This window comes from Catenulispora rubra (assembly GCF_015356825.1).
GTDB classification, from domain to species: domain Bacteria; phylum Actinomycetota; class Actinomycetes; order Streptomycetales; family Catenulisporaceae; genus Catenulispora; species Catenulispora rubra.
Genome location: NZ_JAACYW010000006.1, coordinates 1 through 57,671, shown reverse-complemented (window position 1 = coordinate 57,671; position 57,671 = coordinate 1). Strand labels below are relative to the sequence as shown.

At 67.9% G+C, this 57,671-nt stretch carries 44 protein-coding genes and 1 other RNA gene (1 of these 45 running past the window's edge); 21 read left to right on the top strand and 24 right to left on the bottom strand.

The window, feature by feature from the left end:
- Positions 1-101: the start of an SMP-30/gluconolactonase/LRE family protein gene (locus tag GWK61_RS03735; protein ID WP_194904915.1), read on the bottom strand. It extends 520 nt beyond the left edge of the window; only the first 101 of its 621 coding nucleotides appear in the window; it begins with the start codon at positions 99-101; its stop codon lies off the left edge, out of view.
- Between the two features lie 95 nt (positions 102-196).
- Here GWK61_RS03735 and GWK61_RS03730 point away from each other — a divergent pair, with 95 nt between their 5' ends.
- Entirely contained in the window at positions 197-682 is a 486-nt protein-coding gene (locus tag GWK61_RS03730; protein ID WP_228561688.1) for a mannonate dehydratase, read from the top strand.
- A gap of 140 nt (positions 683-822) precedes the next feature.
- Here the strand turns inward: GWK61_RS03730 and GWK61_RS03725 are convergent, their stop codons facing one another.
- The gene (locus GWK61_RS03725) at positions 823-1,884 is read right to left on the bottom strand and encodes an NUDIX hydrolase (protein ID WP_194904913.1); all 1,062 of its coding nucleotides are present in this window, start codon (positions 1,882-1,884) and stop codon (positions 823-825) included.
- Between the two features lie 81 nt (positions 1,885-1,965).
- Between GWK61_RS03725 and GWK61_RS03720 the strand changes: the two genes are divergently transcribed.
- From GWK61_RS03720 to GWK61_RS03710, 3 genes are all read left to right on the top strand, one after another.
- Positions 1,966-2,685, top strand: a complete 720-nt coding sequence (locus GWK61_RS03720) for a rhomboid-like protein (protein WP_194904911.1) — start codon at positions 1,966-1,968, stop codon at positions 2,683-2,685.
- A gap of 42 nt (positions 2,686-2,727) precedes the next feature.
- The gene (locus GWK61_RS03715; protein ID WP_194904909.1) at positions 2,728-4,272 is read left to right on the top strand and encodes an ATP-dependent DNA ligase; all 1,545 of its coding nucleotides are present in this window, start codon (positions 2,728-2,730) and stop codon (positions 4,270-4,272) included.
- 112 nt (positions 4,273-4,384) lie between these two features.
- Positions 4,385-5,803 carry an ATP-binding protein gene (locus GWK61_RS03710; protein ID WP_194904907.1) on the top strand — a complete coding sequence of 473 codons (1,419 nt, stop codon included), beginning with the start codon at positions 4,385-4,387 and terminating at the stop codon, positions 5,801-5,803.
- 69 nt (positions 5,804-5,872) lie between these two features.
- On the opposite strand, the gene GWK61_RS03705 is transcribed toward GWK61_RS03710, so the two are convergent.
- On the bottom strand, positions 5,873-7,129 hold the full coding sequence (locus GWK61_RS03705) for a DUF8814 domain-containing protein (RefSeq protein ID WP_194904905.1): 1,257 nt from the start codon (positions 7,127-7,129) through the stop codon (positions 5,873-5,875).
- 266 nt (positions 7,130-7,395) lie between these two features.
- Positions 7,396-8,088: a hypothetical protein gene (locus GWK61_RS03700; RefSeq protein WP_194904903.1), complete on the bottom strand. Its 693-nt coding sequence runs from the start codon at positions 8,086-8,088 to the stop codon at positions 7,396-7,398.
- Between the two features lie 72 nt (positions 8,089-8,160).
- Here GWK61_RS03700 and GWK61_RS03695 point away from each other — a divergent pair, with 72 nt between their 5' ends.
- From GWK61_RS03695 to GWK61_RS03675, 5 genes are all read left to right on the top strand, one after another.
- On the top strand, positions 8,161-9,615 hold the full coding sequence (locus GWK61_RS03695) for a putative T7SS-secreted protein (protein WP_194904901.1): 1,455 nt from the start codon (positions 8,161-8,163) through the stop codon (positions 9,613-9,615).
- Positions 9,616-10,086, top strand: coding sequence for a hypothetical protein (locus GWK61_RS03690; RefSeq protein ID WP_194904900.1), 471 nt, complete (start codon positions 9,616-9,618; stop codon positions 10,084-10,086).
- 668 nt (positions 10,087-10,754) lie between these two features.
- Positions 10,755-11,963, top strand: a complete 1,209-nt coding sequence (locus tag GWK61_RS03685) for a DNA methyltransferase (protein ID WP_194904898.1) — start codon at positions 10,755-10,757, stop codon at positions 11,961-11,963.
- A gap of 32 nt (positions 11,964-11,995) precedes the next feature.
- Positions 11,996-13,936 (top strand): ATP-binding protein, encoded by a 1,941-nt coding sequence (locus GWK61_RS03680; RefSeq protein ID WP_194905021.1) that lies wholly within the window; start codon positions 11,996-11,998, stop codon positions 13,934-13,936.
- A 2-nt stretch (positions 13,937-13,938) separates the two neighbouring features.
- The gene (locus GWK61_RS03675; RefSeq protein WP_194904896.1) at positions 13,939-15,348 is read left to right on the top strand and encodes a DNA double-strand break repair nuclease NurA; all 1,410 of its coding nucleotides are present in this window, start codon (positions 13,939-13,941) and stop codon (positions 15,346-15,348) included.
- Positions 15,349-15,377: 29 nt separating this feature from the next.
- Here GWK61_RS03675 and GWK61_RS03670 read toward each other — a convergent pair whose 3' ends face one another.
- From GWK61_RS03670 to GWK61_RS03660, 3 genes are all read right to left on the bottom strand, one after another.
- Positions 15,378-16,154 carry a hypothetical protein gene (locus tag GWK61_RS03670; RefSeq protein WP_228561687.1) on the bottom strand — a complete coding sequence of 259 codons (777 nt, stop codon included), beginning with the start codon at positions 16,152-16,154 and terminating at the stop codon, positions 15,378-15,380.
- Between the two features lie 22 nt (positions 16,155-16,176).
- Positions 16,177-17,058, bottom strand: a complete 882-nt coding sequence (locus tag GWK61_RS03665) for a DNA-processing protein DprA (protein WP_194904894.1) — start codon at positions 17,056-17,058, stop codon at positions 16,177-16,179.
- A 132-nt stretch (positions 17,059-17,190) separates the two neighbouring features.
- A complete protein-coding gene (locus tag GWK61_RS03660; RefSeq protein ID WP_194904892.1) occupies positions 17,191-21,996 on the bottom strand; it encodes a DEAD/DEAH box helicase in 4,806 nt (1,601 codons plus the stop codon).
- A gap of 551 nt (positions 21,997-22,547) precedes the next feature.
- On the opposite strand from GWK61_RS03660, the gene GWK61_RS03655 reads away from it, so the two are divergent.
- Positions 22,548-23,276, top strand: a complete 729-nt coding sequence (locus GWK61_RS03655) for a prepilin peptidase (protein ID WP_194904890.1) — start codon at positions 22,548-22,550, stop codon at positions 23,274-23,276.
- Between the two features lie 224 nt (positions 23,277-23,500).
- On the opposite strand, the gene GWK61_RS58310 is transcribed toward GWK61_RS03655, so the two are convergent.
- Positions 23,501-23,626 (bottom strand): hypothetical protein, encoded by a 126-nt coding sequence (locus tag GWK61_RS58310; protein WP_267254203.1) that lies wholly within the window; start codon positions 23,624-23,626, stop codon positions 23,501-23,503.
- A 231-nt stretch (positions 23,627-23,857) separates the two neighbouring features.
- On the opposite strand from GWK61_RS58310, the gene GWK61_RS03650 reads away from it, so the two are divergent.
- The 3 genes from GWK61_RS03650 to GWK61_RS03640 all read left to right on the top strand — a co-directional run bounded on the left by GWK61_RS03650 (position 23,858) and on the right by GWK61_RS03640 (position 30,065).
- Positions 23,858-28,495, top strand: coding sequence for an RHS repeat-associated core domain-containing protein (locus GWK61_RS03650; protein ID WP_194904888.1), 4,638 nt, complete (start codon positions 23,858-23,860; stop codon positions 28,493-28,495).
- Between the two features lie 49 nt (positions 28,496-28,544).
- Positions 28,545-29,039: a hypothetical protein gene (locus GWK61_RS03645; protein WP_194904886.1), complete on the top strand. Its 495-nt coding sequence runs from the start codon at positions 28,545-28,547 to the stop codon at positions 29,037-29,039.
- Positions 29,040-29,204: 165 nt separating this feature from the next.
- Positions 29,205-30,065: a hypothetical protein gene (locus GWK61_RS03640; protein WP_194904884.1), complete on the top strand. Its 861-nt coding sequence runs from the start codon at positions 29,205-29,207 to the stop codon at positions 30,063-30,065.
- Between the two features lie 177 nt (positions 30,066-30,242).
- Here GWK61_RS03640 and ssrA read toward each other — a convergent pair.
- The 7 genes from ssrA to GWK61_RS03605 all read right to left on the bottom strand — a co-directional run bounded on the left by ssrA (position 30,243) and on the right by GWK61_RS03605 (position 39,079).
- Positions 30,243-30,627, bottom strand: a transfer-messenger RNA (tmRNA) gene (ssrA, locus tag GWK61_RS03635).
- A 219-nt stretch (positions 30,628-30,846) separates the two neighbouring features.
- Entirely contained in the window at positions 30,847-31,332 is a 486-nt protein-coding gene (smpB, locus tag GWK61_RS03630; protein WP_012785626.1) for an SsrA-binding protein SmpB, read from the bottom strand.
- Positions 31,333-31,359: 27 nt separating this feature from the next.
- On the bottom strand, positions 31,360-32,292 hold the full coding sequence (gene ftsX / locus GWK61_RS03625) for a permease-like cell division protein FtsX (RefSeq protein ID WP_194904882.1): 933 nt from the start codon (positions 32,290-32,292) through the stop codon (positions 31,360-31,362).
- Positions 32,293-32,349: 57 nt separating this feature from the next.
- On the bottom strand, positions 32,350-33,039 hold the full coding sequence (ftsE, locus tag GWK61_RS03620; RefSeq protein WP_194904879.1) for a cell division ATP-binding protein FtsE: 690 nt from the start codon (positions 33,037-33,039) through the stop codon (positions 32,350-32,352).
- Between the two features lie 460 nt (positions 33,040-33,499).
- The gene (gene prfB, locus GWK61_RS03615; RefSeq protein WP_194904877.1) at positions 33,500-34,606 is read right to left on the bottom strand and encodes a peptide chain release factor 2; all 1,107 of its coding nucleotides are present in this window, start codon (positions 34,604-34,606) and stop codon (positions 33,500-33,502) included.
- A 9-nt stretch (positions 34,607-34,615) separates the two neighbouring features.
- Positions 34,616-36,769 (bottom strand): protein kinase domain-containing protein, encoded by a 2,154-nt coding sequence (locus GWK61_RS03610; RefSeq protein ID WP_194904875.1) that lies wholly within the window; start codon positions 36,767-36,769, stop codon positions 34,616-34,618.
- A 348-nt stretch (positions 36,770-37,117) separates the two neighbouring features.
- Positions 37,118-39,079, bottom strand: a complete 1,962-nt coding sequence (locus GWK61_RS03605) for a serine/threonine-protein kinase (protein ID WP_194904873.1) — start codon at positions 39,077-39,079, stop codon at positions 37,118-37,120.
- Positions 39,080-39,393: 314 nt separating this feature from the next.
- Here GWK61_RS03605 and GWK61_RS03600 point away from each other — a divergent pair, with 314 nt between their 5' ends.
- From GWK61_RS03600 to GWK61_RS03590, 3 genes are all read left to right on the top strand, one after another.
- Complete coding sequence (locus GWK61_RS03600; RefSeq protein ID WP_194904871.1) at positions 39,394-42,144, top strand: FHA domain-containing protein; 2,751 nt, start codon at positions 39,394-39,396, stop codon at positions 42,142-42,144.
- Positions 42,145-42,201: 57 nt separating this feature from the next.
- Positions 42,202-43,560, top strand: coding sequence for a DUF4241 domain-containing protein (locus tag GWK61_RS03595; protein ID WP_194904867.1), 1,359 nt, complete (start codon positions 42,202-42,204; stop codon positions 43,558-43,560).
- Positions 43,561-43,638: 78 nt separating this feature from the next.
- On the top strand, positions 43,639-44,100 hold the full coding sequence (locus GWK61_RS03590) for a DUF2231 domain-containing protein (protein ID WP_194904865.1): 462 nt from the start codon (positions 43,639-43,641) through the stop codon (positions 44,098-44,100).
- 101 nt (positions 44,101-44,201) lie between these two features.
- Here the strand turns inward: GWK61_RS03590 and GWK61_RS03585 are convergent, their stop codons facing one another.
- Genes GWK61_RS03585 through GWK61_RS03575 form a run of 3 tightly spaced genes read right to left on the bottom strand, consistent with a single transcriptional unit; the run spans position 44,202 to position 46,283 of the window.
- Positions 44,202-45,317, bottom strand: a complete 1,116-nt coding sequence (locus GWK61_RS03585) for a ferritin-like domain-containing protein (RefSeq protein WP_194904864.1) — start codon at positions 45,315-45,317, stop codon at positions 44,202-44,204.
- Between the two features lie 24 nt (positions 45,318-45,341).
- The gene (locus tag GWK61_RS03580) at positions 45,342-45,923 is read right to left on the bottom strand and encodes a TetR/AcrR family transcriptional regulator (RefSeq protein WP_194904862.1); all 582 of its coding nucleotides are present in this window, start codon (positions 45,921-45,923) and stop codon (positions 45,342-45,344) included.
- Between the two features lie 30 nt (positions 45,924-45,953).
- Positions 45,954-46,283 (bottom strand): hypothetical protein, encoded by a 330-nt coding sequence (locus tag GWK61_RS03575; RefSeq protein ID WP_194904861.1) that lies wholly within the window; start codon positions 46,281-46,283, stop codon positions 45,954-45,956.
- Positions 46,284-46,673: 390 nt separating this feature from the next.
- Between GWK61_RS03575 and hisN the strand changes: the two genes are divergently transcribed.
- The 3 genes from hisN (at position 46,674) to GWK61_RS03560 (ending at position 48,829) form a co-directional block, all read left to right on the top strand.
- Complete coding sequence (gene hisN, locus GWK61_RS03570) at positions 46,674-47,477, top strand: histidinol-phosphatase (protein ID WP_194904859.1); 804 nt, start codon at positions 46,674-46,676, stop codon at positions 47,475-47,477.
- Positions 47,478-47,612: 135 nt separating this feature from the next.
- Positions 47,613-48,023 (top strand): CBS domain-containing protein, encoded by a 411-nt coding sequence (locus GWK61_RS03565; RefSeq protein WP_194904857.1) that lies wholly within the window; start codon positions 47,613-47,615, stop codon positions 48,021-48,023.
- 80 nt (positions 48,024-48,103) lie between these two features.
- A complete protein-coding gene (locus tag GWK61_RS03560; RefSeq protein WP_228561684.1) occupies positions 48,104-48,829 on the top strand; it encodes a DedA family protein in 726 nt (241 codons plus the stop codon).
- Here the strand turns inward: GWK61_RS03560 and GWK61_RS03555 are convergent.
- Positions 48,787-49,683: a DMT family transporter gene (locus GWK61_RS03555; RefSeq protein ID WP_194904855.1), complete on the bottom strand. Its 897-nt coding sequence runs from the start codon at positions 49,681-49,683 to the stop codon at positions 48,787-48,789. The two genes, GWK61_RS03560 and GWK61_RS03555, sit on opposite strands and share 43 nt — an antisense overlap.
- A gap of 373 nt (positions 49,684-50,056) precedes the next feature.
- On the opposite strand from GWK61_RS03555, the gene GWK61_RS03550 reads away from it, so the two are divergent.
- Both GWK61_RS03550 and GWK61_RS03545 read left to right on the top strand, forming a co-directional pair.
- Positions 50,057-50,860: a maleylpyruvate isomerase family mycothiol-dependent enzyme gene (locus GWK61_RS03550; protein ID WP_194904853.1), complete on the top strand. Its 804-nt coding sequence runs from the start codon at positions 50,057-50,059 to the stop codon at positions 50,858-50,860.
- 149 nt (positions 50,861-51,009) lie between these two features.
- Positions 51,010-52,713, top strand: a complete 1,704-nt coding sequence (locus GWK61_RS03545; RefSeq protein ID WP_228561683.1) for a DUF885 domain-containing protein — start codon at positions 51,010-51,012, stop codon at positions 52,711-52,713.
- Between the two features lie 132 nt (positions 52,714-52,845).
- Here GWK61_RS03545 and GWK61_RS03540 read toward each other — a convergent pair whose 3' ends face one another.
- From GWK61_RS03540 to GWK61_RS03520, 5 genes are all read right to left on the bottom strand, one after another.
- Positions 52,846-54,207, bottom strand: coding sequence for a penicillin-binding transpeptidase domain-containing protein (locus GWK61_RS03540; RefSeq protein WP_194904848.1), 1,362 nt, complete (start codon positions 54,205-54,207; stop codon positions 52,846-52,848).
- Positions 54,204-54,809 (bottom strand): SigE family RNA polymerase sigma factor, encoded by a 606-nt coding sequence (locus tag GWK61_RS03535; RefSeq protein WP_194904847.1) that lies wholly within the window; start codon positions 54,807-54,809, stop codon positions 54,204-54,206. The genes GWK61_RS03540 and GWK61_RS03535 overlap by 4 nt, the downstream gene beginning before the upstream one ends.
- Before the next feature lie 131 nt (positions 54,810-54,940).
- On the bottom strand, positions 54,941-55,612 hold the full coding sequence (locus GWK61_RS03530; RefSeq protein ID WP_194904845.1) for a peptidylprolyl isomerase: 672 nt from the start codon (positions 55,610-55,612) through the stop codon (positions 54,941-54,943).
- A 176-nt stretch (positions 55,613-55,788) separates the two neighbouring features.
- Positions 55,789-56,694 (bottom strand): SDR family oxidoreductase, encoded by a 906-nt coding sequence (locus tag GWK61_RS03525; protein ID WP_194905019.1) that lies wholly within the window; start codon positions 56,692-56,694, stop codon positions 55,789-55,791.
- 69 nt (positions 56,695-56,763) lie between these two features.
- Positions 56,764-57,534: an SDR family oxidoreductase gene (locus GWK61_RS03520; protein ID WP_194904842.1), complete on the bottom strand. Its 771-nt coding sequence runs from the start codon at positions 57,532-57,534 to the stop codon at positions 56,764-56,766.
- Positions 57,535-57,671: the final 137 nt, after the last annotated feature.

The window sequence follows — 57,671 nt, the reverse complement described above, 5'->3', positions numbered from 1 at the left end:
GTGATCTCGGTCGCTGGTCCGGGTTTCCGCAGATCAGCCTGCATCAGACGGCCCTGCGGGATGTCCACGAAGATCAGGCGCCCGGCCCCTTGCTCGACCACCGGCCCCTCTCCCACCTGAGCATCGCAGGGTGCGAATACCTGGGGACTGAACGTGGGAATGCGCTTTCCTTTCTTCGCTGAAGCTCTGGACAACGTTGTCTCAGCGTGACTACGCGCTGGCGGCGTACAAGCTGACGCCGGACGAGCCGATCGACCCGCCGCTGAGTGCGGACGACATGTGGACCAACTACCAGTACTTCCTCGACGCGGCGCTGCCGGTGGCGGAGGAAGTCGGGGTCAGGTTGAGTCTGCACCCTGATGATCCGCCGGTCGCCGAGCCGCTGGGCGGCGCGGCGCGGATCTTCACATCCCCGGCGGCGCTGGCCGAGGCTCGGGACCGGGCGCGCGGCAGCAGCGCGTGGGGGCTGACGCTGTGCACCGGGTCGGTGTCGGCGATGGCCGGGGCGGCGAACGTCACGGAGGTCATCGACCTGCTGGCGCCGAGCGGGCACATCGCGTACGTGCACTTCCGGGACGTGCGCGGGACGGTGCCGGCGTTCGCGGAGTGCTTCCTCGGGGAGGGGAACTTCCATCCGCCGAGCATCCTGGGGATCGTGGACGCGTTGGGGATCGGGGGTTAGGGCTCGCATCAAGGCTCGTTGCGGCTCGCTGCCGCGATTGCAGCTGCCGGTAAGTGGTTCCCGGACGTCGCCCTCGGGCTGGACGGCGTCCGGTCGCCGCTGTATCTATATCAGGGCCACCTGTGTTTCGAACATGCTTATCAGTATTCTGTTTCCAATTCCGCCTTGTCCCACGCGGCTTCGAAGACGGCGCGGTCCACCTCGGCCCGGCCCAGGACCGGGTCGTACAGGTCGTACGGCGGGTTGAGGGGCCAGTCGTCGGTCTTCACGCAGGAGCCGTCGGCATATTCGACGACCTGGCGGGTGCGGTAGCCGTCCTCCCCCAGTTCCGTGAGGTAGTACGCCTCGCCGTTCTCGGTGCCCTCGTCCCAAGCTTGGCGGACGTAGACCGTGCCCCGCCCGACGAGCGCGCCGAAGCCCTCCTGCCCGCGCTGCTCGTCCCGGGTGGCCTTCAGGCTGGTCAACGGGTTCTCGTCGGGGGCGTCGATGTCGACCTCCGCCAGCCCCCAGTCCGCGACCCGGTTGACGGTCTCGCTCGCCGTCACCACGACGACGTCCGCGACCCGCTCCATGATCTCCTTGGCGCTGCGGGCCGTGACCCACCACCACAGGCCCCCCATGCCGTAGTCGTGGCAGACGAGGTAGCGGTCCTTCTCGCCGTCGCGGTAGCCCTCCGGCGAGGGGTCGTCGACCGGGAGGCCGAGCTGTGCTCCGGCTTTCAAGGCTGCTTTGGCCTGGGCCGCGCCGGTCTCGTGCCAGTGTAGGAGCTCCGGGGCGCGGGCCAGGCCGGTCATGAAGCGGCGGTTGGTGCGTCCGTTGTCGGGGTCGGGGCCGATCGGTTCGTAGGCGATGATCGGCGCGGCGTAGCGGAGCTGGGCATACGGCTCGGGGCGCTTGGCGAACCACGTGACGACCTGGTGGCCCAGATAGACGGCGCGCTCGGTGTCGATGCGGATCTGGGACTCCTCCATCGCCTCGCGCGCGGCGGTCTTCAGCGGGTCGCCGCCGTCCTCCGGCTCCGGGCGGCCGCCGGGGAGGGTGTAGCGGCGGGGGTGCTGCGGGCCACGGTCCTGGATCAGGACCCGGCCGTCGTCGGGGTCGAGCGCCCAGACGTAGGCCTGCGTGACCGGCATGCCGGGCGGGACCGGCGCCTCGTGCCAGGTGATGTGCGGTTGTTCCTCGGGATGTTCCTCGGCGTCCATCGGTCCTCCATCCTCGGCTCGGAACCCCCATTGTCACCGGTGATCCGCCACCGGCCGGGGCGTTTCTGCCAAGCTCGGTGCATGGCGATCGACACCGGCCCGCGCTCGGCGCCCCGCAGCGTGCCGTCGAGGACCCGCGTGGTGTGGCGGTCGCTGGTCCCGTCGCTGGTCCGGGCCGCGCGCGCCTACCCGCGCCGCAACGCGATGACGGCCGCCTACCTGCTGGTCATCCTGGCCGGACTGCTGCTCTTGACGAAGATCCTCACCGGCCCGGCGGCCGACCACCTGAAGATCGCGATCAGCACCAACCCGCACAACATGGCACACGCCCCACTGACGGTCCTGCTGGCCAGCCCCTTGTTCGCGGCCACCGACAGCGGCCTGCTCTCCCACCTTCTGATCATCGCAGGCGGCGTCGGCATCTGCATGGCCGCGCTCGAACGCCGCCTCGGCCCCGCCCGCACCGCCGCCCTCTTCCTCCTGGCGAACACCGTCGCCACCGCCGTGGCCACCGGCGTCGCCGCCGCCGCGATCCACTCCGGCCGCTACCCCGCGAAGTGGTGGGACGGCTACGACTACGGCATCAGCTACGGCGTACTGGCGATCGCGGCGGCGGTGACCCCGCTGGTGCCGAAGGCCGTGCGGATCCCGTGGGCGGCAGGGGTGTTCGCGTACCCGTTCGTCAGCGCGCAGTGGTTCGGGCTGCTGCCGAACTTCGCGACGATCGGGCACGAGACGGCGGCGGCTTTCGGGCTGGCGGCAGGGTACTTCTTGCTGCGAAATGCCACTCCACCTGGATGACTCGGCTCGCCCCTGTCAGTGCCGTGGCGGAGCATGGACCCCATGCGCTTGCTCGATCTGGCCACCACGTCCACCGCGGTCGCCGAGACCTCGGCCCGCTCGGCCAAGATCGCGCTGCTCGCTGAGCGGCTGCGGACGGCCGGGCCCGAGGAGGTCACGGTCGCCGTCCACTACCTGTCCGGTGAGCTGCCGCAGCGGCAGATCGGCGTCGGCTGGGCCACGCTGCGCGACCTGCCCGCGCCGGTGGCCGGGGATGCGGCCGGGGCCGGGGAGCTGGAGGTGGCCGAGGTCGACCGGATCCTCGACGAGGTCGGCAGCACGTCCGGCGCGGGCTCGCAGGCGCGCCGCCGCGAGCTCCTGACCGCGTTGTTCGCCCGCGCCACCGCTGAGGAACAGTCCTTCCTGCGCCGCCTCCTCACCGGCGAGCTGCGGCAAGGGGCGCTGGACGGCGTCATGGCCGACGCGGTCGCGAAGGCCGCGGAGGTCCCGGCGGCCGAGGTGCGGCGCGCGGCGATGTTCGGCGGGGATCTGGCGGCGGCCGCGCGGACCGCGCTCCGGGACGGCGTGCCGGGGCTGCGCGAGGTCGGGCTGGTCGTCGGGCGGCCGATCCAGCCGATGCTGGCCGGGACGGCGGACGACGTCGCCGCGGCCCTGCAGAAGGCCGCCCCGGCGGCGCTGGAGTGGAAGCTCGACGGAATCAGGGTCCAGATCCACCGCGCCGGCGACCGCGTCCAGGTCTTCACCCGCAGCCTGGACGACATCACCGACCGGCTGCCGGAGGTGGTCGAGCTGGCCCGCGCGCTTCCGGTGACCTCGGCCGTGCTGGACGGCGAAGCGCTGGCCCTGGCCCCCGACGGCCGCCCGCGGCCGTTCCAGGAGACCGCGAGCCGCACCGGCAGCCGCCGCGACGTCGCCAAGCTCCGCGAGCAGATCCCGCTGACCGTCTTCCTCTTCGACCTGCTGCACCTCGACGGCCGCGACCTGATCGACCTGCCCTCCCACGAGCGCTCCGACCTGCTGGCCTCGATCGCCCCGCCGGACGGGCTGGCGCCGCGCCTGGTCACCGACGACCCGCAGGCCGCAGAGGCGTTCGCGAAGGACGCCCTGGACCGCGGGCACGAGGGCGTCGTCGTGAAGTCCCTCGACGCGCTCTACACCGCCGGCCGGCGCGGCTCGGGATGGCTGAAGGTCAAGCCGGTCCACACCCTCGACCTGGTGGTCGTCGCCGCCGAGTGGGGCCACGGCCGGCGCAGCGGGTGGCTGAGCAACCTCCACCTGGCCGCGCGCGACCCGGAGAGCGGCGAGTTCGTGATGCTGGGCAAGACGTTCAAGGGCATGACCGACGAACTGCTCGCCTGGCAGACCGAGCGGCTGCGCGCGTTGCAGACGTCCGCCGACGACTGGACCGTGCGCGTGCGGCCGGAGCTGGTGGTCGAGGTGGCGTTCGACGGGGTGCAGCGCAGTTCGCGGTATCCGGGCGGGGTCACGCTGCGGTTCGCGCGGGTGGTGCGGTACCGGGAGGACAAGCGGGCTCAGGATGCTGACACGATCGACGCGGTGCGGGCGATCGGGCAGGCCGCTCAGTAGACCCTCTTCAGCTCCCCGATAGCTCCTCGATGGCCCCCAATAGTAGCGCCAGCGATAGTATCCTGATCGAAAGTATCCGGATCGACGACTGGACGCACTCAGAGGAGCCGCCGTGACCCGTTTCGTGGGCAGAAGGCGCGAACTGGCCGCCCTCAACCAGGTCCTCTCCCAGGTCAGCGCCGGTGGCGCGGCGGGTCCGGCGGGGCGCTGCCTGGTCCTGCGCGGCCGCCGCCGGATCGGCAAGTCGGCGCTGGTCGAGGAGTTCGTGGGCGGCGCCGGCGTGCCGCACGTCTACTACACCGCGGAAATCGGCATCGGCGAGGAACCGCTGGCCGAGTTCGTGCGCGCGGTCAGCGCCTCCGACCTGCCCGAGGCCGACGTCTTCGGCGACGCCACGCCCGGCAACTGGGCCGCGGCGTTCCGGCAGCTGGCTGGCATCCTGCCCGACGACCGGCCGTCGGTGGTCGTGCTCGACGAGGTGCCGTACCTGATGGACGAGCAGGGCGCGTTCGAGAGCGTGCTCCAGCGCGCGTGGGACCGGGAGCTGTCGCGCAAACCGGTGCTCCTGCTGCTCATCGGCTCGGACCTGTCGATGATGGAAGCCCTCACCTCCTACGGCCGGCCCTTCCACCAGCGCGGCACCGAGCTGCCGATCGGGCCGCTCAACCCCGCCGACGTCGCCGCCATGACCGGCCTGGGCGAGGCCGACGCCTTCGACGCCGCGTTGACAACCGGCGGACTGCCGATGATCTGCGCGCGCTGGCGGCCCGGCGAGGACATGTGGTCATTCCTCACCCGCGAGCTGGCCGACCCCTTCAGCCCCCTGACCGCCTCCGCGCAGCTGTCGCTGGCCGCCGAGTTCCCAGACCAGGCGCAGGCGCGCGCCGTGCTGGCCGCGATCGGCTCGGGCGAGCGCACGTTCACGAACATCGCCCGCACCGCGGGCGGCATCGCGCACTCGACGCTGACCCGCGCCACCGAGGTCCTGACCGACAAGCGCGTGGTCGCCGCCGAACTACCGGTGTCGCTGGCGCCGTCGAAGGAGCGGCGCTACCGCATCACCGACTCATACCTGCGCTTCTGGTTCCGGTTCCTGGCCCCGCACCTGGCCGAGATCAACCGCATGCGCTCGGACCTGACGCTCGACCGCATCCGCGTCGGCTGGCCGAGCTGGCGGGGCCGCGCCGTGGAGCCGCTGGTGCGCGAGAGCCTGGCGCGGCTACTTCCAGCCGCGGGTCTGCCGGCGGCGCCGGTCGTGGGCGGCTACTGGACGCGGAGCAACGACGTCGAGATCGACATCGTCGGCGCCGATCGCGGTCCGGTCGCGCGTCGGCTGCTGTTCCTGGGCTCCATCAAGTGGCTCGACCACACCCCCTTCGACGCGCGCGATTTGCTTGCGCTGCAACGGCATCGCGACCGCGTGACCGACGATCCGGTGCCGCTGCTCGCGGTGTCGCGGACCGGTGCGGCAGCGAAGGGGCTGGACGCGGTGTTCGGGCCGGCGGACTTGTTGACGCCTTGGCAGGGCTGACAGGCCTGACCGCAGCATCGGGGCGTGCGCTGGTCGCGTGACCGGCGCACGCTCCGACGCGTCACCACATCAGCATGCTTGTACGTAGTAGACCGGGTTGAAGTCGTAGTTCGTGTTGGAGTCGCCTGGTGCGGACGCCGTGATGACGTTGTGGTTCTGGTCCTTGGTGTAGGCGTCGGTCCCACCGGAGTTGTCGTTGATGTAGGACCCTGCCGCGACCCAGTTCTGCAGAGCCCAGTCGCCGCCGTTGTACTTGCAGTGGTAGAAGGAGAACACGGTGCCGGTGTAGCCGGTGCCGGTGTAGATGCAGAAGTGGCCGCTGTAGCAGTCCGAGCCGTCGCCGGCCGCGCTGTTCCAGCAATCAGCGTTCGACGATGTGTCGCACTGGCTCATGCCGGTGACCGACGGACCGCTGCCGCCACCGCCGCCGGTCCACAGGTAGGTCACGGTGACCCAGCCGTTGTCGTTCAGGCCGATGTTGTAGAAGGTGCCGTCCGCGAGGTCGATGCCGGCCGGGTTGGAGACCGCGCGCCCGAACTCGTCGTGCCCGCCGTTGTAGCCGCTCTGGTACGCCGCCTGCGCCTCCGGCGTACCCTGCGGCAGGTCGGTGAACTCGGCGCGGCCGGCGTCCCAGTAGTCGTCGTGCGTGTTCCACGGGCCGATGTCCCACACCGGCGCCGTCTCGCAGGTGCTCGGCCCGCAGACCTGCACCGAGTAGTCGCCGGAACCGTTCGGCGACAGCGCCGACCCCGACGGCAGCGCCACGAAGTGGTCGCTGGGCTGGATCACGTGGCCGTTCGCGGTCGTGCCCCCGACCAGGCCCTCGCGCGTGGCATAGACCTGGTAGGAGACGGACATGGGAGCCAGCCGCGGCGCGACGGCGGGGGCGGCGCCGCTGTCAGCACTCAGCGAAAGCCCGGTGACGGCCGGAGCAGCGCCCTGCACGCTGTCCCGGAGCGTGATGCGCACCTGCACCTTGCCCACCGACTCCGCCAGACGCGTCGCACCGGTGGCCGCCGCAGACACCCACTGCGTCCACTTGCCGTTCTGGCCGAGGCCCCGAACGTCCACCTGCACGTCAGTGCCCGCCGGCCGACTCGCGGTCAGTGTCACGGCAACCTCATTCGCCGGCTTCGCGAGGCTGTGCGCAGGCAGGACGTCCTGCGCGTAGCCACGCGTATCGTGCGACGTCGTGGCGTGCACCCGCGCGTCCTTGACGGTGAGCGCCTTACCGGTCCAGACAACGTTGAAGTCGGAGGCCTGCACCCGGGCCAAGTCCTCGGTCCATCGCGTGCTACTCGAAGCCGCCTGCGCCGTACCAGCCATCGCACCCGTGGTAACGGTGGACACCGCGAGCACGGCCACGGCCGCTATCGCAGCTCTCTTATGCAGAGGGAGTCTCATGTCGTCCTTTCGTGGGGTCGTCTTGCGCGTGGGGTAGCGTGCCGTCAAGAGCCTGTGATGTGACTGACACAGTCAGTAGTGTCGCAAGGCTGCTCGATGATCGCAGTGCTCTGATTGCACAGCAGAGGCGGCCTGTCATAGGCAGGCACTGCCATGGAGGTTTACCCGACGCGGCGCGGACGGCCTGACTACTCGGGGCGGGAAGCGAGTTCGGGCTCGGGCGCGGACCAGCTGAGCCCGGCCACCGTCTGATCGAACTTCGCGATCGTCTGCTCGACGTCGAAGCCGTTGACGGCTTGCACGCTCAGATCAATCGACAACCATCGCGAGTCGTTCGGCACCGCGATGACGTACTCGATGCGCTTGGGCGTCGGCGGGCCATCGACATCAGTGCCCTTACCACCGCCGATGTTGGCCCGTGCATCCGCATCCGCCATGCTGTGGTCGATTCGCACCGCCGGACAGCCCGCGATCACGCCGGTACGCGCGCCGATCGCGTTCCTCGCCACACGCGTCACGACCTCGGTCGGGTCGGGGACGACCGACCCGGGGATCACCACCTCGGCGACCAGAACGGCCGCCCCCGGCATCGCCGCACCGCCGGGCTTCGGCGCGGGGACCAGGATGTCGATCCCACGCTTGGAGCGTGCCGCAGCGATCTGCGCCGCGAACTGCACTCCGATCAGGACCCTGGCTTGCTCAGCGGCCTCGACCGGGACCCCGTCGAACATGACGTCCAGGAAGGCTTTGACGTCCGTCTCAGCATGCTCATTCAGCCGAATCCGGTACCAATCCTGCCCGGGCGCGAGACGGTAAGTAATCGGGTCGCGCTCAGGGGTTACGGATTCCATGGACGCTTTTGTACACTCGTCCACCGTCACGCGTCGAGATCAACGACGTCCGCTGTTGCGTCGGCGACAGGCGTGCGGGGGATTCGGGGAGGGCTACTAGTGGTGCGCCCAAGCGGGTGGGATGTGTTGGGCCTGGACGGGGATCCGACGCCCGGCGTGGTGGAGGCGATTCAGGCCCTTGCGAAGGAGTTCGGGGACTTCTCCCACGACGTCGAGCAGGCCTGGTCGTCGCTGAAGTCGTTCGGCGGCGACGCCACCGCGCTGTCGTGGGTCGGGCAAACCGCGGACGCCTTCAAGAACACCTTCGGCCCCCTCCCCGGTCGTCTCCAGAAGCTGTACATCTCCTACGGCGAGGCCTCCGACGCCCTGTCCGCTTACTGGCCGAAGATGCAGGCCGCGCAGAACAAGGCCGACCTCGCCCTGCGCCAGGGCCAGGACGCCGAAGTCGACGTCAGCCGCGCCAACGGCACCGCCAACAACGCCGCCGCGGACCTGAAGACCGCCCAGGCCGGCACGGACCCGAAGGCCGCGGCCGACGCCCAGACAACCCACGACAACGCCCAGAAGGCCCTCACCGACGCCAAGGGCCGCCTCGCCGCCCTCACCGCCGCAGCCCACCAGGCCCACAACGACCTCGACGCCGCCGCCAAAGAGTGCGCCAAAGCCCTCCACCACGCCCAATCCGACGGCATCCACAACAAGCACTGGTGGCAGCACGTCGGCGAGGCCCTGTCCGACGTCGGCGGCAAGATCGCCGAATGGGCCAACGACATCGGCCAGATCGCCCAGATCCTCGCCCCCATCCTGAACGGCATCGCCCTCCTGACCGCCGAAGTCCCAGGCCTCGACGTCGTGACCGCCGGCCTCGCCGTCGCCGACGACTTCATCGCCGAGACAGCACCCGAGGTCGCCACGGCCGGACTCGCCATCAAAGCCGCCGGCGACGGCCTCCAGGGCCACTGGGACGACCTCGCCCACGACGCGGCGTACCTCGGAGCTTCCCGCATGGGCGGCAAGGGCGGAAAGGAAGGCGAGGACGGGGTTCCGCCGGGAGCGATGGCGGCTCACGACGGACGACAACCTGTCGGCGACGTCAATGACCCGGCCTTCGACCATGGCCCCCTCGGCGACGACTTCAAGCCCGGCGTCCACGATCCCGGCGGCCAGTTCAAGCCGCACGAGGTGCCGATCGCAGAAAGGCTGAAGCAGGAGGGCCACCGCGTCGACCAACGCCCCGAAGACCAGACGATTCAGGGCGACAAGAACCCCGACGCGATGGTGCGGAAGGCGCCCGACGATCCGGGGACGATCACGGAGTTCAAGAAGCTCAACAGCGGAAGCCTGAACGCCATCAAGCGTAATATGAACACCGCAAGTGGGCAGGTGCCGGCCGACGGCGAGGTGGTCATCGACGGCCGTGGCGTCGGACTGACGGAGGCGGACGCGCGGGCCGCGTACAACGGCGCCCTACACCAGAGCGGGTCGAAGGTCGCGAAAGTCATTCATGTCATCTTGGGCGATGACAGCATCATCTCATTCCCCAGGAGTGACGGTTAGATGGCTACTTTTGAAGAACTCTTCATTCGACGCAGCGGACCGCTCGAATCGGAGGCGCAAGCACTCGCCGACGCGCTCGGCATGACTCTGATCGAGCGGGAGGGCCGCGTCTTCATCCGTCGTACAGCCCTGGACGGCGTCGGCGAGGTCGGTGGCAGAGTGTACCGCAATGAGTTCGTCAATTCAGCGCCGGAAGACGATGCTCAGGCGTTCGACGGCTATGACACCGTCTTCGCGATCTGGACCACGGAAAGTTCCCTGGCCAAACAGGACTCGGAGGCGCGGCAGATCTTCCGCGAACTCATTCTCAAGCGCCCCGACACCGCGATGGTCCTGACCCACGACCTGGACCTCATCACGGCCGCATACCTCCCCGGCCGCGGCACTCACGAGTTCCCCGACAAGACGACCGTGGACGCCGACGACGAGCCCACCTGGCGGCCCTGGGTCGTGGGTCCGCCAACCGCGTGACGATGCGCCGACCACACCCTGAAAATCCAAGCCGCAACAAAAAATGCGGCACCGTCCCGAAAGACGGTGCCACATTCGAAAACAATCAACTCACGGACCCCGCGTGGACGCGGGTTCAATTCCCGCCTCACGCGACCACACGCGAGGGGGTGCGGGTGGCAGAGCCCCCGCTCGCGCCGCTTGCGCCGCAGTTAACTCAGTGTGGAGCCAGCGGGTCTTTAAAAGTAGTTGGCACGCCATCTCAATGACCTGCGACGGAGCCGCCTCCTGGCGATCCGCCCCCAACCTCACCGCGTATTCGCCGCACGGCGAAATCGCGGCGAAGCCCGCCCCGACGTTCGAGGCCGTGGCAACGAAACGCGCCATCGTGGCTGCAGACCCTGACCCGCAGCGAGGCGTTCGAGGTGAAGTGATTCGCCAGTTATTTTGACGCGCGCCAGCCGTGACCTCGGCGATATCGAGTCATACCTTGAGAGCGCTTGAGACTCTTTAGAGAGTCCACCACTGTGCCCGACGTTCTGAAGCACGACGCCTAGGCCAGTCCCGACGTCGACGAGATCTGGTATGACTCGCACGGTGCTGCTAATGTCACACCGCGTGGCGGGCTCGCGCGATGCCTAGCCAAGGCAGCTTCGACTTAACTCTCATCTTCAGGAACGGGTCGATCAGTGGACGCGGGGATTCAGGATCTGCCGGAGTTCTGGCGTGCCGCGCCGCGTCGGTGGGGGCATTCGCTGCATAGCCTGTGCAGCTACTTCGCCATGTTCCCACCACAGCTCGCGCACTTCTTCATCGACTGGCTCACGCAGCCGGGTGATGCTGTCTATGACCCATTCGCCGGACGCGGAACCGTCTGCCTGGAAGCGGCTCTACAGGGACGGCTGGGTTACGGCAGCGACGCGAATCCCATGGCGGTGGTGCTGACTCAAGCGAAGATCCACGTGCCGAGCCGCCGAGCTTTGTTTGCGCGACTTTCCAAACTTGAATCGGGATATGCGTCGTCGACTGTGTCGGCTAACGATGTTCCTGACACCATCGCCATGCTGTACAGCGAACAGACACTCAAGCAATTGAACTGGTTACGCAACGAGCTGGACCGCGCGCGCGACGTCGACTGCTTCCTCATCGCCACCATCCTCGGGATGCTCCACGCCAACCACAACAAGTCCGGCCCCCAAGGCTTCTCCATCAGCATGCCGAACACGTTTGCCATGGCACCCGGGTATGTCGCCAGGTATATCGACGAACACAGACTCCAGGCGCCAGAGGTCGATGTATTCGCCATGCTAAGGACCCGCCTTGCGCGTCTCGATCTACCGGCCGTGAAGCTGGAAGCAGGACGAAGCTGGGCTCACGACGCAACTGCATCCCCGCCGCCCTGGCTCATCAGGCGCCGCCCCAAATTGATCTTCACTTCACCGCCGTACCTCCAGGTGATCAAGTACGGCAAGTACAACTGGGTTCGGCTGTGGTTCCTGGGTGAGACGTCAGCGGCGGTCGATCAGAAGCTCATGGCGTCGGCATCGCTTCAGCGCTACATCGAGTTCATGACGTCCGTGTCTGCCAATCTGCGGCGCATTGTTGCCGAGGACGGATACGCCTGCCTTGTGATCGGCGATGTCCGGCGCGGTGACGAGGACCTAAACCTTGCACAAGCTGTATGGGACGGCGTGCTTCGAGAGCAGGGATGGTACCTGCACGGGATCATCGCCGACGAGATCCCCCAGGACCGAAAAGTCAGCCGCATTTGGAAGCACAACAGCGGCCGGGCCACCAAAGTCGACCGGATGCTCCTGCTGAGCCCCAACGAGCAGCGGCTTCCGGACGTTGTCCCGCCATCGTGGGGTCGGTCCACGTTCGCTGACATCCGCAAGTAGACACCTGACGCAGGGGGGAAGACCCGGTGGAGATGCAGTCTATTTTCGAGGAACTCAAGCAGCTGGCCAGCGTCGACCTGTTCGTCGAGAGCCGCAAGGACGATGCGTTTGTCGGACGGCCCTTCTACCTCGACTTCGACCGCCTGCGGCTGATGAGCAACGACAAGTGGAAGCACAGTGTCGGCGGCGTTCCCGCTGGCGCGTTCTTGCTGGCCCTGTACAACGGCGAGCCGGGCATCGACGAGGCGATATTGCTGCGCGTGCTGCGTCCCACCAAGCTCCCGACCGATGACGACATGGTCATGGCCATGGTCGATCACTACAAAGAAGCTCCCCGCGAAGATGGGGGCGCTCCCCTAGATTCCTACACCCGCGCAGAGTTCCAGTTCTCCGGCCTAGAGTGCCGGGTGATCGGCACGTTCTACCGGGATACGAACCGTGCGACGCGGTTTGCCGGCGATCTGGACAACTTCTACGCGCCGCACAACTACCGTGTCGTCAAGCCGAGCGGCAAGGTCTTGGAGTACATCGTCAACTTCCGCGAGGACGGCATCCCCGGCGGGAAGGGCGACGAGCGCATCGGCCGGGTCCGTTACAGCTCGAGCCTCCGTCACCACGGTGGTGACGAGGTCCCCGTCTATGTTTCCGCGCTCGACTTCCTCGGCAAGCGAACGGCGCTGTTCGGAATGACCCGTACCGGGAAGTCGAACTCCGTGAAGAAGATCATCCAGGCGACTGTCAAGATCGGCGGATCCGGCGTCAAGATCAAGGACGAGACGCTCCTGACGGTGGGTCAGATCATTTTTGATATCAATGGAGAGTACGCGAACGCCAACCAGCAGGATGAGGGGACGGCGATTTACGAGCAGTACCCGCTGGACGTAACTCGCTACAGCGTCCTGGAGAAGACCGGCTTCAAGGTCATGAAGCTGAACTTCTACGAGTCTGTCGTCGAGGGACACAGCCTACTTGCGAGCCTGCTGGGCGACGACACGAGCACCTATACACGTGCCTTCTGCTCGATCGACTGGACCGAGCCGGACGCCACCGATTTCTCGGCGACAACCCGACACGCAGTGATGAAGGCGGCGTATCTCGCGTGCCTGAAGAGCGCCGGCTACGGTGACGGCGGCATCAAGGTCAAGTTCTCCTCGAACAAGACAATCATGGAGAGTGGCATCCCCGGGCTTGGCGGCGTCGATCCCAGCAAGGGAATCACCCTCGACGACGCGATCACCTGGTTCAGTGCCGCCTGGGCAAACTACGACGACCAGAATGGGCCGTTCCAGGCGCTCAAGCGCGAGAAGAAGGGGCGCGACTGGGCTGATGAGGACACGCAGACGCTGATGCGTTTCCTCACCCGCCGAGCCAAACCCGGCGGGGCTCCGAACGAGGCCGGCTACCGCAAGCTCATCAAACACCGCGACCTTCACACGTCCAGCATCGCCAAGCCGTTCGAAGACGAGATCATCGAGCTCCTGCGCGCCGGAAAGATCGTCATCCTGGACCTTTCGCAAGGCGATCCCCAGATCCAGCGGACGTACTCGGACCGGGTCTCCCGCAAGATCTTCGTCGAGGCGATGGACCGGTTCATCAAGAACCAGCAGACCAACTTCATCCAGATGTACTTCGAGGAGGCCCACAACCTCTTCCCGCGCAAGGACGACAAGGACCTCACCCAGATCTACAACCGCCTGGCCAAGGAAGGCCAGAAGCTGCGGATCGGACTGTGCTACGCGACCCAGGAAGTCAGCTCCATCTCCAGCAGCATCCTGAAGAACACCCAGAACTGGTTCGTATCCCACCTCAACAACCGGGACGAGCTGCGCGAGCTGGACAAGTACTACGACTTCGAAGACTTTACCGACAGCCTGCGCCGGACGATCGACAAGGGCTTCATCCGGCTCAAGACCGACTCGAACACGTTCATAGTGCCGATCCAGGTCGACCCGTTCAAGGTGATGGGAAGCTGACGGTGTCCTACTCCAGCGTGCGTGGCCGCAAACCAATGGAACGCGCCAGCAAGATCTCACACGCGAACATCATCGCGTCGCCGCAGGTCCAGGCACTCATCGCGGAATGCAGCGTTCCGCGCGCGGCCGACACCCAGACCGTGCAAGACCAACTAGTCACGGTCGGGCTCCCGGAATGCATGCCAATCAGGCATGTGGTGGCGGTCGACGGCAGCTTCCGTGAAGCCGTCGTGCGGCAGGAGTTCCCATCGGCCGCCATCACGTTCTTCGCCTTCGGGCCGCTCATATTCCGACTCGACGACCTCCGTGCGCTCGATGAGGAACCGTTTATCGCTCCTGAGGACCTCGCCAAGCTCAAGAAAATCGAGCGCTTCCAACTGGCAGCACCCACACACAATATCTCCCGCCGGGGCCTGAGCCTCCAGGGTTCCTTCCGGCTCACAGTTCACGAGTTCCTGAAAGGGCACCCCGACGGCGAGCGCACACTCTACGACACGCTGCGCTGGCTGCTCTTCCGACGCTGGATCGATGCTCCGGCGAAGGCCCGACGACTTCGCCGGTGCCCGAATGCGCCCATCACTGGCTGCGACTACGACGGCCTCACTCTCAGACATGACTCGCCGATCCACCAGCAGTGCCCGCATTGCGAAGGCCCGGTCTACCTCGCCGACGTCCTTCGACTCCACGAACTGATCGACGAGGAGCAAGGTGCAAGCCGCACCACATCATTCCTCATGTCAGTGCTGGAAACACTCGCCCTCGTCAACGTCATCCACACGCTGTGGGAGATGAAGCCAATCCTGCTGCGCGAGTTCCTGTTCATCAAAGATGGCCCGCTCGCCCTGTTCGGCCAGGTCGCCGACCTCAGCGACCCGCTACGCGAACTCGCGGACTTCCTCGCGGCCTTTCCCGACCCGGCCGACCAAACTAAGCGCCTGCCGCTGCTAAACATCGTGGGTCTCGAAAAGAGCGGCGCGTTCGTGGAACATGCGATGCACATCGAGAAAACGCTCGACGAGGCCATGGACGCGGCCCTCGCCGACGGCCCGATCGCCGGCGTCGCACTCCCGCTTTCGAACGACTACATCTACAAGTACATCGTCCCCGGCGACCCCGGCTCGACCATCACCTACGGTCAGAACACTTACTGGGGCGGAAAGATCATCTTCAAGGCCGCAGACCGCAGCACCTACGTGGCCACGGTGCCGACCCGGGGAGGACACAACCCCGCGCCCAGCTTGTGGGACTATCTGTGCGTCGAGAACGTCTTCGCTGTGCTCGCCGAGCTACGATGCTCCATGTACGACAACGCACTCATCCCGGTTGCTCTGGCTAACCGTCTGGTCTCGCTGTCCGAGGTACCCAGCACCCGCATCCTCGAGAGCTTCGCCCGTGACACGATGCGGCGGTGAGGCTTCCCTGCATCTAGTCCTTTCGCTGTCTACCAGAGCCCGTTCGGTAGGTCGTGGACACAACACCAGTCCCAGGTGAACGGCCGCTGCGCGGCGCGGCCCACGAGGAGTTTGTGATCCTGATACTCCGGATTGATGTGGCGTCCAAGAACGAGGACCGCGACGTGCGTGGCGCCAGCGGCCTTCAACGTCGCCGCGGCGGCCTGCGCGTGAACGCCCTTCGTCCACGTATCGTCGATCAGCAAGACCGAAGCGCCCTTGACCGACTTTTCGCGCATCCGGTACCGATCCACGACGACCTCGTGATCGCGTTCCTTGCTGTTCGCATTCGTCGCTTCCAGCAGGTCGACGTAGCGGCTCCTCGCCGGCTCAACCCACGTCGCAGCCATGCGTCGCAGGGGGTGTTCGCCAATCCTCCCACTGCCGCTCGGGACCGTCGTCACCGCCTGAAACGCTGCGGCCTCCACGCCCGCCGCGCGTGCGACGCAGGCTTCATGCTCGGTCAAGAACCGCCAGAGAACGCATGCGAGTCGAGCACCGATCAACAAGGCCGTCCGAGAATCGCGGCCGTCCTTGTAGTTGTGAAGTTCGTGAGCGTATTGCTGGCCCTTCACGGACATGCCGATCGGAACGACGACGTCCGCCGCGAGTTGCCCGAACTTGCCGCGGTTCTCTTTGCAGGCCCAACAGAGGCTATAGCCGGTGACCCAGGTGTGACACACGCCGCACACACCGTCGGCGAGGCCAGGCGGATGGATCAGGATCTTATTGGTGTACTGGTCGCTGACCTGCTGGACACTGACCACGGCCGCCCCTGTCCTCCCCGTTCTATGTCCAGACCAACTCGTCAGGTGCCGGGAAGAGCCCATCCAGCCCCTGGAACACCTCTTCGGCCGACTCCACGACCGTCGCGTTCGGTCGCTGTGCGTATTCTCTCGCCCATTCGTGCATCAGCAAGGACTTCATCAGGAAGACGTGCCGACCGTGCTCCAGCGCCAGCCGTGCCTGCATCCGAGCGCCGCTCTGGTACGCGGCTTCGATAACCACTGTTGCGAGCGCGTAGCCGCTCATCACGGCGTTGCGCATCGGAAAAGACTGCTTCGTCGGCGGAGCATCGGGCCAGAACTGGGACAGCACCAGGCCCTTGTGAACGATCTCACGCTGAAGCTCGGCGTTCTGTGCGGGGTAGGAGCGGCGGATACCGGTCCCGATGACTGCAACGGTCCGTCCGCCAGCATCCAGACAAGCTCGGTGTGCCGCAGCGTCGATCCCCTTGGCCAGACCGCTCACCACGGTTACGCCGCGCTGTGCCAGGCCTTCGGCGATCGCTGACGCCTGACTCAGGCCGCGTGGCGAGGGCTCGCGAGTCCCGACTACGGCGACGGCAAGGTCGTCCGGTGCCAGAGTCCCGTTGGCGAACAGAAACGGCGGACGCTGGTGGACCATTCGCAGCCGGGCTGGGTAATCGGCGTCCAGGAGTGTGAGGAATCCGAACCCCTTACCCCGCCACTTCGTGATCTCGTCTTCGATATCCGACAGGTCAAACTGTTCCTCAAGCTCGAACAGAGCATCCTGGCCGTCTGGCTCGTCCTTCAAAACCCGCGTCGCTGACCCTGCGCGTTCGACGGCTCCAGCGATCTCCTGCCAGTTCCTTCCGCCACGACGGAGCAGGGCGATCAACGCCGCTTGTTCCCGCAGGTCGGTGGACATCGAGGCGATCCTTCGTAGTCGGGTTCTCCGGTCAACTGTAATGCGATGCGCTGGGCTGTGGGCTGTTATGTCGGAGTTCGTCGGGACGGTTCGTGGCTGGTCAGCGGAGTAATCAGCGCTTTTGCGCCGGGCTCACTCGTCGAGAATGTCGAGGGTCGGGAGCGCGTTGACGATCTTTATCGTCTCCAAACTCATGGTGACGATCCGCGCGAGGAGGTCGATGATGTAGCGGGGGTCGTCGGACCAGTCGTTCGGGTCGTTGACGATGCCGCTGGCCTTGTCTGTCTTGACCTGGTACCGATCGATGATCCACTCGATCGCGCTGCGAGCGCCGAGCTGATAGTCGTATGCTTCGGCGGGGATGCCAGAGACGGTGACGTTGCGATTGTAGTGGATCTTCGACCTGTCGCCCGTGGCACCGAACTTCATCTTCTCGACCCTGTAGAACGCCCTCGGGTTTGACGTCGGGGCCGATGGGGTCTCCGTCAGCGGGTACAACTGGACCGACTCGTAGTTCAGGTGTAGATCAGCTAGAGCACGGCCGGCGGTGGCGAAGTCCTGGAAGTCGCGGACTTTCGGGATGCGCGGCAACGACTTCTTCAGGTCGGCGGCGAACGTCTCGCGGTACTCGGGCGAATGGAGCAGGGCGTAGACGTAGTAGAAGATGTCGTCCTTCGATGCGGAGCTGCCGTAGGTGTTACGGTAGGATTTCAGTGTCGCGTCGGTGATATTGTCGATGCGGGTATAGCCGGGGGTGTCGGAGGCCGCGGAGAACAGATCGTGCTCGGCTTCGTCAAAGCGGTAGCGGGGGAAGAACTGGCCAGCGCTGCCGGCCCCCGTAACATGTAGATCGGGTACCGAGTCGACCATGATCACCGAAAAAGGTACCGCTGAACTATTGCCGACGTTGTAGAAGCCGACGTTGGCGACGCCCGGCTCAGGGAACATTCGAGAGGTCTTTCCCGGCCGATGGTTCAGTCCACCACCAAAGTACAAGTACTGCTTAGAGAACGGGCGATATACGCTCTGCCGGATCAACGATGGGTCAAACTCAAGGCGTCGCCCGCGCCCGACATCAGCAATCAATCCGGACGTCCAGCTAATACGCGCGCCGTCTCGGTCGACGAACGCATCAGCGTCCAACTTGCTTCCAGAGGAGGCGGCCTTATATTCGTCAACCTGGCTATTGAAGAAACTGACTGTCGCTTCTACGTTCTGCTCGACTTGCTGCTTTGAGAAATTATAGACCCAGGCGTCGCGGTTCGACTGCACACCTGGCGAATGAAGGCCAAAGACGCCCATCTGCTTGGCAGTTTTATCTCCGATTTCCTGGAAAGCGTCGAACCGGTCGTCCCGGTGGTTGATCCAGTCACCTTGTGGACTCGGCTCAATCAGCTCCCAGTCCACGGACCCGAGGTCCTGCCCGGCGAGCATCGCCAACTTCTGCTCCCGACTGAGATGATCGCCGATGTCGCGGTAGAACAGGCGGCAGCCACCCTCGGCTATCGTGGCAGCCTCACCGCCCTTGACCAGCAGCAGGATTGCGACGGTACTCCGACTGCCGGAGCCGAAGATCTTACCGCCCTCACGCCGTGACAGTTCGCCAGCGGTCCGCTGGTTCCCGCGTAGATTGTAGCAATAGATGGCGTCGTACTCGCTGACGAGCGTCTTGCGCAGTCCGTCGGCGGTGTTGCCGTCGATGTACCCGCCGTTGGAGACGAAGCAGACGATGCCCTCATCCTTGATCCGGTCGGTGGCCCAGCGGATGGCACGGATGTATGAGTCGTAGAGCGAGTTCTTGTTCGTAGCTGTCGACTGCGCCGCGTAGGTGACGGCGATGTGCGCGTCGAGCGCGCCGTATTTCAGGTTCTGGTTGTTGTCGTTCTGGCTGTCCTGTCCGACCGAGTATGGCGGATTGCCGATGATGACGCGGATGTCGAGCTTCTTCTGTCGCTCTGCCCGTTCGTGGTTCCCCTCCAGGACGATTGGCAGCGCCTCCTGCGCGCTCTCGCTCATCTGGAAGGTATCGGTCAGCACGATCCCGTTGAATGGGATGTACGTCTGGTCGACGTCGACGTTCTCCATCCGGTAGCAGTGGTGGAAAGAGGCTTCGATGTTGATCGCGGCGATGTAGTAGGCCAGCAGCAGGATCTCGTTGGCGTTCAGCTCCCAAGTGTACTTGCGAAGCAGGTCCTCGGGCTTGATCAGCCCAGACTCCATCAGCCGCACCAGGAACGTCCCGGTACCAGTGAACGGGTCCAGTACCTGCACGCCCTCGCTGGTCAGCCCGACGCCCCAATACTTGCCGAGCGCCTGGTCAGTGGCGCGCAGAATGAAGTCAACAACTTCGACCGGTGTGTAGACGATTCCGAGGGCGTCAGCGGTCTTGGGCAGCGCTGTCTTGAAGAACTGCTCGTACAGTTCGGTGATGACCTTCTGTCGGCCTTCGTGGTTGTCGATACCCTCAGCCCGCCGGCGTACCGAGTCGTAGAAGCTCTCCAGCTTCTGGTGTTCAGTGCCGAGGGTTCGATCCTCCAATGCCTCCAGCATCGACTGCATCGCCACCGAAACCGGGTTCTTCTCTGAGAACTGGTATCCGGCAAACAACGCCTCGAAGACCGGCTTAGTGATTAGGTGCTGAGCAAGCATGTCGATGGCCTGGGCCTCGGTGACGCCCGGGTTTATCGTGTTGCGCAGTTCGGTCAGGAACGCCTCGAATCGCTCCTGCTTGTCAGCGTCCTTGAGCGCTTGGGCGATGCGGTCGACGTGCTCCTCGGCGAGTTTGGCGACGTCCTTGGACCACTGCTGCCAGTACGTCCGCTCGCCGACCTTCTTCACGATCTTTGCGTACAACGCGTCGTCCCACTCGCCGAACGGAAGAGCGAGCTGGGTCGGGTCCAAGTTCGGACCGTCGCCGAGGCCGTCTTCGTCGCCGACCGGGATCAGCATGATGTTGTCGGGCTTTTGCTTATTCAGCTCGATCTTGTTGATCATGGCGTTGAACCGGTCGTCGTGGGCGCGCAGTGCCTGCAGCACCTGCCAGACGACCTGGAAACGCCGGTTGTCGTCCAGCGCCTTCTCCGGCGGCATCCCTGCCGGCACCGCGACCGGCAGGATGATGTACCCAAAGTCCTTGCCGTCGGCCTTGCGCATGACGCGCCCGACGGACTGCACGACGTCGACTTGGGAGTTGCGCGGATTCAGGAACAGCACCGCGTCCAACGACGGCACGTCGACGCCCTCGGACAGGCATCGGGCGTTGGTGAGGATCCGGCAGTTGCCCTCGTCTGAATCCTCTTTGAGCCAGTTCAGCTCCTTGTTGCGCACAAGGGCGTTCATGGTGCCGTCGACGTGGTGGACCTCGCAGCGTACCCCATCGTTCGGGCCGGTCCGGAACTGGTCGACGGTGTCGGGGAACAGATCTCGGATCTTCTTGGATGCAGCGATATTCGCGGCGAACGCCACGGCTCGCTTCATCGGCGGCTCGTCGGGGGCAAACCCGCCACCGGACTCCGCATCGCGGCCTGAACGCTTGGATAGGGCGTTCCAGCAGCCGACGATCTTGCAGCGGTCCTCCAAGTTCAGTTCGCCGTCGTTGGCGAACTGCGCCTGGAAATGTGCGGAGACGTACTGCTCGTCGATGGCCAGAACGATTACCTTGTAATCGGTCAACAGTTTCCTCTCCACTGCCTCGCCGAAGCCGAGGCGGTGGAACTCCGGTCCGAACAGCTTCTCGTCGTCCATCGACGCCAGCATGGCGTCGCTGCGACTGACCTGTTCCTTGCTGCTGTCGGTGTAGATTCGCGGGGTCGCGGTCATGTACAGGCGCTTGGCAGCGGCCAAGAAGTCGTTGTCATGGACCTTCACGAAGTGCGACTCGTCCGCACCCGCCAGGGTGACCCCGGTCGTACGGTGCGCCTCGTCGCAAACGATCAAATCGAACTCCGGCATCCCCATCGCCTGGGCCTGGCTGATCACGTCGATCGACTGGTAGGTGGAGAAAATCACACTCAGCTCGCCTGTGCCGGCCTTCGACTTCATTGTCCGGGCAACGAGTACCTTCGGATCAGTCGTCGACGGCAAGGCTAGGTCATGGGCCCGGATGTCCTGACTGTCGTCCTTCGCTGCGCGAGCGGTGGCCTTCGCGTCCGAGCAGACTGCGAACGGATGCAAGTTCAGCTCGGTGTTGTCAGTCCACTCCCGCAACGTCTGCGACAGCAGCGAAATCGAGGGCAGGAGGAAAAGCACCCGGGTCGGTTCGTCGCCGTCGTCGCCCATCACCTTCCGGTTGGCGAGCTCTTCGGCGATCTTCAGCGCGGTGAATGTCTTGCCAGTACCGCACGCCATGATTAGCTTGCCGCGGTCATGGTCGGCGAAGCCCTCAAGGACCGTTGCAATCGCCGTTTCCTGATGCTCGCGCGGCTGCTTGCGATCATGACGATGGAAGTCGGCGAGGTCGATCTGTAGGTCCCCGGTGATCGTGATTGCGTCCCAGTCGATCGAGCTCGCGGCCAGCTCAGCCAACCCGATGAGGTTAACCGGTGGCTGCTGTTCAGTAATCGCGTCCTCTGCGTTTTGGTTCCACTTCTCGGTCGTGGAGATGATCAGTCGGCTAGTGAACTCGACCTTGCTGGAAGCGGCAAGGAACGAGTCGATGTCCGGCTTGGTGATCGTGTGATCCGGCTCGTAGAACTTGCACTGGATGGCACAGAAGCCCCCGCCCTCCCGCTCCAGGCCGACTAGGTCAATCCCGGTGTCTGGACGACCGCCGTTGCCAGGCCAGTCCTTCCAGCGCCACACCTTTTCGAACCGGTCGGCGAACAAGGCGTCGGTGACCAGGTAGCCGACCATGAGTTGCTCGAACAGCGAGCCACGCTCGGAGTTGCTAGTCGCCTTCGCGCGGATATCCCGAATCACGTCCTGAACCGAGGTGCCCACCGTCCGCCTTTCCGCCGCCGACCCCACGCGTACCTCAACGGTCGCCCAGCCTATCGGCCTCGTCTGACACCGCCCACCCGAACAGAGGTCTCCACACTCACGGCCAGTCAAGGGCCGGTGCGCAGATTCAACTCTTCTGGGTGCTCGCGGATAATCTCGGCTTCGGTGGCCGGGCTGGCAGTAACCGGGCGGCGTTGGCTTCGGCGACCTCGCGAGGGAAGCGGCGGTGCGTGTCGAGATCCGAACAGGTTCAGCAGCGCGCGGTGCAGTCGGCCTCAGTCGTCCTAGGCGGCCTTGCCGTGCGCGGACGTCGGATAGCGCGAACACGCCGACTTCGCTGCGCGGCGGTACGCCGAACATCCGCCGGGCCAGGAACGCTCCAGTCTGTCCGCAACGACGCTGATCCACCCGATCGTGTGACATGCGGAAGGACACGGCCGTACATGCGTCTGCGGCCTAGCCACGGCTCCTACGGTGACTCAGACCTCTGGCTGATGCCGGATCGCAACTACCGGCGGACCGCCGGGTGAGACCGCAGGGATCCCTGAAACATGTCGAACCGTCTCCTGTCGCGTGCCGCGAACGCCTCGCCGCAGACCCGCCGCCTGGCCGACGCACTCGTACAGGCACGCATCGCCAGCACCCAGGTGTCGGAGATGGTCCCTGCGACCCGTGCGGTGTTGAACCAGATCGCGGAGACCTACATCGATCGCGGCATGGAGTCCGGCGTCGGGGATGGCGGGCGGCGTCGGGTCCGTATGTCACGCTGGGGGTGGATCGCCGCCCTGGCGTGCATTGACGTCGAGCTGTTCCTGGTGATCGTCCGGCTGAATAGCGATGACCAGTTCATCGTCTACGGCTACTTCGCAATGGTCGGCACCCTGCTGGCGGCGATCGATATCGCCGTAATGCGGCTGCCGGACTGGCTCACCCTGCCGTCCTACCCGGCGATCCTGGCACTTCTGGGCCTCAACGCCCACTGGTTCGGCGACGACGCCACGATGCTCCGGGCGGTGGAGGCCAGCGGGGTGGTGCTCGGGGTGTTCCTTGTGCTTTGCCTGTTCACAGATACCGGTCTCGGAGACCTGAAGTTCGCCGGGCTCATCGGGCTCACGCTCGGCGCGCGGAGTTGGGGATCGGTGGTTGAGGGGTTCGCCGTCGCCTGGGGGATCGCAACGGTCTGGGGCGTGGTGCAGCTGTTCCGCGGTCGGTTGAAGAGCCGGATCCCGCTCGGGCCGTACCTGACCGCAGGCACCATGCTCACCCTGCTGTGGCTGTGAGCTGCCCTCGGCACAAGAGCATGACAGGCTCATGCCAACCGCGAGCAGGACACTACGGCCAGTTGCCAGTAAGAACCAAGCCGGGCCGCGGCGGATGGATTGCGAGGTGGTTCACCTGGCGCTGGGACCCTGTAATTCCTGCGTGGGCGACGAGCACGGCCCCGTTCTGGGGCCCGCTGTGAAGCCGAACGGGTGATGCTGATAGCGGACGGTTAGGTGCGGGCTCAGTTGATCAGGCTTCTGCGACCACGGGCCGCGATATAAATCCCGGGCCGGATCTCGATGCCGGGACTGTGCGAGACGTACTCGACCGCCTCGGTGCGGCCGCGCAAGAAACGGGCAGCTGTCACAGCCCGCTACCAGGGTCGAAGTAATCCGGCTGCAGCAATCGCGCCGAAGCATGCACCCGAAACGGAAACGGTAAGTGACCGATTCATACTCCGGGGTTACCGGAGCCCCGATCAGTTTGTAGACTCAACCCTCGCTGTAGATCGAGAACGGGGAAACGGGGGAACAACGGTGGATCTCGGCGCCGAGATAAGCACGGTCTGTGACGCACAAGCCATTCGGGGAGGACACTGATGGCGCGTCCAACCGGCTGGGACATCCTGGGCCTGGATGGCGATCCGACGCCTGGCGTTGCGGAGTCCGTGCAGGCTCTGGCCAAGGAATTCGGGGACTTCGCGCATGACGTCGAGTCGGCGTATCGGAGCCTGAAATCCTTCGGATCGGACACTGCGGCGTTGCAATGGGTGGGCCAGACCGCCGAGGCGTTCAAGTCGAACTATGGACCGCTTCCAGGTCGACTGCAGAAGCTGTACACCTCCTACAGCGAGGCCTCCGACGCTCTGTCGGCGTATGCGCCGAAGCTGCAGGCCGCCCAGGCCAAGGCCGATTCAGCACTGCGGCAGGCGCAGGACGCCCAAGTAGATCTGCAGCGTGCCACCACCAACGCGAACGCTGCCGCGGATGATCTGAAGACCGCGCAGCAGAACCACGCCGCCAGCCTGAACCCGCAGGCTGTCACTGACGCTCAAACCGCGCATGACACTGCACAGACCAACCTGAACAACGCCAAGAGCCACATGGCGGCGTTGACCACGCAGGCTCACCAGGCCTATGACGACCGGATCGCCGCCGCGAAGGAATGTGCCAAGGCCATTGGCCACGCCCAGTCCGATGGCATCCACAATAAGCACTGGTGGGAGCACATCGGCGCGGACCTGGCCGCGTGGGGAGGCAAGATTGCCGAGATCGCCGGTGAGATCGCCCCTGTGCTGGACGTCATCGCCCTGGCCACGTCATGGATTCCGGGCGTGGACGTCATCACCGCCGGGTTGGCCGAGGCCGACAACATCGTCGCCCTGGTCGGTAGTGGCATGCAGATCGCCGGCGATGCGATGCAGGGCCACTTCAAAGACGCGTTGCTCAGCGCTGGGATGATGGGGGCCACCTATCTCGGCGGTCGGGCTCTCGGCTCGCTGGGCGGCAAGGTCCTGGGCAAGCTCGGCACGGAAGCCGAAGAGGGCGGCACGTCGGCTCTTACCGGCGCCGAAAAGGATGCAGAAAGCGGTATCGGCAACGACGTCCGGACTGCTGAAGGAAACGAGGGCGCGACCTGCCTGACCGACCCGGTGGACGTCGTGTCTGGGTGGATGCTCACCGACGAAACCGATCTGGCGTTGCCCGGCATCTTGCCGGTGGTCCTGCGCCGCGCGTACGCGTCAGGCAATGACGTCGGCCGACTGTTCGGACCAGGCTGGGCGTCGACCCTCGACCAGCGCATATCGATCAACTCCGTGGGGATCCACTTCGCAGGCGACGACGCCCAGCGCCTGGACTACCTCATTCCCAACAGCGATGAGGAAGTCCTGCCCGCGCGGGGCGCACGTTGGCCGCTGACCTGGGACCGTGAGCGTGACGAGATCCGCATCACCGATCCTTGGACTGGCCGGACGAGGCACTTTGTCCACGTCCACTTCAGTAATGAAGTCGGGCAGATCCGGGACCTGACTGCCATCACCGATCGCAGCGGCAACCGGACCAGCATCGAGCGCGACGAACACGGTACTCCGACAAACGTGGTTCATCCCGCCTACCGCATCGCGGTCGACACCGCTGTTACTGGGGCGGGCCCGAGGATCGCCAGTCTGCGTCTTCTGGACGGATCCGAACACGGCGCCGTTGTTAAGCAGTTCCGCTACGACGAGCGCGGACGACTGACCAGTGTCGTCAACTCCTCCGGCATTCCCTACACGTACGAACACGATGACGCCGACCGGATCACCGCCTGGGTCGACCGCGTCGGCTACCGCTACGAATACGAATACGACACCTTGGGCCGGGTCATCCACACCGGCGGCAACGACGGCTCGGTCTCCGGCACCTTCCAGTACGACACTGACGGCCGGATCACCACCTTCACCGACTCGCTGGGCGCCTCCACGGTCTACCGGTACGACGACCTGGGACACATCTGTACGCTCACCGACCCACTTGGCAACACGTCTCTGACCGAACACGACGTCGCCGGCCGCTTGCTGTCGCATATCAACGCAATGGGAGCCACAACGCGCTACGGCCGCGACAGCCAGGGCGACGTCATCCGCGTCGAGAGCCCGGACGGCGCGGTCACGGAGCTCGAGTACAACGCCCATCACCAGATAACCGCAGCGCATCTGCCAGGCGGCGACGGCTGGAGCCGCAAGTATGACCAGCGCGGCAACTTGGTCTCGGCAACCGACTCCACCGGCGCCGTTTTGCATCAGAGGTACGCAGACAACGGCGCGCTCGTCGAAACCGTCGATCCTGTGGGGTCGACGATGTTCTACGAAGCTGATGCCGCAGGGCTGGCGATCGGCGCCACTGGACCCCTCGGCACCGGGGTCAGCGCTCGCCGCGACGCCTTCGGCCGGATCGTCTGGCTTCGCAACGCCGTTGGGGCGGTGACGGAGTGCGCCTGGACCATCGAGGGCTCGCCGGCGTGGCGGAGAGGTCCGGACGGCGCCCAGGCCGAATGGCTCTACGACCCCGAGGGTCAGATCGTCCAAAGCACCGACCCGACGGGTGGGGTCACCACATTCGAACGTGGCGCCTTCGGCCGGATCGTCGCGCGTACTGGCCCGGACGGCGTTCGGCACGAGTTCGGTTACGACCCGGAGCTCAGGCTCACCGACGTCACGAACACCGCTGGGGCCACTTGGCACTACGAGTACGACGCCGCCGGCCAACTCCTTCGCGAGACCGACTTCATCGGCAGGACCCTTACGTACGAACACGATGCTGCCGGCCGCCTCAGCGCTCGCACAACCGGTCTGGGCCAGCGGATCACACTGGACCGCGACGCAGCGGGCCGCGTCACTCAGCGCCAAACCCCTGACGGCACCTGCCTCTACTCCTACGACACCCTCGGCCGCCTTGTCACGGCTTCGGGACCAGACGCCACGGTCGAGTACACCCGCGATGCGGCCGGACGCCTGCTGACCGAAACCATCAACGGCCGCAGTGTGACGTACGCGTACGACGCAGCAGGGCACCGGATTCGGCGGACGACGCCATCTGGTGCCGTATCCAACTGGTCCTACGACGCCGCCGGTCGACCTAGTGAACTGCAGACCGGGTCCGGTCGACTCACCTTCGGGTTCGACACTGTGGGCCGCGAGATCGAACGCGGGCTCGGCGATGCGTGGCTCACTCGCGAGTTCGACGATGCCGGCCGGCTCACTGCCCAGCAGCTGCTCGCGGCGAACCCGGCGCGGTCGGCTCATGACAGTCACGTCGACACCGAGCTGGCCTTGGTGCTGAGTCGAGGCTGGTCCTGGCTTCCTGACGGTTCTCCATCCGAGATTCGGGACAGTCTGCGGGGTACTCGCCGCTTCGCGGTCGACGAGGTGGGGCGGGTCACCTCAGTGTCCGCCGAGTCCTGGACCGAGAACTACGCCTACGACGCCTTCGGCAACGTCAGCACTTCCGCTGAAACCGAGCCGGCTCCGGGAGACGACGCAACCTCCGGCACGCCACTGCTCGCGCCAAGCGACAGGACTCTGATCCGCTCGTCCGGGCGCAGTAGTTACGAGCACGACGCCGCCGGTCGCCTGGTCCGCACCATCCGGCGCACTCTGGACGGACGCCGCAAGGAATGGCTCTACAGCTGGGACAGCCAGGACCGTCTTGCGCAGGTCCGCACTCCCGACGGCGTCACCTGGCGATACGGCTACGACCCACTGGGGCGCCGGATTACCAAGACCCGGCTGGCTGCCGACGAGTCCGCTATAGAACAGGTGACCTTCGCCTGGGACGGGCCACGCCTGGCCGAGCAAAACGCTGTCGCTCAGGACGGGGCCGTGACCACGCTGACGTGGGACTACGAGCCTGGCACGTTCCGTCCCGCAGCCCAGCGCAGCCGTTCATGGGCCACCGATGCGCCGCAGGCGGACATCGACGAAGCGTTCCACGCCATAGTCACCGACTTGGTGGGCACCCCGACCGAGCTGGTGACGCCGGACGGCCGTATCGCCTGGTACACCACCTCCACGCTGTGGGGTCGCACCATCGGCGCGGCCACCGATCCTGACGTCGACTGCCCGCTGCGGTTCCCCGGCCAGTACCACGATGCCGAGACCGGCCTGCACTACAACGTCAACCGGTACTACGATCCCGACACGGCCGCGTACCTCACGCCAGACCCGCTGGGGCTGGCGCCGGCTCCCAACGACCACGCCTACGTCCCGAACCCGCTCATCCTCACCGACGCCTTGGGCCTGGCATGCGGCGGAGCGGCAGGCAACGTCGTCAAGACCGACGACGAACTCCTCGCGGACGCAGCGGCGTTGCACGACGCCGGGATCCGCAACATCGGGGATCCACCCTCCATCGCCAACAAGAGGGCCGACCAAGGCATCACAGTCGCAACCGCCCAACTCAACGGCCGTTTGGTCTACTCGGTCAGCAACAACGCGACGACACCGGAGATGCGCGCTCTCGCCGACTCCCTGGGCTACGAACGCATTCATGGAGCCGACTTCATTACGCCTGGCCTGGAGAGCCACGCCGAGCAGATACTTTTCAATGCTGTCGAGGACGGAACACTGGACGGCAAGGGCGTTATCGCCGCATCCAGGCCGGCCTGCGGTCCGGAGCGCCAAGACTGCGCCGGACGCGCCCTCAACTTCCCGAACATCAGACTCATCGACCAGGCCCGCATCCCCCCGTGGGGCTGAGGGAATTAGGCTACGATCATGCGACTCTCGACGGGACCGGTGATGCTTGATGCTGCTTTGGGATGAGGAAAGCCGGCCCTGGGGCGAGCGGATCGAGACGCTCTCCCCAGGTCGGCGACAGACTCTCTGCCTCGACGCCATCGACCTTTGCTTCGCATCATTCCAACCCTCGTTCGAAGAGGATTTCGCTCCAGAGACCGTGCGCTTCGCGCGGGAAGCGGTGGGCCTGTTCCGGGGCAGGTTCGGCGACGCTTCCCTGGGCGTACCCGAAGAGCAGTTCTTCGACGACCTGTACGCGCTTCAGGAGAACGACTTCTCCCCAGGTACCGCATCCATCGTCATGGCGATCTCAGAATACGCCGACGGTATACAGCGGGAGCTTTCCACAGCGGATGTCCTCGCCATTCTTTCGGCCTGTTACGAGGCGGTGCTCAACAGCGAGCGGATCCCGCGTGTCACGTTGGAAGCCGAGCGCGAAAACCAAAACCTAGTGAACTTGATAGCCGCCCAGCGCGAGCTGGTTACCACCGCAGCCTCGGAGTGACGGTCGTTTCGGACGCCGTTCGATCCCTTTCGCTTGTGCTGCTGGGTGCCCGCCGAGCCCGAAAGTTCCAATCTGGGCCCGGCGGCCATCCAGGAGCGGCCAATCAGAGCATCGAGATATGGACAAGTGAAGTGAGTTGAAGGCGGCTCGGGGACGACGTTGACCGTGCTCACGCCCAACGAAAAGCTGATTGGCACGACGGCGCAGAAGCGGGAGATCCTTCAGGGCCTCCGGCTAGGCCGCGAACGGTTCGCGACCCTGGGGGCTACCGACCTGCTGCCGTTCGAGCGCGTCTTCGTCGCGGTCGCCTCGACCACGGAGGCGTGGGGTGGATTCCACCACCGCCTGCTGCCCTACCGCGCCCCGGACGACATCCAGACCCCCGGTTACCGGTACGTGCAGGCGGCGGCGGTCATCAGCCACTATGGCGATCTGACCGGCGAGGCCCCCAGCGCACCCGGCGTGACCGGGCTGGACCTGCTGCGCGCCTACGTCCACGACTGCCATCACTACCTGACGTTCCGGTCCTACTGGCTCGGTGCCTTTGGCGTCCACCGACACCGCCACGGGATCAACTACCGCCGAGAGTCCGGCCAGACTTACTCCGCCCGCGACCCGGAAGGCTCGGCCTCCACTCGCAATCTCGGCGTCGTCATGGAAGGCGCGTTTGACCGGGAGGCAACCGCCATCGTCAGCGAGACAGCACGCACCGTCGGGATCGAGTGCCCAGCCGACGGCACCGACCGTCACGCCTTCCTCGACGCCACTGGCAACGGACCGAGCGACCCTGAGAGCAGCGACTCGTGGCCCACCGCCATGATCGGCTATAGCAGACTCGTGACGGCCCCCTACGCCGCGTTCCTAGCGGAGGTCGGTGGTCCGGCCACCGCGGAGCTTCATGGCCGCATCGTCCGCGCCGCCCTGACCGGCGACCTCGCCCCACTGGAGCGGTGGCTCGACAAGCGGTACGGCCCCGGCGAGTTCGTAGCGCTGTTCAGGTCCGAGAACTACGCCCCGGCGGCGTAGCGAGGCCGTTCGTTTCCGCGAACCGTCGACCGCGCGAACGCGATCACCTCCACTCGGGAACGACAATGGCGGCATCATCAAAAATGATGATGCCGCCACATCGCATGCAAAAGTGACCAAGACCGTGTCGCCGATGGACGCGGGTTCAATTCCCGCCGGCGACACAAACCAGCCACAAGGTGGAGCCGGCGGGAATTGAACCCGCGTCCATCGGCGACTTGCCAGGGCTTCTCCGGGCGCAGCCTGTGTTCGCTTTTGTTGGCCCCGGCAGTCTCACAGGCACGCTGCTGACAGGCCCAGCCACATTGGTGTCCCGCCTGGCCCTGTGGCCGTGTCAGGCGGTGGATCCTCCTCATGATGTCTTACCGGGCCGGAGGCGCTCCCGGGTCGACAGAAGTCATTACCTGATTATTGTCAGGCGGCGAGACCGTAAGCGGTCTGCGACTTCAGCTGCGTCTTGTTGGCAGTTATTTTTTGTGCAGCGTGTGGTTAACGAGATCATCGCTGCTTCCTCGGCCCGCTTCCCCTGCCAAAACGTCCGATGTCGAAACCGTTCGGCCCCTTGTCGGACGACTCTGGTCGGAAACGTTTGGATTTCTGACGCTTGGTCGTCTCTGTGTAGTTGTCAAGCAGTCGGCTCCGGTTTCCCGGGGCCGTGATCCAAGGGTAGCGGTTCGGGCGGGCAGACTCCAGCGGGTTCGCCGTGGGCGAACTGGGGAGCGATCAGGGGCTGTCCGTCCTTGCCGGCACGCTGCGGTCCTGGTCACCGTGATGGAGACGGCTACTTGCGGCGGTTGTTCCGCTTGAAAGCGGCCGCCATGGCGCGCTCGGCCTCGCGCTTGTTCTGGCGCTCCATGAGGGTCTGGCGCTTGTCGTACGTCTTCTTGCCTCGCGCCAGGCCGATCTCGACCTTGACCTTGCCGTCCTTGAAGTACAGCTCCAGGGGGATCAGCGTGAGGCCGGTCTCCTTGGTCTTGCCGATGAGCTTGTTGATCTCGGCGCGGTGCAGCAGCAGCTTGCGGTTGCGGCGCGGCGAGTGGTTGGTCCACGTGCCCTCCGCGTACTCCGCGATGTGCACGCCCTGCAGCCAGACCTCCGCGTCCTTGATGACCGCGTAGCCGTCGACGAGGCTGGCACGACCCGCCCGCAGGGACTTGACCTCGGTTCCGGTCAGGGAGATGCCCGCTTCGTAGGTGGCCTCGATCTCGTACTCGTGGCGCGCCTTCTTGTTGCGGGCGATGACCTTCTGGCCTTGTTCCTTCGGCATGGGGTTCATTATCCCCGAAGAACGCCGCTAGACCTTCAGGTATTTCCGCAGGGACAGCGCGCTGGCGCCGACCGCCATCAGCAGGCCGACCGGGATCAGGATCACGACCGTCAGCATCACCTTGTCCCAGCCCACATAGCTGGTGGAGGTGAAGTTGGGCGCGAGCACCCGGTCGATCAGGAAGTACTTGAAGCTGACGACGCCCAGCGCCGCCACCGCCACGCCTCCCAGTCCCGCGACCGCACCCTCCATGAGGAATGGCAATCGGATATAGAAGTTCGAGGCTCCGACCAGCCGCATGATGCCGGTTTCCCGCCGCCTGCTGAACGCGGACAGTCGTACCGTGTTGACGATCAGCATCAGCGCCAGCCCGACCATGACCACCGCGACTGTCGTCGCCGACACCGTGAGCCCGTTCAGGAGTTTGAACAGTGGTTGCAGGACGGCCCTCTGGTCCGACACCGTCTCCACACCCTGCTGCCCCTGGTAGCTGCTGATCATCGCGTCGATGTTCTCAGTGCTCGGGTTCTTCAGCTTCACCCGCAGCGAGGCCGGGATCTGGTCCGGAGTCACGTACTCCGACATCGCGTTGCCGTTCTGGCTGCCCTTGGTCATCGCCTGGTAGCGCACGAACGCCTCGGCCTGGGTCTCGCTGAAGACCTGCTGGACCAGCGAGTTCGCCTGCAGCTGTGTCTGCAGGGTGTTCATCTGGTTCTGCGACGCCTGCCCCGAGGCGCAGGTGGTCGGGTGCAGGTTCGGGTCGTCCTTGGTGCACATGAACACCGTGACCTCGACCTTGCCGTACCAGAAGTCCTTCATGTGGCTGGTCTGGAACAGCATCAGCAGCGCGACGCCGAGCATACCGAGGGCCACGGCCGCGGAGACGATGACGGCGACGGTCATCGTCAGGTTGCGGCGCAAACCGATAAAAATCTCGGACAGGACGAATTGTGCGCGCATAGTGGGTCGGGGCTCCTACGTGAGTTCTGCTTCTAGTGCTGCGTATTCGTGGGCGCTCTAGCGGACGTATCCGTACACGCCGCGCGACTGGTCGCGCACCAGGTTGCCGCTGTCGAGCTCCAGGACGCGCTTGCGCATCTGGTTCACGATGGCCTGGTCGTGGGTCACCATCACCACCGTGGTGCCGGCGCGGTTGATCCGGTCCAGCAGCTTCATGATGCCGACCGAGGTCTCCGGGTCCAGGTTTCCGGTGGGCTCGTCGGCGATCAGCACCATCGGACGGTTCACGAACGCCCGGGCGATCGCCACACGCTGCTGCTCACCACCCGAGAGCTCGTTGGGGAACCGGCCGCCCTTGCCTCCCAGGCCGACCAGCTCCAGCACCTCCGGCACCGCCTTGTTGATGGTGGGCCGGGACTTGCCGATGACCTCCAGGGCGAAGGCCACGTTCTGCTCGACCGTCTTGTTCGGCAGCAGACGGAAGTCCTGGAACACCGTGCCGATCTGCCGGCGCAGCTGCGGGATCTTCCAGTTCGACAACTTGGCCAGGTCCTTGCCCGCCACGTGCACCCGGCCGGCCGTGGGCCGCTCTTCACGCAGGATCAGACGCATGAAGGTCGACTTGCCGGAACCGGAGGAGCCGATGACGAAAACGAACTCGCCCCGCTCGATCTCCAGCGAGATGTTCTCCAGCGCCGGGCGGTTCTGGCTCGGGTAGGTCTTGGTGACCTTGTCGAATCTGATCATGCTGGCATCGCCTCCGCGACAAGCGCAGCCTTCAGGAAGCCCCCGCGGGCACTTATGCGTACGCTCGGTCGTAGTGTCACAGTAGAGATGACAGTACACGCCGGAAGTAGGGGTTCATGGCCCCTTCGCCCGGGAACCACAATCCGCACCGGCTGCCGGCGGGTACGGAACACAGGAGGTGAGGCGGCATGTGCTGTGAGCACCTAGTTTGCGCGAACTGCGCAGGTCCGGTGTCCGAGGGCAGGTGCAGCGTCTGCCGAGGCCAGCGGGCCCAGATGCACGGCCAGTCCGGAGGCATGTCCCTCTCGGCGATGACCGCGGTCCTGGTGGCCTTGCTCGTGGCTGTGGCTTTTCTCACCACGACCATCCATTAATGGATCATCGCTATACGTGGTGCCCATATACGTGAGAAAGCCGCTATATAGCGCGGAGTACGCTATATAGCGGCTTGTGTCGCTTTTTAACCGTTTTCCCGCTGCTTGCGCCAGCGGATCCCGGCCTCGATGAACTCATCGATGTCCCCGTCCAGCACCGCGGTGGTGTTGCCGGTCTCGTGGTTCGTGCGCAGGTCCTTGACCAGCTGGTACGGATGCAGGACATAGCTGCGCATCTGGTTGCCCCAGGACCCCGAGGAGTCGTCCTTCAGGGCGTCCATCTTCGCCTGGTCCTCCTCGCGCCGCCGCTGCAGCAGCTTGGCCTGGAGCACGGTCATCGCCGAGGCCCGGTTCTGGATCTGCGAGCGCTCGTTCTGGCAGGACACCACGATCCCGGTCGGCAGGTGCGTGATGCGCACCGCGGAGTCGGTGGTGTTGACGCCCTGGCCGCCGGGACCGGAGGAGCGGTAGACGTCGACCCGCAGCTCGTCCTCGGGGATGTCGACGTGGTCGGTCTGCTCGATCACCGGCACCACCTCGACGGCGGCGAACGAGGTCTGGCGCCGGCCCTGGTTGTCGAACGGCGAGATGCGCACCAGGCGGTGCGTCCCCTGCTCGACGGAGAGGGTGCCGTAGGCGTAGGGCGCCTTGACCGCGAAGGTCGCGGACTTGATCCCGGCCTCTTCGGCGTACGACGTGTCGTAGACCTCGGTCGGGTAGCCGTGCCGCTCGGCCCAGCGCGTGTACATGCGCAGCAGCATCTCGGCGAAGTCCGCGGCGTCCACGCCGCCGGCCTCGGCGCGCAGCGACACCAGCGCCTCGCGCGCGTCGTACTCGCCGGACAGCAGCGTGCGCACCTCCAGCTCGCCGACCGCCTTGGAGACGTCGATCAGCTCGCCCTGCACCTCGGCGAGGGTGTCCGCGTCACCCTCGGCCTGGCCGAGCTCGAAGAGCACCTCGACGTCCTCCAGGCGCCGGTTCAGCGTGGAGAAGCGGTTCAGCTCGGCCTGCAGCCCCGACAACTTCGAGGTCACGGCCTGCGCCTTGGTCTGGTCGTTCCACAGATCCGGGGCCGAGGCCTGCTCCTCCAAGTCCGCGATCTGCGTGCGCAGCCTGTCCAGGTCGAGCACGGCCTCGATCGAGGCCATGGTCGCGCGGAGGTTCTTGAGCTCTTCGGAAGGATCTGTAGCCACGTGACAAGCCTATCCGGAGTACGAGACCCGCAGCTTCGTCGGAGACTCCGCGGTGACCACCGCGACCCGGCCGTCGGGGGTAGCCGTGGCGCCGGGCGGCAGTACGGACTGGAGGCCACCGGCGCCGGCCTGGCCGTTACCGTTCATGGCCTTGACGGAACCACCGGTTGAACGCACGAAGACATAAGCGGTGCCGTCACCTGAGGTAGCGGCTGTGGGAAGGCCCGACAGTGGGGTCTGCACAGGGGTACCCCAAAGCTTGTTCGCATAGGCGATCGCCATGACGCCCTCATCGGAGGCTCGCGGCACATACGCAGTGAACCCGGGCGTCCCCGGAGTCGACGCCAACGCGACACCGGAGCCCAGGTCTGCCGCCGCAGACACCGGCTGCCAGTCGCTCCAGGTGTATTGGCCAGAGGTCCCTGCAGGAGTCCCTGTAGAGGTCATCAGCGTTTTGTTGCTACCGACCGCCGCGATGACGATGGAACCGTCGGAGGCAGCGAGCGCCCCCGGAGCACCGTGCAGCTTCGCGGTGCCGACCGGAACCCACTTCGCCGACCAGCCGCCGGCCGCATAGCTGCGCTGGTGCACGACTCCGTCACTGTCGCGTACAGCGAACAGCTCCAGGTGCCCCGCGCTTGTCGCTACTACAGCGGGCTCTGTATTCGTCTTCAGTCCGTGCAGAGGGAGCCAGGAGTGACTGTTCTCCCCCGGCAGGTACCAGACCGTGTCATCGGTACCGGTGACGAACACAAAGAGTGTCGTCGTGCCAGAGGCGTCCTTAAAGACTGCGGTACGCGGTGCGCCCTGAATGGAGACCGGTACAGGAGGAAGCTCATGGGCAGGCTGGAAACTCAGCCCTACTGCGGCGGCGCGCGTAGTAGTTCCCGGAGGGGAGGACACCGTAGAGGAGGTAGTCGCTCCAGCCGGCCCCTGCGAGTGTGCCTTGTTGTCCTTTTTGGAGTCATCGCCGCCGGACATCCCCATGGCGATCGCAGCCGCGGCTCCGCCGACCAACAGTGCGGCTGCGGTAGCGGCGATCCACCGGGGACGCTTGGAGCCGGCGGCAGCGTTGGCCCGCTCGGCACGCAGCTCCGAGACGTCGTAGCTGCCGGTCCCGGACCGCCGCCGCACCTCGCCCTGGTCCCGCTCGCGGATCGGGCGCATCAGGTTCAGGTGGGTGTCTTCGTCCTCGTCCTTGACCTCGGCGTTGTGCACCAGCGGGACGATGCCGCTGTGCCGCATCGGGATCGGGTCGATGGTCGGGTTGCGGCCGCCGTGCATGCTGGCGCGCGCCGAGGACCGCACGTCCCAGCCGCCCTCGCGCGGGTCGGGGATGCTCAGCGGCGGCATGTCCTCCAGCAGCGGCGCCAGGTCGCGCAGCCGGGCGGCGAACTCGGCGGCGGTCAGGCGCGCCGCCGGGCCCTTGGCCAGGCAGGAGGCGACCAGCGCGGCCAGCGGGCCGGGGACGCCGGGCAGCGGCGGGACCTTGTCGGTGACGTGCCGGCGCAGCACCGCGCCGGGGTGGCCGCCGCCGAACGGCGTCCAGCCGGCCAGCAGCTCGAACAGCACGGTGCCCAGCGCGTACATGTCGACCGCCGGGCCCGGCTGCAGGCCCTCGATGACCTCCGGCGCCAGGTAGTCCGGGGTGCCGATGATGCGGGTGGCGCGGGTCCGGCGCGGGCCGTCGACCAGGCGCGCGATGCCGAAGTCGGCCAGCCGCGGGACCAGGGCGCCGCCGGAGTGGTCGAGCAGGATGTTCTCGGGCTTCACGTCGCGGTGGATGATGCCCTGCGAGTGCGCCGCCGCCAAGCCCTCGGCGACGCCGGCCACGACCAGCACGGCCAGCTGCGGGCGCAGCGCGTTCTCGGCGTCCAGCAGGTGCCGCAGGTCCGAGCCCCGGATCAGGTCCATCACCAGGGCCAGGTCGGTGCCGTCGACCACCAGGTCGCGGACGCCGACCACGTTCGGGTGCTGCAACGAGGTCAGGACGGTGCGCTCCTGCACGAAGCGCGCGATCAGGGTCTGGTCCGCGGCGAGGTCCTCACGGAGCAGCTTGACGGCGACCGGGCCGTCGGGCCCCTCGCCCTCCCACACGGTGCCGCACGTCCCGCGGCCCAGCACCGTGGTGATGGTGTACCTGCTGCCGATCTTCCGCGCCACGAGGTCTTCTCAATCCTGTCCGCTGGCCGTGTCCACACCGTGTGGGAAGAACGGGGGACCCAGTCGATTGATTCCTGGAGGTACCGGCGCGAAACGGCTGATCAGCGGCGCCTGGCCGCCCCGGCCGCCCACCCACAGCCAACCAGGCTGAGGGAGGTCGTCCGGGTCGCCCATGCTTGCTGCTGAGCCGTTTCGCTGCTTTGTTCGTCCGCTGGCGGTCCTGCTTGCCGGAACCCCCAGGAATCAATCGACTAGAAACTTTCCCGCGCCACCCACCTTTCGAGCAAGCGGGCTCGCCGTAGCGCTTGTCAGGTGGTCGCCTCAGCGGTCAACGACTCACGGGCTGACTCACGGGGTGTTGTTGACTCCGGGCAGCGACGAGGGGAGGTTGGAGGGTCCCGGGATCTGCGGGACGACCTTCTTCTTCTCCAGGTCGATCTTCTGCGCGATCTGGTGCCACTCGTGCGCGACCCAGTTGTTCAGGTCCTTGTGGACGCCGTTGATCTTGGCCATGGCCCAGTTCACGCCGGTGTAGATGCCGAATCCGACCAGCGCCAGGATCATCAGCTTGATGAGGCAGCCCATGGGCAGGCCGCGGCGGCGCTTGACGACCGTCTTCTGGACCGGCGGCCGGGGCTGCTCGCGTTCCCGCTCGCGTTCGCGTTCCCGCTCGCGCGGCGGGGCCTGGCGCTGGGGTGCGTGGGCCACCGGCCGGGGCGGGGCGGCGGCGCTGCCCTGGAACTGCGTCGGCTGGTAGCCGCCCTGGTTCGGGTTCGGCGCGTAGGGCTGGTTCGGCGGCCCGTAGGGCTGGCCCGGCGCCGGCTGGTGGTAGCCCTGGGGACCCGGCTGCTGGTACCCCTGCGGGGCGAACTGCGGCTGCGGCGGGTAGGAGGCCATGCGCTGCTGCTGGGACTGCGCGGGCTCCTGCTGGTGCTCTTTGTGGAGCTGCTCCAGCTGGCGCTGCATGTGCGGGGGGAGCGGCTGCTGCGGGCCTCCGGCGCGTCGGGAGACGCCGGCGCCGATCGCGTCGGGGTCCGACGGGGCGTCCCAGCCGGGGACCTTGCCGGGCTCGGCGGGACGGCGCGACACACCGGCGCCGATGGCGTCCGGCTCCGAGGGCGCGTCCCAGCCGGCGATCTTGCCGTCGATGCGTGCCGGGCGCTGCGGGAGCGGCGCTGAGGAGGCCGCTGCGGGCCGGACGACCGGGATGGTCGGCTCGATGGCGGAGGCGGCCGCGGAGGCCGCCTTGGCGGCGGCTGCGGCGGCGGCCGGGGAGACCGCGGGCATGGCGGTGGTCGGTGCGCTGGCGGACGCCGGGGCGGGTGAGCCCAGGCCGCGCATCGAGACGTCGCCGGCTCCAGCAGCTCCAGTAGGTCCAGCGGCCCCGGCGGCTCCGGCGGCGGCCGCGGCAACTCCTCCAGCGATCGGCGGCAGGCGCAGCGTCCCGTACTGCTCCTCGACCGGCAGGTGGTGCGTGGGCTCGCCGTCGGCGCCCTCCACGGTGCGTCCGATGGCGGCGCGCAGCTGCGCGGCCAGCACCGTCGCCGAAGGCCGCGCCTCCGGCTCCTTCACCAGGGCCGCGGCGATGACCGGCCACAGCCGCTGCGGGATCTCCGCGGGGCGCTCCGGAACGGTGTTCATGTGCTGGCGGAAGACGCTGACCGCGTCCGGGCCGCGGAAGACCGGGTGGCCGGTGATCAGCTCGTAGAGCATGACGCCGGCGGCGTACACGTCGGCGGCCGGCGTGGCCTTCTTCCCGGCCACCACCTCCGGCGCCAGGTAGTACGGGGTGCCGACGACCTGGTGCGTCCGGGTCACCGAAGGCGCGTCGGCGATCCGGGCGATGCCGAAGTCGGTGAGCAGCGGCCGCAGCCCGCCGTCGGCCTGCTCCAGCAGCACGTTGGCGGGCTTGATGTCGCGGTGCACGATGCCCGCCGAGTGCGCCACGGCCATGCCCTCGGCGACCTCGGCGACCAGCAGCCCGGCCTCGTCCGGCTGCAGGCGGCCGCGGCCGGCCAGGTACTTCTTCAGGTCCGGGCCCTCGACCAGCTGCATCACCAGGGCCAGGATGTCGCCCTCGACGACCAGGTCGCGCAGCCGCACCAGGGAGCGGTGGTTCAGGCCGACCAGGGCCGCGCGCTCGCGCAGGAACCGCGTCACCACGTCGGCGTCGGCGGCGAACTCCTCGAGGAGCACCTTGATGGCGACGGCCTCACCGGTCGCGCGCACCCGGCCGCGCCAGACCGCGCCGAACGCACCGCGGCCGATCTCGTCGTCGAGCTCGTACCTGCTTCCGATCGCCCTGCCCACGCTGCTCCTCATCCCCCCAGTACCGACCACTGCACTGCCGAGTCGCGCTCTCCCGAGCACCCGCCGCGTCGTCGAACCACTCCTGTGAACGCGCCGGGGCAGCTTGAGAAGAACCCTCCAGGGCAAAGACTAGGGCTTGAGAGGCCATCCGTGTCGCGTAGCTGTCACCTCATGCGAGGATGCACCCCATGCAGATCCGGCTCACCGTCACTCGAACCCAGGGATCGCGGCAGACTTCCGCTGACGTTCTAGTGACCGCTGAGCCGGGCGCCACTCTGTCTTCCGTAGCGCAACAGTTGCGCACCGCCGCCGGCGTGAGCGCCCCGGGACGGCTGTTCGCCGGGCTGGATCCGCTGGAAGACGAAGCCCCGCTGGGCCGACCGTTACTCGTGGACGGCGCGCGCCTGTGGTTGGACGTACCGGGGACGCCGGCGACCCTCATCGGGAATCTCGCGCTGTACGTGGTGTCCGGACCGGACGCCGGAGGCGTTCACCTTCTCACTCCCAAGGATGACGGATACGGAGGGGAACTACCGATCCGCATCGGACGGGGAGCAGACGCCGACATCCGCGTGGATGATCCCGATATCTCCCGTATTCATGCGGAGCTACTGGTTCGCCACGAACATGAGTACACGCGCGTGTATGTGCGCGACCTCGGTTCCACGAACGGCATGACTTTGGACGGCGCGCAGGTAGGCGGCGCTCCAGTAGAGATGCGCCCGGGTTCTCTGTTGCGCATGGGTGAATCCTCTATAGCGCTGTCTGTAGAGGCCAGCGGTGTGCCGGACCTGCCTGTGCACCCCGACGGCAACGGCCACGTGTCGATCGGCCGCGTCGGCTGGGGCCGCGGTCCGGCCGATCCGCCCCAGGTGCGTATCGACCTGCCGCCGCGTCCGTCGGACAAGGGACGGCCCGCGCAGCGCCGTATCGCCATGGACCAGTACGAGCAGGAGCGCGCCGAGGCGGACCGCCGCATCGCCGGAGCCCTCACCGCCGAGGCACGGATCCGGCGCGAGGCGGCACCGGACCCGGCCACGCTGCTGGTGTCCGCGGTGCGCCCCGACGCGCGCCTTTGGGAGCGGCGTCCCGGAGAGCCAGACTTTCTGCGGCTGCGGCTGGGCACCGGAGCGCTGCCGTCCAGCGTGACCGTCGTCGGCGGCAAGGCGGTCCAGCCGCGGGTGCCGACCGTGCCGGTGACGGTGGATCTGGCGCAGTGCGGGGTGGTCGGACTTGTGGGGCCGCGGCCCGAGCTGGCGCGCCTGGCGCGCTATGCGCTGGCGCAGGTGGCCGGCGCGCACAGCCCGAAGTACGTCGAGATCGTGATGGTGGTCCCGGAATCCGGCGATCATGGCGGCACCACCGGCGAGGAACACTGGCGCTGGACGCGCTGGCTGCCGCACCTGGTGCCCGAGGACGACCAAGACTGCTCGCGGCTGCTGGGCCTGGGCCCGGAGCAGGCGCGGGCCCGGCTCGGGGAGCTGGTCGACCGGATCCGGCAGCGGACCGGCCGCACGCCTCCGCCGGCGCCCGGCGTGACCTCGACGCCCGACTCCGGCCGCGCGGTGGTGCTGGTCGTGGACCCGATCCGGACGCTGGCCGGGTCCCCGGAGCTCAACGAGGTGCTGGCCGAGGGGCCGACGGCCGGGGTGTTCACCATCTGCCTGGCCGAGCGGGCCGGCGACCTGCCGCCGCAGACCGGTGCGATGGTCACACTGGGCGGCGAGGTGAACTCCCGGCTGCGCGTCGACACCCCGAGCGCGGCGCCGGTCGAGGGCGCGGTGGCGGACATGGTGTCGGTGGCGTGGGCGGACCGGTTCGCACGGGCCCTGGCGCCGCTGCGGGACCGCACCGACACCCCGACGTCCCCGGACGAGCAGACCCGCATCGACCGGGTCTCCCCCGCCTCGCACCTCCCGGAGCAGGTCCGCCTGCTGGAGCTGCTGGGCCTGGACCTGCTGACGCCGGCCAAGCTGTCCGCGCGCTGGGACGCGTACCCGGCCACGCCGCGCATCGCGCTGGGCCGGGTGGCCGACGGCCCGCTGGCCGCCGAGCCCGCGCACCTACTGATCGGCGGCGACTCGCGGTCGGGCGTGTCGGAGCTGGTGCGGACGGTGGTGGCCGGGCAGGCCGCGACCAACCACCCGGACACGCTGGACATCGCGCTGGTGTCGGCGGGCCCCGGCAAGCCGCTGGCGCCCTGCGAGGACCTGCCGCACGTCTTCGAGTACGTCGATGCCTCCGCGTCCGGCGACGAGGCGCTGGCGCGGCTGGTGCGGCGGCTGGAGTACGAGCTCGACCAGCGGGAGTGGCCGCCGGAGGAGGAGCCGGACCCGTACGGCGGCGGACTGGCCGGGCTGACGGGAGCGGCGGGCCCGGGCGGGCCGACGGGACCAGGCGGGCCGACCGGACCGGGCGGGCCGCCGATGCCGTCCTCGTTCGGCGGACAGCCGAGCGGCAGCGCGCTGGTGCCGGTCGGCCGGGGCGCGGGCGCGCCTGGCCGCAAGGCCCCGCCGCGGATACTGCTGGCCGTCGACAACCTGACCGCGCTGGCCGCCGAGCACCCGGCGTTCGTGGAGACGCTGGCCGGGCTGGCCGAGCGCGGACGGCGGTTCGGGCTGCGGATCGTGCTCGGCGCGTCGGTCATCGAGACCGCCGGATACGGCGCCCCGGGCAACGCCACCGGCGAGCGCGCGTTCCTGGCCGCGCTCAACGCCCCGGTGTGCCTGGCCGCCGACCTGCGGGTGGCGATGCAGACCTCGAACCCCGAGGCGCTGCGGCTGCTGCTGGGCGCCGGCGCGGTGACGGCCGCGCCGGGCGGGCCGTACCTGCCGGGGCGCGCGCAGGCGAAACTGCCGTCGGGAGCTGTGGTGCCGTTCCAGGCCGCCGGGATCAGCGTGCCGATGGCGTCCTCGGCGTCGCCGTCGCACCGTCCCACGGTCCGGATCCAGGACTGGCACGAACTCGGGGAGCCAGTGCGCGTCGTCCGCGCGCGGCGGGACGCGGACAGCGGGCCGACGGACTTGTCGCTGTTGATCGGCGCGTTGAAAAAGGCTGTGGAGTAAAAGGCAGTGGAGTAAGGAGTAAGAGGAACGGACGGGAGCGAGGGAGGGCGCGGGCCCATGGAGCCGACACGCGTCGAGGTCGAGTACTGCGAGGGCTGGGATGCTGCGGCCCATTCGGCGTTCCGGCCTCTTAAGGAACAGACCGCGCGCGAGCGGCATAGCGCGGGGCGCCGCTATGCGGCGTTGCTCAGTATCGACGCGGAGCCGCGGGCCCTGGTTCAGGTGGACACCGGCGCCGGGTACGTCGGGGTGTTCTCCTTCGACCTCGCGGGCCGGCGCTCTCTGAAGTTCTCCTATAGGGATCTCGGCGACCATCTGATGCTGCGCGAGCTCAAGGCGTGGCGGCATGTGGACGACGACGAACCGGAGTTCGGGGCGGACCTGCGGATCACCTTCCGCTTCTGGCCGGACGAGCCGGTGCGCGCGACGCTGGACGACACGCGGCGCGGGCAGTTCACGAGCTACGTGAAGCTGCCGGAACCGCTGCACAGGATCCCGGTGCCGGAGTTCGGGCAGTGGCCCGTGGACGCGTGGCTGCTGGGCACGTTCGAGCCGCTGGAGTTCGTCACTGCGCCGGATCCCGAGACGGAGGCCGGAGGGCCGTTCTGGACGCCTTGGAGCGCCCCTGAGGGGGCTCGGCCGACGGCGCTGGAGGCGTTGTTCGTGCCTGGCGTACGGATCCGGAACGGGCAGGGCGACGTGTTCGAGGTGCGGGAGCCGAGGGCGGTCGGGCGGCTGCGGCTGGAGACCGGGCGGATCGTGGCGGCGGACCCGGTGACGGTCGAGTTGCAGGGGGAACAGGCTGCGGCGCCCTATACGGTCACGCTCGCGCCCGGCGAGTACGCCGTGGAGACCGCGCGGTTGCGGATGACGGGGCGGGAGTCGGATGTGGTCGCGGCCGCGCGGGTGCGGGTCAGCGACGAGGCGGTGGCGACCTGGGAGTTGGCGCTGCGGCCGGGGCAGGACGAGCGGTTGTTGGGGGCTTCGGAGTTCTTCGGGTTCGTGGTGGACTCCGGGACGGCGGCCTTTATGGACGCGTCCGCTGTTCGTGCACTGGCGGCCTACCAGGACGCGGAAGACGCAGAGGCTGCGGAAGCAACGATCCCGGGAGACGGAGTCGCGGAGCTCCTGACGTTCCCCAGCGGTAAGGGGGACGGGTCGTATCCGGTCTGGATCGGGCGGGACGCGGCCGGGCGGGTGGCGTGTCTGGTGGCCGACATGCGGCTGCTGGGGCGCGGCGTGGAGGTCGAGGGGCCGAGCGCTATAACGCCGGCGCGACTGGTTCCCGGCGTGGCGCAGTTGGAGGAGCGGGAAGTGGAGGGTGTCGAGGCGTTCACGTCACAGCGCATCCTCGAGTTCTTCAACGACACCGCCGACGCGCAGGCGGAGTTCTGGGCACGGCGAATGGGCCGCTAGAACGGGTCGAACACGCATTGAACCCATAGACAGGTGCCGTACGTTAGCTCCAGCAAATGCCATCACACGGAGGCGTCGGTGACGTACAAGATCTTCGACCTGCCCAGCCACATCCTCGTGATCCACTTGGTGGTCGTGGGCATCCCGGTAGCGGCCCTGGCGACGGTCGGCATGGCCGTGCGCCCGCAGTGGCGCAGCGGGAAAATCGGGCTGGCGATCATCATCGTCGACGCGCTGGCGGCCGTCGGGACCTACATCGCCCGCCTCACCGGTGAGGCCTTCTTCAACAACCAGCCCGGGCTGCGCACCCTGAAGCAGGTCATCGACCACAAGAACCTCGGCATGACGCTGATCTGGTACCTCCTCGGACTGCTGGTCGCCGCGATCCTGCTGGTCCTCGCCGAGAAGTACGAGCGCCCGCCGCTGACCACGGTGTTCGCCATCCTCGCCGCGGCGGTCGCGGTCGCCGCGGTGGTGCAGACGGTGCGGGTCGGGGACGCGGGGGCTCGGGCTACGTGGTCGGGGTACATCACCAAATAGGGGCTGGTGCCCGCGGCCGCAGCCCTGGCACTCACCACGCCGCTCAAGACCAGCGCCTCAAGGCATTGAGCAAACGGGCTACGGCTACCGTCCGAAGACCGCTACTCCCCTGCGTCCTCCCCCGCCGCGATCACCGCGTCCACGTCCGCGGCGCGCGCCGCCTCCTCGGCTGCGAAGTGCTTCTCGCGGTCCAGGCGCTCGGCGAGATCCTCGTCGGCCTTCATCAGGTCCTCGACGTTGGTGCCGGCGTAGGTGAGGACGCCCATGTCCTCGTATGCCTTCTGGACGCGCGGGCCCCAGAGGCCGATGTCCCTCACGGTCGGGACGATGCGGGTGAACAGGAGGTTGCGGAAGGCGGTGTAGTACTCGGAGTGCTCGTTGAGCTCCATGCAGCGCTCGACCGGCAGGCCCAGGTGCTCGTAGACGTCGCGGCCGTTGATGCGGTCGCGCATCAGGTAGCAGCCCTCGACGACGAACTCCTCGCGTTCGTCGCGCTCGGCCTGGGTCAGCTCCTTGTAGTAGTCGCGCAGGGCCAGGCGGCCGAAGGCCACGTGGCGGGCCTCGTCCTGCATCACGTAGGCGAGGATCTGCTTCGGCAGGGGCATGTCCGTCAGGTCGCGCATGACGCCGAAGGCGGCCAGGGCCAGGCCTTCGATGAGGACCTGCATGCCGAGGTAGGGCATGTCCCAGCGGGAGTCGGACAGGGTGTCGTCCAGGAGGGCCTTGAGCTGGTCGTTGATCGGGTAGAACAGGCCGACCTTCTCCTTGAGGAAGCGGCTGTAGATCTCGGCGTGGCGGGCCTCGTCCATGGTCTGGGTGGCAGCGTAGAACTTGGCGTCCAGGTCCGGGACGGACTCCACGATGCGGGCCGAGCAGATCATCGCGCCCTGTTCACCGTGCAGGAAGTTCGAGAACTGCCAGGCGACCTGGTGGCGGCCCAGTTCGTCGTGCTCGGCCGGGGTCATCCGGTCCCAGATCTCCGAGCCGAACAGGGGGCTGGTCTCGTGCGGGAAGCCCAGCACGTCGTCCGGGTCCACCTCGATGCCCCAGTCGATCCGGGTCACCTGGTCCCACTGCTTGTCCTTGCCCTTCTGGTACAGACGCAGCAGCCGGTCGCGGCCGTCGTCGTACTCCCAGGTGAAGCGTGAGTAGCCGGTGTTGGCGACGTCCCAGGTCTCGTGGTCGGCCGGGAGGGTGTAGAGGTCGTGTGTGGACACAGCGGACTCCTGCCGTAGCTCGGTTCACTCGTTCGTCGTGAGGTTCCTCATCAGGCGGCGGACCACCTCGGCGATGTGCGCGCTGGTGGTCTCCACGGGCTCGGTGGCGATGATCAGATGGCTGATCACCAGGCGGAAGGCGGTCTCGCAGATCCAGCCCACCTCGGCGCGGACCTCGGGCCGGTCGGCCAGCTCCGGCCAGCGCTCGGTGAAGATGGCGATGGAGTCCTCGCGGAAGACGTCCATGATCGCCGCGGAGCGGGTGGTCAGGTAGGGCAGCAGGCCGGAGGTGTCGTCGGTCAGCGTGGCCTTGATCAGCGGGTTGTCCCGGGCGGCGGTGAGCGCGGCGGTCACCGAGGCCGCGGTGGCGGCCCCGACGTCGCCGGGGGCGTCGCGCGCCGCCTGGCCCGTCAGCTCGCGGAAGCGCTCGGCCTCGCGCAGCGCCAGGGCCGCGGCGAGCTGGTCGCGGTTGCCGAACTCGTTGTACAGGGTCTGGCGCGAGACGCCGGCGCGCGCCGCGAGGTCGGCCATGCGGGCGCTGGACCAGTCCCCGGCGACGACGGCTTCGTAGGCGGCGTCGAGCAGTGCTTCACGAGCGGAACCCATGAAGCTAGCTTGACAGGGCGGGGCGTGCTGTCAAGCTCCGCTGTTCGACAGCACCGCGCGGGCCAACCGCGCGCGCCACTTCGGCAGCGTCGGATCGGGGTCCGGGCCCTCGGTGGACCAGGTCTCCAGGACCGCGTACGCCTGGGAGTAGGCACGCTGCCCTTCCAGCAGTTGCACCGCGCGCCGGTAGTTCCAGGCGGTGGCGTGCCCGGTGCGGATCATGTGCACGGCCTGCGCCAGCTCGGACTCGACCTGCGGAGGGAAGCACTCCTCCAGCTCCGTGCCCTCGTAGCTCCAGCCGTCGATGCTCAGGCGCGGCTCGACGACCGGCTCCAGCAGATCGGGCGGGAGGCGGTCCACGCGTTCCTTGGTGCGGCGGACGACGGAGGACGGTCTGGGAGCCGGCCGCGGCGATTCCGGTCCCGGTTCCGGTCGCGGTCCCGGTTCCGCCGCGGCCGGGATCGAGGACGGGATCGAGGACGGGATCGAGGACGGGATCGACGACGGGATCGCAGCCGGGATCGAGGAGGTCAGCTCCTTCGGAGCGACGCCGTCGACGGGAGTCTGCGCGTCCGCTGCGAAACCGAGCCAGGACCGCAGGCGCCGCGGCGACGGGATCGGCGTCCGGCGCGGCGGCGTCAGGTCTGGGGGTGATGTTCGTCGGAAGATACGGCCAGCCTAGTGAGGAGGGCACCCACATCGCGGGAGGACAGGCGCGGCGGGTCGCGGATTCGCCCTATCGTGTGACCCATGACCGCCTTCGACGACGACCTTCGGCTGGCCCACGTCCTCGCGGACTCCGCCGACGCCATCACCATGGGCCGCTACAAGGCCCGGGATCTGGTGGTGGAGTCCAAGCCCGACATGACCCCGGTCTCCGACGCCGACAAGGCCGCCGAGGAGGCGATCCGTTCCGCGCTGTCCCGGGCCCGTCCGCGCGACGCCATGCTCGGCGAGGAGTTCGGCGAGACCGCGGTCGGCGCCACCGGCCGCAAGTGGATCATCGATCCGATCGACGGTACCAAGAACTACGTCCGCGGCGTCCCGGTCTGGGCCACGCTCATCGGCCTGATGGAGGGCGAGGAGGTGGTGGCCGGCGTGGTGTCGGCCCCGGCCCTGGGCCGGCGCTGGTGGGCGGCCAAGGGCGGCGGCGCGTTCACCGGCCGCTCGCTGTCCTCGGCGCAGCGCTGCCACGTCTCCAAGGTGGCGGCCATAGGCAACGCCTCCTTCGCGCACGCCTCGATCACCGCGTGGGAGGAGTACGGCAAGCTCGACTCCTTCCTGGACCTGTGCCGCGCCTGCTGGCGCACCCGGGCGTTCGGCGACTTCTGGTCGCACATGCTGGTCGCGGAGGGCGCCGTGGACCTGGCCGCCGAGCCGGAGCTGTCGCTGTGGGACATGGCGGCGCTGGCGGTGATCGTGACCGAGGCCGGGGGGAAGTTCACCTCGGTGGACGGCGTACCCGGCGTCTTCGGAGGTTCGGCGGCGGTCTCCAACGGCCTGCTGCACGAGGAATTGCTCTATTACGTGGGCGGCCAGCAGCTGGAAGGGTGACACGGCGAAAAGATCTCCCGCTTTCGCCTTGCCAACGTGTTCCGCGCATGTGAATTTGTGAAGAGGAGCCCGTCGGCCACCGTGTCGAACCCCCGGCACGGCCCCCACCCCGAGGCGAATCATCAGGGAGCGACCATGTCCGCCATTCCTGCCCGCCACGACCACGTCCGGCAAGCGATGTCCACCGAGATCCTCATGATCGGCCCCCGTCACACGCTGCGCCAGGCGGCGCAGCGGATGACCCAGCGCGGCGTGGGCAGCGCCGTGGTCCACAACCCCGAGACCGCCGGAATCGGCATCATCACCGAACGGGACATCCTGCACGCGCTCGGCGGCGGCCTGGACGCCGACACCGAGGTCGTCGAGGGGCACCTGACCTCGGAGGTCGTCTTCGCCACCCCGCGCTGGACGCTGGAGCAGGCCGCCGAGGCGATGACCCGCGGCGGGTTCCGGCACCTCATCGTGGTGGACGGGGACGAGGTGGTGGGGATGATCTCCGTGCGAGACATCGTCCGCGCTTGGACCCGGGTGCCGTCGCACGCCTGACCCGTCATCCTCAGGGATGACACCGATCGGCGACCTTCGCAGGTCCCCCAGGAATTTCGGACCGCCTAAGCTTGACCGCTATGGGAGCCCTACTGACCTGGATCGCGGACACGCTGCAGAAACTGCCCGGCCCGGCCGCGCTGGCGCTGGTGTTCCTGCTGCCCGCGCTGGAGGCCTCGGTCTTCCTGGGCTTTCTGATCCCCGGCGAGATCGCCGTGGTGATCGGCGGCTTCCTGGCGTTCAGCGGGAAGGTCAACCTCGGGGTGGCGCTGGCCGCGGCGATCCTCGGCGCGGTGATCGGCGACAGCGTCGGGTACGAGGTCGGCAAGAAGTGGGGCGACAGCCTGCTCACCAGGCTGCCGGAGCGCTTCGTCAAGCCCGAGCACATCGAGCAGGGCAAGCAGCTGATCAACCGGCTCGGCGGCAAGGCGGTGTTCACCGGACGCTTCGCCGCGGCGCTGCGGGCGCTGGTGCCGGGGCTGTGCGGCGTGTCGCGCATCCCGTACCGGAAGTTCCTGTTCTGGAACGCGCTCGGCGGCGTGGTGTGGGCCACCGGGTTCACTCTTCTGGGCTACGCCGCCGGCAATGCCTGGCATAAGGTCGAGCACTACGCTTCGCTGGTCAGCTGGGTGATGCTGGGACTGGTCGTGGTGGGTGCCGTGGTGCTGTTCGTGGTTAAGAAGCGCAAGGGGTCGGCGAGCCCGGCGGCCGCCGGGCCGACCTCGGCGTCAGCCGAGACCGGCCACGAGGACCGCGTCGGCCTTCACTTGGTCGCCGACGACTCGGAGACCGCCTCCACGTCCTGACCGCTCCCGGAACCCGACGGACCCGCAGAGGCCTCCCCGAACCGGGACAGCGCGACCGCCCCGCCGACCGCGCACAGGAACCCGACCACGGCCACCGGCGCGAACCCGTGCCGCGTGTGGTCGTGGAACAGCGTGAACCCGAGCAGCGCCGGCAGCGCGGTCTCCCCGACCACCAGCGTCGCCGTCGCCATGGTCACCGAGCCGCGCTGGAGCGCCGTGGTGAAGAACAGGAAGCCGGTGATCGAGGCGACCACGCCGGCGTAGGCCGCCGGGTCCGTCAGCAGCGCCGTGGGATGCAGGTCCGGCAGGATGCGGACGCAGATCGCGAACGCGCCGAACAGCGACCCGGCGAACGCCGCGAGCACCACGGGGTTCCCGCCGAGCTTCCAGATCGCGAAGAACGACCCGGCGATCAGGATCACCACCGCGACCAGCAGGCCCCAGTGCACGCCCCGGCCGACGTGCACCGGCGACTCGGCACCCGCTGAGATGCCGACCAGGATCAGGCCCAGCACCACCGTGCCGACCGCTATCCAGTCGTTGCGCGTCAGCTTCGCCTTCAGCAGCGGCACCGCCAGCAGCGCGGTCACCGCCAGCGAGCAGTTCATGATCGCCTGCACCGCGAACAGCGGCAGCTTCTCCAGCGCCACCAAGTCCGCGACCAGTCCCAGGGTGTCCAGGCCCAGGCCGGCCACGAACGTCAGCTGGGACAGGGCCCTGATCAGCACCCGCGGGTCGACACCGGCGCCGGCGGTGTCCTTGGTGCGGCCGGCGCCGATCGCCTGGAACACCGTCGCCGCCCCGTATGCCAGCGCGCAGACGATCGCCGCCACCAGGCCCCATGCCAGTCCCACGCGTGCCTCCCGAATTTCGCCGATCCCACCAGGGGTCGGTGAGTCCCGGCTCCTCCGCCCGATTGTTACGCACCGGCGCGTCCCGGCGGTAACCGTACGCGCCGGTCAGCTTGGACCTGGGGCGCAGGTGTGGGGACCGGCCTGCCGGGGAAGGTGGTCGGGAACCACGCGGACACAAGAGACGATGATCACACGTCCGGGGGTGGCGGCCCGCCGCGCGGTGGTCCAGTGTTCCTCCTGGGCGCACCGGCGTCCACGACCAATTCCATATCCGTTCACCACCGATGACTCGTCCCCTCACGCCGTCCCCGCGCGCGCACCCCTCGCCCGCGCGACCCGGCGGCGCCCGAGACCACCGATGGAAGGCAAGCCGATGATGAGCGAGACGGCCAACCCGCACCTCGTCCACACGGAACGACTCACCGCCGAGGCGGAGCGCGTGGCGGCGCTGCTCGACGGCCTGGGCACCGACGACTGGAACCGACCGATCCCCTCCTGCCCCGGCTGGAACGTGCGCAAGGCGGCCCGGCACATCGGCACGGCCCACCGCTGGGCCGCGGCGATCGTGCGCTCGCCGAACAGCGAGGCCGTGAACCCGCGCACCCTGGACCTGGGCTTCCCGGAGTCCTACGCGGGCTACGGCGACTGGATCCGCACCGGCACCGCGGAGCTGTCCGCCGCGGTCCGCGACTCCGGCCCGGACAAGCCGGTGTGGTCGTGGGGACCGGACCAGCACGCGCGGTTCTGGGCGCGCCGCATGCTGCACGAGACCGCGATGCACCGCGCGGACATGGAACTGGCCCTGGGCCGGACCCCGGAGTTCGACCCGGCGATCGCGGCCGACGGGATCGACGAGTTCCTGACCGTGCTGCCCTCGGCGGCCGCGTTCGCCCCGAAGATCAGGGCCCTGACCGGCGACGGCGAGACCCTGCACCTGCACGCCACCGACGGCGACCCGGCCGCCTCGGGCGAGGAGCGCGCCGAGTGGCTGATCACCCTGGAGCCGCACGGCTTCCGCTGGCGCCGCTCGCACGCCAAGGGCGCCGCGGCGGTCCGCGGACCGGTGGGCGAGCTGTACCTGTTCGTTTGGCGGCGGCGCGCGGCAGGCGCTACGGAGATCGAGGTGCTGGGCGACCACACGCTGCTCGACCACTGGGTGACGAACGCTTCGTTCTGAGCCCCGTTGTTCTGAGCCACTTGAGCACGCCGCGCTGGACCGGTGCCGATCGCGGCACTGGTCCAGACCGGTGGCGAGGGTCGGTCACCAGGGTCGGTCAAGGGGGATCTTCACCGCCGCCGATGCTCTTGGGGCGCTACGGTCGCCCCATGACGACTGAAGACTCCCAGAATCCGGTGGCGTCAGCGGTCGCCGAGGCGGTGGCCTGGTACCTGGATGCGAATCCGGTCGCGGCCACGACCATGGGCTCCGACAATCCGGAGCACACCATGACCCTCGGCGATCTGTCGATCGAGGCCTACGAGCGCCGGGCCGCCGAGGCCGCCTCGCATCTGGCGAAGCTGGACGCGCTGGCCGTCGGCGATGACGGTGGCGACAGCAGCGGCACTGGTGGCAGCGGTGGCCCCGGTGGCAGCGGTGGCGACCGCGCCGGCTTCGAGGACGGCGTCGACCGCGACCTGCTGCGGGCCCAGCTGCGCAAGCACGGGATCCTGTCCGGCCGTCAGGTCTGGCGCCGCGACGCGGCGGACTACGTCAGCTCCGCGTTGTACGGGCTCTACCTCCCCTTCCAGCAGAAGACCCGGCCCGAGGCGCGCCTGGTCGAGGAGTCGCTGGCCAAGCTCAAGCAGGTCCCGGAGCTGCTGGCCACCTGCCGCCGCAACCTGGACCCGGGCCTGGCGCCGAAGCTGCTGATCGACCGGTCGCTGGGGCAGGCGCGCACCGGACGCCGCTTCCTGACCGAGTCGCTGCCGGCGATGGTGACGGACGAGGCCCTGCGCGCCGAACTGGCCGAGGCCGCCGAGCCGGCGGCGGCGGCGTTCGACGAGCTGGCGACGTTCCTGGCGGACTTCTCAGAGCGCTGCGAAGGCGACTGGCGGCTCGGCGAGGAGACGTACTCGCAGCTGCTGCAAGAGGTCGAGATGCTCGGCTACGACACCGCCGAGCTGCACCGGCGCGGCCAGGTCGCGTACGACCAGCTGAACGAGGAGATGCAGGACCTGGCCGAGCGGATCCCGGGCGGGTCCCGGGACTGGCGGGCCACGATGGAAGTGCTCTGCGAAGACTTCCCGCCGACCGAGGCCGCGATGCTCGCCGAGTACGTCGCCGAGACCGAGAAGGCCCGGCAGTTCAGCAAGGACCACGACCTGGTGACCTTCGCCGAGGGCGAGGAGTGCCTGGTGCAGCCGGGTCCGGAGTTCCTGCGCGCGGTGCTGTCGGTGGCCTCCTACAACCGGCCGCCGGCGCTGACACCGTCCCGGACCGGGGTCTTCAACGTGCCGTTCACGCCGACCGGCTCCTCCCCGGAGGCGGTGCTCGGCCGGCTGAAGACCAACGCGCGGGTGTCGATGCCGACGATCGCCGCGCACGAGGCCTACCCCGGGCACCACTGGCACCTGTCGTGGGTGGCCGAGCAGGGCCGGCTGGTGCGCAGCACGTTCACCACCCCGTACTTCATCGAGGGCTGGGCGCTGTACATCGAGACCGTGATGCGCGAGCAGGGCTACTTCGCCGACCCGCGGCACGAGCTGGGGCACCTGGACGCGCGCATCTTCCGCGCGGCGCGGATCGTGGTGGACACCGCGCTGCACACCGGGGAGATGAGCGTGGAGGAGGCCGAGAAGTTCATGGCCTCGAAGGCCTCGCTGACGCCGGAGACGGCCAAGGGCGAGGTGAACCGGTACTGCGCGTGGCCGACGCAGGCGCCGTCGTATCTGACCGGATGCCTGGAGATCGAGGCCATCCGGGCGGAGTATCTGAAGCAGGGCAAGGGGACGCTGAAGCAGTTCCACGACACGATCGCCGGGGCCGGCGGGCTGCCGCTGGGGCTGGCTCGGCGGGTGGCGCTGCGCTGAGCGGATGACGGGGGGGGCGACGCGCGACTCGCTTATGGCTTATGACTTATGGCCTATAGCGAATAGCGAATAAGGACCCGGATCCGCCGGGCGGTGCTCAGGCCGCCCGGCGGATCCGTCACTCGCGCGGTGTCACCCGAGGCTCCGCACGGCCCGCACGACGGACGCCCACGTCGGCCCGGCGATCCGGCTGCCGACGTCGAGCCCGCCGTGCTGGTCCGGACCGAGCGGGAGGAGCCGGCCCTTCCCGTCCTCGCTGGAAATCCCCACCGAGACCACATAGTGCGAGTCGACACCCGTGACCCACGCCGACGTCTCCTCAGGAGAGGCCGCGGCCATCGCGCCGGTGGAGGCGCCACCTGTCTGCAGGGTCGTGAGGCCGTTCCCCGTGGGGCCGAGCAGGGCCGCGTGCAGTACCTCGGCGACTTGCTGTGAGCTGTTCGCCGTTGTGACCCGGACGGCCACGGCGGGCGGGATCCACACCACCCGGCCGTCGGGCCCGAGCAGCTGCGCGACCATCACGGGATCCCGATGGAAGCCGCCGTTGCTGAGCGTCGCGTAGACGCTCGCCATGGCCAGGGGCGTCTGCTGCGTCATCCCCAACACCAGCGAGGCCACCGGCAGAAGATCCGGTTCCTTCGCCATCCCGGCGCGCGTCGCGAAACCGTAGAACGATCGGAGGTCCATGTCGGAAGCCAGTTCCAGCTGCGCGAACGGTTCGTTGGCTCCCATTTGGGCGGCTCGGGTCAAGGACACGTCGATGTTGTCGATCTGCGTGGTGGGTGATTCCGGCGGCCAGTTCCTGGTCTGATCGCCGGCGGCCGCGTAGACCAGGGGCTGAGGCGACCCCGGAAGGGAAACCGGGTGCGTCTGGGCGTCGAGCGGCTCCTTCGACTGGGGCGTGTAGTGGCCGCCTTCGAACGCCTCCGCGAGCAGGACGGGCTTCATCAGGTCGGCGATCGGCAGCGGTCGGTTCCAGGTTCCACCGAGTGCCAGCACCGCGCCGTCGCGGTCGTCGACGACCGCGACGCCGGCGTCGTGGTCCGCGATCTTCGCGGTGGCGGCGGCCTGGACTGCTTGGTCGAAGGTGGTCACCACGGTGAGCCCGGACAGGTTCCCCTTGTAGGTGGCGCGGAGCCAGGTCAGCGCTGCGTCCTGCAACGGCCCGTTGGGGATCGGGGTGCGGCCGTCGGCGTAGAGGATGGCGGCGGGCACGTGCGGATCGGTCGTGCCCGGCTGGACGATGCTCTGGTGCCGGCTCGGCACCGCCGTCCACACGCCGATCCCGACGGCCGCCATCGCGAACGCCACACCGACGCTGCCGATGCGCATCCGGCGCTTGTGGCGGGCCGCGGTGATGCGCTGGCGTACCGCGGCGTACGGTGCTGTCGTCACGCGGACCGTTTCGGAGCGTTCGGCGAACATCGCGCGGAACTCGTTCTCCAGGGCGTCGCCGCGGGGGGTGCGGTTGCTTTCCGGTTCGCGGGACTTCATCGCGCTCTCCCCTCGGCTTGGTCGGATTGGTGTGCTCTAGTTCGGTCGGCTTGAAGGTCGCCGCGCAGCTTCGTCAGCCCGCGGGCAATCTGGCTCTTCACGGTGCCGACCGCGCAGCCCATCACCGCGGCGACCTCGGCCTCGGTCAGGTCCTCGAAGTAGCGCAGGACGAAGGCCGTGCGCATGCGCGGCGACATCGCGCAGACGGCGCGCCACAGCTCGTCGCGCAGCGCGTACGTGTCCTGATGGTCGCCGGATCCCCCGGGCCCGCCGGCCGGCGGTTCGGGCGGCTCGGCCATGACGTGGACCACCGCCTTGCGGCGGCGCCACGCCGAGATGTTGGCGTTGACCATGACCCGGCGGACGTAGGACTCGGGGGCCTCGTAGGCCACGATCCGGTTCCAGTGCCGGTAGGTGCGCATCAGCGCGGTCTGGACCAGGTCCTCGGCCGCGCCGTGGTCGCCGGTCAGCAGGTATGCCGTGCGGAGCAGGCGGTGCCAGGAGCCTTCCACGAATTCGCGGAACGAGTCCTCGTGCGGCGAGTTCACCGCCGATCCCCCGCCTCGTGCCCGCAACCGCCTTTCGGCGATCGTCCCTTCCATGCCCGCCCCTGTTCGGTCGGTGGCCAGTACACCACTGGACACACCGGCCGACGGGCTGCGGGTTACATGGCTCCCGGTGTCAGTTCTCGGTGTCAGTTCTCGGTGTCAGTTCTCGGTGTCAGTTCTCGGTGTCAGCCCGCGCTGACGGTGACCGACGTGAGCTCGACCGGGATCGTCGGGCGGCCGGTGCCGTCCTGGCCGGGGTTCGCGACGCCGCCGCCGGCGACGTGGGTCAGGACGGCCAGGCCGGCGGTGATGGTGCCGAAGGGGGTGTAGCTCGGCTGGAGCTGGCTGTCGCCGAAGACCAGGAAGAACTGCGAGCCGTTGGTGTCCGGTCCGGAGTTGGCCATGGCGACGGTGCCGGCGGGGTAGGTGGCGCCGGTCAGGTTCTCGTCCGGGAACTGGTAGCCGGGGCCGTTCTGGCCGTCGGTGGCCTTGGGCGTGGCGCCGGCCGTGGGGTCGCCGCACTGGAGCATCTGCAGGCCGGGCGAGGTGGACAGACGGTGGCAGTAGCTGCCGTCGAAGAAGTGCTGGCCCGCGAGGAAGTTGAAGGAGTTCACGGCGTGCGGGGCCTTGGCCGCGTTCAGGGCGATGGTGACGTCGCCCTGCGAGGTGTGCAGGACCATCGTGTACTTCTTGCTAGCGTCGATGGTCATCGGCGGTTCCTTGGACCAGCTCTTGGCGCCCGGGGAGGCGCCGGACCCGGAGCTCTTCGCGCTTCCGGACGAGCCGCAGCCCGCCAGCGCCAGGGCGCCGACCGCTGCCAGCACCGCCCATCGACCGTGCCGCTGTGACACCCGCATGTTGGCTGCTCCCGTTCGGACGCCCCGTTGGTGGTCCGTTTGATGGTTCGTTGATGGTTCGTTGATGGTGCGCGATGGTCCGTTGATGGCCCGTGATGGCCCGTGATGGTCCGACAGGCGAGGCTATCCCACCGGGCGGCGTCGCTCGGTGCGACGCCTGGTCGTGCGGCCGCGCCTCAGGCCCCGTACACCTCCCCCGGCGCAGGGGCGCGCTCGATCAGCCCGGCCACCACCGCGTCCAGCTCGGCCGGGTCCCAGCGGGCGCCCTTGTCGGCGGTCGGGCCGTGCTGCCAGCCGTCGGCGACGCCGATCTTGCCGCCCTCGACCTCGAAGACGCGGCCGCTGACGGCGCGGGAGCGGTCGGAGCCGAGCCAGACGACCAGCGGGGAGACGTTCTCCGGAGCCATGGCGTCGAAGCCGGTTTCGGGGGCGGCCATCATCGAGCTGAAGGGGCCCTCGGTCATGCGGGTGCGGGCGGCGGGGGCGATGGCGTTGACGGTCACGCCGTAGCGGCCGAGTTCGGCGGCGGCCTGGATGGTCAGGGCGGCGATGCCGGCCTTGGCGGCGGCGTAGTTGCCCTGGCCGACCGAGCCCAGCAGGCCCGCGCCGGAGCTGGTGTTGATGACGCGGGCGTCGTTGAGGTTGCCCATCTTGTACTGGTCGCGCCAGTGCGCGCCGGCGTGGCGCAGGGTCAGGAAGTGGCCCTTGAGGTGGACGCGGACGACGTCGTCCCAGTCCTGCTCCGAGAGGTTGACCAGCATCCGGTCGCGCAGGAAGCCGGCATTGTTGACCAGGACGTCGAGCTGGCCGAAGGCGTCCAGCGCGGTCCGCACGAGGGCGGCGGCGCCGTCCCAGGTGGCGATGTCGTGGTGGTCGGCGACGGCCTGGCCGCCGGCCTTCACGATCTCGGCGACCACCTCCTGCGCCGGGGCGTCGCTGCCGTCCCGGCCGTCGGCGCTCACGCCAAGGTCGTTGACCACGACTCTGGCGCCCTGCCTGGCGAACTCCAGCGCGTGCGCGCGGCCCAGGCCGCGGCCGGCTCCGGTGACGACGGCAACGCGGCCTTCGCAGATTCCTGAGATTTCTGCCATGGACGGCTGCTCCTTAGGACTGGCACTCACGGGTACTCACGGGCTCACGGACTCGCGGGCTCACGGATGGTCGGCGTTGGCGGCGTCGAGGAACGCCGGACGCGTCCCGCCGCCGTCCAGCAGTATCGCGCTGCCGTTGATGTACGCGGCGAACGGCGACGCCAGGAGGACACACAGATCGCCGACGTCATCGGGCTCGGCCAGCCGACCCAGGGCGATGGTGCGCGCCACGGCGGCGACCCCGTCCTCGTCGCCGTAGTGCAGATGCGCCTGCTCGGTACGGACCGGCCCGACGGTGATCGCGTTGACGCGTACCCGCGGCGCCCATTCGACTGCGAGCGTACGCGTCAGGTTCTCGAGCCCGGCTTTGGCGGCACCGTAAGCGGCCGTGCCGGGGCTGGCGCGGCGGGCGCTCTCGCTGGAGATGTTGATGATGTGGCCGCCGCCGTCCTGGCGCTGCATGACGCGATTCGCCTCCTGCGCCACCATCAGGGGTGCGAGCAGGTTGAGGCCGACGATCGCGGCCGAGAAGCGCGGGCTCGCCTCGTCAGCCAGCGCGTAGGGGGCGCCGCCGGCGTTGTTGACGACCAGGTCGAGGCGCGCGTGGTCGGCGACGATGCCCTCGACCAAGTCCCGGACCTGCTCGGCGTCGCGCACATCGGCGGTGCGATGCTCCGCGCCGGGCGGCAGGGGCCCGTCGGGGACGGTCCGGCCGCAGCTCACGACGGTCGCCCCGGCCGCGAGCAGCCGCCGCGTGACGCCGAGCCCCACGCCCCGGCCGCCGCCGGTGACCAGGGCGACGTGGCCGGTGAGGTCGATGGTCAGGGGCACGCTCGGAGCCTACCAAGCAAGTGTTAGGTTGGGAAGAACTCGCCGCGCCAGCACCGCGACCGCCCCGGCCAGTGCGGCCGCCGAGCCAGCTCGTCCCGGCCGACCAGCCCTGGCGGCCACGGCGTGGGCACTACGCG

Bases quoted from the DNA above. Each gene is read 5' to 3' on its own strand.
- GWK61_RS03725 (WP_194904913.1), bottom strand. From the start codon at position 1,884: ATGGACGCCGAGGAACATCCCGAGGAACAACCGCACATCACCTGGCAC.
- GWK61_RS03720 (WP_194904911.1), top strand. From the start codon at position 1,966: ATGGCGATCGACACCGGCCCGCGCTCGGCGCCCCGCAGCGTGCCGTCG.
- GWK61_RS03715 (WP_194904909.1), top strand. From the start codon at position 2,728: ATGCGCTTGCTCGATCTGGCCACCACGTCCACCGCGGTCGCCGAGACC.
- GWK61_RS03705 (WP_194904905.1), bottom strand. From the start codon at position 7,129: ATGGCTGGTACGGCGCAGGCGGCTTCGAGTAGCACGCGATGGACCGAG.
- GWK61_RS03690 (WP_194904900.1), top strand. From the start codon at position 9,616: ATGGCTACTTTTGAAGAACTCTTCATTCGACGCAGCGGACCGCTCGAA.
- GWK61_RS03680 (WP_194905021.1), top strand. From the start codon at position 11,996: ATGCAGTCTATTTTCGAGGAACTCAAGCAGCTGGCCAGCGTCGACCTG.
- GWK61_RS03665 (WP_194904894.1), bottom strand. From the start codon at position 17,058: ATGTCCACCGACCTGCGGGAACAAGCGGCGTTGATCGCCCTGCTCCGT.
- GWK61_RS03655 (WP_194904890.1), top strand. From the start codon at position 22,548: ATGTCGAACCGTCTCCTGTCGCGTGCCGCGAACGCCTCGCCGCAGACC.
- GWK61_RS03650 (WP_194904888.1), top strand. From the start codon at position 23,858: ATGGCGCGTCCAACCGGCTGGGACATCCTGGGCCTGGATGGCGATCCG.
- GWK61_RS03645 (WP_194904886.1), top strand. From the start codon at position 28,545: ATGCTGCTTTGGGATGAGGAAAGCCGGCCCTGGGGCGAGCGGATCGAG.
- smpB (WP_012785626.1), bottom strand. From the start codon at position 31,332: ATGCCGAAGGAACAAGGCCAGAAGGTCATCGCCCGCAACAAGAAGGCG.
- ftsX (WP_194904882.1), bottom strand. From the start codon at position 32,292: ATGCGCGCACAATTCGTCCTGTCCGAGATTTTTATCGGTTTGCGCCGC.
- ftsE (WP_194904879.1), bottom strand. From the start codon at position 33,039: ATGATCAGATTCGACAAGGTCACCAAGACCTACCCGAGCCAGAACCGC.
- GWK61_RS03595 (WP_194904867.1), top strand. From the start codon at position 42,202: ATGGAGCCGACACGCGTCGAGGTCGAGTACTGCGAGGGCTGGGATGCT.
- GWK61_RS03580 (WP_194904862.1), bottom strand. From the start codon at position 45,923: ATGGGTTCCGCTCGTGAAGCACTGCTCGACGCCGCCTACGAAGCCGTC.
- hisN (WP_194904859.1), top strand. From the start codon at position 46,674: ATGACCGCCTTCGACGACGACCTTCGGCTGGCCCACGTCCTCGCGGAC.
- GWK61_RS03565 (WP_194904857.1), top strand. From the start codon at position 47,613: ATGTCCGCCATTCCTGCCCGCCACGACCACGTCCGGCAAGCGATGTCC.
- GWK61_RS03560 (WP_228561684.1), top strand. From the start codon at position 48,104: ATGGGAGCCCTACTGACCTGGATCGCGGACACGCTGCAGAAACTGCCC.
- GWK61_RS03550 (WP_194904853.1), top strand. From the start codon at position 50,057: ATGATGAGCGAGACGGCCAACCCGCACCTCGTCCACACGGAACGACTC.
- GWK61_RS03545 (WP_228561683.1), top strand. From the start codon at position 51,010: ATGACGACTGAAGACTCCCAGAATCCGGTGGCGTCAGCGGTCGCCGAG.
- GWK61_RS03540 (WP_194904848.1), bottom strand. From the start codon at position 54,207: ATGAAGTCCCGCGAACCGGAAAGCAACCGCACCCCCCGCGGCGACGCC.
- GWK61_RS03535 (WP_194904847.1), bottom strand. From the start codon at position 54,809: ATGGAAGGGACGATCGCCGAAAGGCGGTTGCGGGCACGAGGCGGGGGA.
- GWK61_RS03530 (WP_194904845.1), bottom strand. From the start codon at position 55,612: ATGCGGGTGTCACAGCGGCACGGTCGATGGGCGGTGCTGGCAGCGGTC.